The sequence below is a fragment of the Nonomuraea sp. ATR24 genome (assembly GCF_041950485.1).
GTDB lineage: Bacteria > Actinomycetota > Actinomycetes > Streptosporangiales > Streptosporangiaceae > Nonomuraea > Nonomuraea ceibae.
This window is the reverse complement of the sequence record NZ_JBGNUU010000028.1, coordinates 1-55,680: the sequence shown is the minus strand read 5'-3', so window position 1 is coordinate 55,680 and position 55,680 is coordinate 1. Positions and strand designations below refer to the sequence as shown.

Below are 55,680 nucleotides of genomic sequence, written 5' to 3'. Positions count from 1 at the left end.
TTCGTGCCGCAAGGCCGGAACGTCCCGCTCACGCTGGTGACCCTGGCCGTCGTGTGGGTCCTCGTGGACCTGCTCTGGTACACCGCGCTCATCTGGGCCGTCGCGCAGGCCAAGGACATGCTGGGACGCCCGGCGGTGCGGCGATGGCTGGAGCGGATCTCCGGTGTCGTCCTCATCGGACTGGGCATGCGACTGGTCGTGGAGGCCAAATGACGATCTGGTACGAAGAAGCGGGCACCGGCGAGCCGGTCGTGCTCCTCGCGTCGAGCGCCGCCGACGCCGGCATGTGGGACGCCCAGTGGGAGCCGCTGGCCGAGCGGTTCCGCGTGATCAGGCTCGACTACCGCGGCTTCGGCCGCACCCCGTACGCCGCCGACGCGCCCTACAGCGACGCGGGCGACGTGGCCGACGTGCTCGCCACGCTCGGCGTGGAACGCGCCGCGCTCGTCGCCTCCTCCTACGGTTGCCGGGTCGCGCTGCAGCTCGGCGCCATGGCGACCCGGCTCGTGCTCATGAACCCCGGCTCCGACCTGCCCAAGACGCCCGACGTGCTCGCGTTCGGCGAGGAGGAGGACCGGCTGCTGGAGCTCGGCGACGCGCAGGGCGCGGCCGAGCTGAACGCCCGCACCTGGCTCGGCCCCGAGGCCGACGAGGCCACCAGGCAGCGCGTGACCGAGATGCAGCGCCACGCCTTCACGATGCAGCTCGCGGCCGACCCCGAGCCGTCGCAGTTCGAGCCGGACTTCTCGCTCGCCGACGTCAAGGCGCCCGCGCTGATCGTCACCGGCCCGTACGACCTGGAGCACTTCCGCCAGAGCGCCCGCCACCTGGCCACCGAACTGCCGGACGCCCGGCTGCTCGAACTCGACTGGGCCGGCCACCTGCCCGCCCTCGAACGGCCGCAGGAGGTCACCCGGCTCCTGCTGGACTACCTTTAGTGCATGACGAACGATCTGGCGACACTGCTGCGGCAGGCCCAGGACGACGACCCGATCCGGGCACTGGAGGCCACGACCGCGCTGCGCCATGAGATCGAGCGCATCGAAGCGGTCCAGGTCCGGCGCGCCCGCGTGGCGGGCCTGGCGTGGGCCCAGATCGCCCACGCGATCGGCGTCAGCAAGCAGGCCGTGCACAAGAAGTACGGCAAACGCTAGCCGGCCTCGCCGACGTCTCCCGGCGTAGCCGCACCCGACCACGCGGCTGCGCCGAGCCCGTTCGTTACGCTGGGACATCGGGTGATGACACCGAACATCCTGGAGGCACCGGTATGCCCGCGCAGCTCGGCTACTTCACGTTGTCCGTGACGGACCTGGATCGGGCCGCCGCCTTCTACGGGGCGCTGTTCGGGTGGGAGAGCAGGCGGGAGCACGAGGCGTACCTGCATGTCACGAACACGACGGTGCCGATGGGGTTCGTGCCGGGCGGGCCGTCGTCGCAGCCCAACCTCTACTTCCACGTGGCCGACCTCGACGCCGCGATCGAGCGGGTGCGCGAGCTCGGCGGCAGCACCGGCGACGTGATGGACAGCAAGTCGGGCCGGGGCTGCACGTGCACCGATGACCAGGGCACGGTCGTCAGCCTGTGGCAGGCCGCCCCGGGCTTCGGGTGAGCGCGCGGGTTAGCACACGGGTGGTCAGTCGGGCGCCTTGACCGTGGCGATGCCGAGCGTGCTGGTCATCGGCAGCAGCCCGGATCCGAAGACCGGGCCGAGCACCGGCCCGATCAGCTTCGCCAGCCGCATGGCGCCTTCCTCGCCCAGCTCGCGCCACGGCCCGGCGGCCAGCTCGTCGGTCATCCGCTCCACCTGGTCGCGCAGTTCGCGGCCGCGCGCGGTGGCCAGGCCGGCGTCGTCGACGAGCCCGCGCGCGGCCAGCCGGTCGCGGGCCGCGGCCCACTCCTCGGCGCTCCAGCCGCGCCCGGCGAAGTTCTCCACCGGCGCCGCGCCGATCGCCGCGAACGACACCAGCGACTCGCACGGGTCGAGCCCGGCGGCCAGCAGCGCGGCCAGGTGGCCGTCGCCGCGGTGCTCGCGCAGCACGGTGGCGGCGTGCCACAGCGCCAGGTGCGGCTCGTCCGGCCACGGCAGGTCCATGTTGGCGGCGGCGAGCGGCCGCCCCGCCGCCGTCACGCTCCGGGCGGCGCGACCGGCCAGCTCGGCGGCCTCCGCCAGCTCCGCGCCGTCCAGCGCGTCGCCGAGCAGGGTCCGGTACGTCCGGTCCACCGCCGTCAGCCTGGCCCGCAGCACGTCGGCGGGTGAGGCGGTCTCCCAGGCGGCGGGGACGTGCTCGGCGACCATGGCGGTGCTGAAGCTGTAGCACGCGGAGGCGGCCGAACGGGCGCCCACGGCCCCGAGCGGGGCGAGCCGGTAGGCGAAGTACGCGGGCCAGCGCGACTCGACGTCGTAGCCGAGCGCCGCCGCCTCCTCGAACGCCTCCGGTGAGAAGTACACGATCGCGTGGACGGGCTCAAGCTGGTGCCACATGCTGCGGGCAAGCTTCGACATGCCGAAATCCTCACTGTCTAGTTAAGGTATGACGGTGACGATAGAGGCATGGCGCATCACTGGTCAATCCCAAATAGACAGTTATGTCGGGCGATGGGTGGAGCTGGCGGCCGTCCTGGTGAACACCTTCGTGATCACCCAGGCCCGGGGCCGCCCCGCCGAGCGGCCCGACGACGACGCCGCGCGCCTGGCCGCAGTCGCCGAGGCCGCAGGACCCGGCCACGGGCAGGTCCCCGCCGACGCCGCCGCGCTGGCCGCCGTCGCCGCCGAACTGCACCCGGCGTTCACCGCCGACCCCGGCGCGGTCGCCGGGCTGAACGCGATGCTCGTGCGGCACGGCGCCGTTCCCTGCCTGTACGGGGACCCGCCCATGCTGGGCTTCCACGCCCGCGACGCCGCGCCGGTCGACGCCTGGGCCGCCAGCACGGGCACCGCCCTCGCCATGGTCATCGGCGTCGGCCAGGGCCTGCGGCTGCGCTCGTGCGAGGCGGCCGGCTGCGACCTGGTCTTCTACGACGTCACCCGCAACGCCTCACGCCGGTTCTGCGGCCTGTCATGCCAGAACCGCGCCAAGGCCACCGCCTACCGGGCCCGCCGCCGCGCCTGAGGCCGCCTCGGCGGGAGCGCCCGCCGCCGTACGCCGTCACCCACGCCCCGACATGGCCGGGATCCTGCCGCCGAACGCGGACGGAAGCCGGCCGCGATCCCTCCTAACGTCGGCGGCGCAACGGAAGGAGAACTCTCATGACCATTCTCGTCTCGGGCGCCACAGGCAACGTCGGCCGCCCGCTGGTCGAGCAGCTGCTGGCCGCCGGGCACCCGGTGCGGGCCCTCACCCGGGACCCGGCGAAGGCCGGGCTGCCGGCGGGCGTGGAGGTGGTGGCCGGGAACCTGGCCGACACCGGCGGTCTCGCCGACGCGTTCGCCGGCGTCACCGCCGTTCACCTGATCAGCTTCGACGCCTCCGACTACCGGCCGCTGGCGAACGGCCCCGAGCTGGTGGACCTGGCGCTCCGCTCGGGCGTGCGCAGGGTGACGGTGCTGAAGGGCGGCGTGGGCAAGAGCCCGCTGGAGGAGGCGATCGAGGCCGGCGGGCTGGAGTGGACGTACCTGGCGCCGGTGGAGTTCATGTCGAACGCGCTGGAGTGGGCCGGGCCGATCGCCGCCGAGGGGGTGGTGCGTGACGGGTTCGCCGAGTCCAGGAGCGCGATGGTGCACGAGGCGGACATCGCGGCCGTGGCCGCCGCCGCGCTGACCGGCGACGGCCACGCGGGCCAGGAGTACTGGCTGACCGGTCCGCAGGCGCTGACGCCGCCGGACAAGGTGCGCGTGATCGGCGAGGTGCTGGGCCGCGAGCTGCGCTTCGTCGAGCTGAGCCGTGACGAGATGGTGGAGCGGTGGCGCGCCGAGGGCTACTCGGACGACGACGTGGACTTCTTCCTCATGGTGCGCACCGACCCGCCCGTGGCCGGCTCCACGGTGCTGCCCACGGTCGAGGAGGTCACGGGCCGCCCGGCCAGGACGTTCGCGCAGTGGGTGGGCGAGCACGCCGCCGCCTTCGCCCCGCAGCGGTAGGCAAACAAGGAGGAGGGGCGCGCACCCGGCCGCGCCCCTCTATACGCCGATATTTCGCCCTTTACAAGTTCTTGTCATGCAATGAAACGAGTGTTACCTCTTGCGGAGGCGCGTGGCACACGCGCCCTCTGGCGTGCAGGAGGACAACGGTGTCAGCAAAACCCTGGTTACGCAGCACTCTTCTGGTCGTCGCCCTGACGGCCTCGGCCCTGCCCCTGGCAGGCGCCGCCCACGGTGAGCCCGGCGGAACCGGTCAGCCCGGCGCGCAGGCCGCCGAGGTCCACGACTTCCAGGGCGAGAGCCACGGCAAGCCCGACCTGGACAACCGGCGGGGCACGGTCCCGCCGCCCGCCGGGGTCGCCCGCAGCGCGGCGGCGGACGGCGTCCGCTGGAACGCGCTCGGCACCCCGGCCGTCGTGACCGGCGCCGAACCGCTGGCCGAAGGGCTCGGCGCGGACCCCGAACAGGCCGCGCGCGCGTACCTGAAGGCCAACGAGGCGCTCTTCGGCCTGTCCGGCGCGTCCGTGGACGCGCTCGAACGCGTCGCGGTCAACCCCATCGGCGAGGGCCACGCCGTGCTGCTGCGGCAGCGGTTCGGCGACCTGCCGGCCGGTGTGGACGGCATGGTGGCCGTGGGCGTCTCCGGCGGGAAGATCCGTCATGTCACCTCGTCGCTGTCGCGCGACACGGCCGCGCCGCCCGCCGCGGCGATCAGCGAGCAGCAGGCGCTGGAGATCGCCGCCCGGGACGGCGGCATCGACCTGGCCAAGGCCACCACCAAGAAGGTCACCAAGGTGGCCGTGCCCGCGGCCGACGGCGTGCACAGCGCCTACCAGGTCGTCCTGATCGGCGGCGACCCGGAGGAGGCCGCCGCGTACACCACGCACGTGGACGCCGTCAGCGGCGCCGTCCTCGTCCGGGAGAACCTGGTCGACCACCACGCCGACCCGGACAACCCGAGCTGGGCGGCGTTCCCGGCGAATCCGCCCGCCGACTACTCCTCCGCCGACACCCGCGACATCTGGTGCCACGCGGCGGGCCCCGGCTGCGACTACGTCGTCGGCGGCGACCCGGCCACCGGCAAGGCGTGGGACGTCGACCACGCCACCGGCACGCCGACCGGCACCAGCAAGGGCAACGCGGCGCACACGTTCGAGAACCGGGCCAGCGGCGACCCGTTCACCGTCGGCACCCGCTCCAACGTGGCCACGCCCGGCCGCGACTACGTCTACCCGTGGCGCAACACCTGGTACGAGGCCAAGTGCGACCCGGCGGTGTTCGACCAGCCGGGAGAGAACGACCTCGAGGCGTCCATCGCCAACCTGCACGCCATGCACAACCGCATGCACGACTGGTCCTACCGGCTCGGCTTCACCGAGACCGCGTGGAACATGCAGGACGACAACGGCGAGCGCGGCGGGCTCGGCGGCGACCCCGAGCTGGGCAACGCCCAGGCCGGGGCCCGGGTGCTGAGCGTGCGCGACAACGCCAACCAGATCACCGGCCCCGACGGGGTCGCGCCGATCACGAACATGTACCTGTGGCAGCCGATCGCCGGCGCCTTCTACGCGCCCTGCGTGGACGGCGACTACGACATGTCGGTCATCGGGCACGAGTACAGCCACGCGATCTCCGGCCGCATGATCGGCGGCCCGAACGCCGGCTGGAGCGGCGCCCAGGCCGGGGCCATGAACGAGAGCACCTCCGACCTGTTCGCCATGGAGTACCTGTTCGAGTACGGGTTCCGTCCGCGCGGCGACACCCCGTACGTCACCGGCGGGTACGTCACCGGCGACGCCACGCGCGGCATCCGCAACTACGACATGTCGAAGTCGCCGCTCAACTACAGCGACGTCGCCTACGACATCGTCGGCCAGCAGGTGCACGCCGACGGCGAGATCTGGACCGCCACCCAGTACGACGTGCGCGCCGCGTTCGTCAAGCGCTACGGCAAGGGCAGCGCCGGGCAGCAGAAGGCGTGCGCCGACGGCCGGACCCCGGTCGAGCGCTGCCCGGGCAACCGGCGCTGGGCGCAGCTGTCGTTCGACGCGCTGCTGCTCATGGCGTCCGGCGCGGTCAGCTACGTCGACCACCGTGACGCGCTGCTGGCCGCCGACACCATCCGGTTCGGCGGCAAGAACCACGACATCATGTGGCGCGCGTTCGCCGAGCACGGCCTGGGCGAGGGCGCGTCCAGCAACGGGCCGAACGACCCCGACCCGGTGCCCAGCTTCGCCGACCCCGAGGGCAAGAACGGCAAGCTGCGGCTCAAGCCGCTCGGCGAGGCGAAGGACGCGGCGTTGCGGCTCTACGTCGGCGACTACGAGGCCCGCGCGGTCCCCGTCGCCGACACCGATCCGGCCACCGAGCTGGGCGACACCGTCACGATGACGCCCGGCGTGTACGACTTCGTGGTCGCCGGTGACGGGTTCGGGCACCGGCGGCTGAAGTTCGTCGTGGTCGGCGGCGTGACGTTGCCGCTCCCGCTGCCGCTGACCCGCAACCACGCCTCCGCGTCCGCCGGCGCCGCCGCCACCGGCGACGGCGTCAACCACGCCAAGCTGATCGACGAGACCGAGGCGACGAACTGGGCCTCGCTGACCGGCGCACCGGCGGGCAAGGCGGTCACGGTGGACCTGGCGGGCGACGAGCCCGTCAAGATCCGCCGGGTCCAGGTGAGCGCGATGCTCAGGCCCAACGTCGGCGACCCCGCCGACCCGGGCGGCCAGAACCGGTTCTCCGCGCTGCGCTCCTTCGAGGTGCTCGCCTGCCAGCAGGACTGCGCGGACCCGGCGAACTTCACGAAGATCTACACCAGCCCCGCGGACGCGTTCCGGACCGCGCTGCCGCGGCCCCGGGGCGCCGATCTGCTCATCGAGTCGTTCCGGGTGCCCGCCACGACGGCGACGCACCTGATGCTCCGCACGCTCACCACCCAGTGCACCGGCAACCCGCTCTACGCCGGCGAGCAGGACGCCGATCCCAACTCCGCGACGGACTGCGCCACGGCCAGCCCGCAGCGGGACCAGGTGCGGGCCGCCGAGTTCCAGGCGTACTCGTACTAGAGAACCCAGGGGGTGAGGCCCGCGCGGGCCTCACCCCGTCCGGCTCAGCCCAGTGCGTCAGCCCAGTGCGGACCGGACCGCCTCCTCCGTGCGGGCGATCACCGTGGGGCCGTCCTCGGCCGTGATGATGGGCCGCTGGAGGAGGATCGGGTTCGCCGCCAGCGCCGCGACCCAGCGGTCGCGGCTGCCGGCGTCGCGCGGCCAGTCGTCCAGGCCCAGCTCCGCCGCGCGGGGCTCGCCGGTGCGGGTGATGTCCCACGGTTCGAGGCCCAGCCGGGCCAGCACCTGCCGGATCTCGCCCTCCGTGGGCGGGTCGTCCAGGTAGCGGCGCACGGTGTACGCGGCCCGCTCCGCGTCCAGCACCGACAGCGCGGAACGGCACTTCGAGCAGGCGGGGTTGATCCAGATCTCCATGCCGGAATCATCCCCCGGCCGCGGCCACCGCGGTGAGCAGGACGAGCACCAGCGTGGCGACGGCGAACACGCCGTGCGCGACGACGACGGCCACCGGGATGGCCGCCTCGGGCGCCGCCGTGCCGCGCGCCGGGATCCACCGGGCCAGCAGGACGAAGCCGAGCAGCGCCACCGGGACCAGGATGACGAGCGCCGCCCAGGCCAGCGCCGTCGCGCCGGTCACCAGGTAGGCGATCCAGACGACGAGGCCGGCGGCGGCCAGCAGGAAGTGGCCGGAGACGACGGGGACGGGGAAGCGGCCGGAGGCGCCGCCGCGACGGCGCGAGAGCCAGCGCCCCAGCATGAAGAACCCGCCGAGCGCGGTGACGACCCAGGTGACGAGCGCTGTGGTGCTCATGGTGTCCTACTCCTTCTCACGATTGCTCCTCGTCACGATTGACGGAAGCCTTCGGCCTGCGTGACCTCGTCGGCCACCCGGACGCCGTACCGGTAGGCGAGCCTGCCGCCCAGGGTCCCCGCCGCCGCCAGCCCGGCCAGCCCGGCCGCCGACAGCGCGAGCTGGCCCGCGCCCACCGCGTCACCGGGCAGACGCCACGCCCACGCCGCCCCGAACACGGCGGTGACGGTCAGGGTCAGCCCCATGTGCGCCAGCGCCGTGCGGTAGGCCGCGGTGCCGGGCTCGATGGCCAGGAAGTCGAGGAACCCGAACGCGGCCGCCGCCAAGGCGCCGATCACGCCGATCGCGATCAGCCAGAGCGCTCCCTTCGCCAGGAACCCCGCGTCACCGGTCACGAGCGAGGCCAGGTCGAAGACCAGGCTCGTCACCCATGCGCCGATCGGCACGGTCACCAGCATCGGATGCAGCGGATGCCCGTACGGCCCCGCGAGCGGCGTCGAGGGACGCTTGGCCCGGAACAGCGGACTGGACATGGCCCACCTCCTATTTCACCAACGAGTTTTAGTGAAACTCCGCGCAGCCGTCAATAGGCTGGGATTGACGTACAGGAATGGGTGTTATTCTCGGATTGTGAGCCAACCCTCGCTTGACGCCGTCGCGGCGCTCGGCGACGACCTGCGCCGCCGCATGTACGACTTCATCCGCCGCGCCGGGACGCCCGTGACCCGCGACGAGGCCGCCGCCAGCGTCGGCATCTCCCGCAAGCTCGCCGCCTTCCACCTCGACAAGCTCGTCGACGTCGGCCTGCTCACCGCCCGCTACGCGCAGCCGTCCGGCGCCCGCCGCGTCGGCCGCGCCCCCAAGGTCTACGAGCCCGCCGGGCTCGACGTGCGCGTCAGCATCCCACAGCGCGAGCACGGCCTGCTCGCCGCCATCCTCCTGGAGGCCGTACGGGCCCAGGCCCCCGGCGAGCCGGGCCGCGACGCTGCGCTCCGCGTCGCCGGGCTGCGCGGCCGGGCACTCGGCGAGGCCGAACGCGACCGGCTCAAACCCGGCCGTCTCGGCGCCGAACGGGCGCTCACCTGCGCCGCGCAGACCCTCGAAAGCCACGGCTTCGAGCCCGACCGTGTCACGCCGACGCTCATGCGGCTGCGCAACTGCCCGTTCCACCCGCTGGCCGCCGAGGACCCCGACCTGGTGTGCGCGATCAACCACGCGTTCCTGGCCGCGTTCCTCGACGGGCTCGGCGCCTCCGCCGTCGACGCCGCCCTGCGCCCCCGCGAGGGCGCCTGCTGCGTGGAGCTCGGCGCGGCCCCGCCCGCGGGCTGACGCCCGGGTTGGGTAGGTTGGCCCGTCATGGAGGTACGCCCGAGCCACGCCCCGCCCGCCCTCGTCTCCGCCCTCACGGCGGCCGTCCTCATGGCCGCCGCCGCAGGCTGCGGAGCCGAACCACGCACGGCGCCCCGGGCCGACCCGTCATCGGCCTCCCCGCAGCCGCAGCAGTCGGCCTCGGCATCAGCGTCGGCTTCGGCATCGGCGAGCCCGTCGGGGGATCCGGCCGCGCTCGACCTCCCCGACCCGGACGAGCCCATCCCGGGCGACGCCGCCGAGCTCGCCAAGGCCCTGAAACGGACCAGCGCCGCGCTCGCCGACGCCGTCGACGCCTGGGACGGCGACGGCGACCCGCCCCGCGACGTCGAACTGCTCGCCCTCCACCAGCAGCGCATCTACCGCCACACCGCCCGCCACCCCAAGCTCGCCGCCCGCGCCTTCGCCCGCCTGCCCGCCCGGCTCGCCGCCGAGGCCAGGGACAACACCGCCGCCATCCGCGAACTGCTCTCCCTCGCCCACCCCGTCAAGGGCACCGGCGTCATCAAGGTCCGCCCCGCCCGGCCCGCGAGCGAGCTGCGCGGCTACTTCAAGAAGGCCGAGCGGCGCTTCGGCGTGGAGTGGGAGGTGCTGGCGGCGGTCATGTTCGCCGAGACGAAGTTCGGCAGGGTCCGCTCCGCCAGCCACGTCGGCGCCCAGGGCCCGATGCAGTTCATGCCCGCGACCTGGAAGGCGTACGGGATGGGCGGCGACATCCAGGACACCCGCGACGCCGTCATGGCGGCGGCCAACTACCTGCGCGCCACCGGCGCGCCCCGCGACTACCAGCGGGCGCTGCACGCCTACAACCCGTCGCAGGCGTACGTGGACGCGATCCTGCTGCACGCCAAGCAGATCAAACGCGACCCGCGCAACTACCTGGTCTACTACAACTGGCAGGTGTACGTGATCACCACCAAGGGCGAACGGCGCATCACCGGCCCCTGACCAGCAGTGCCCCCGGTCAGTGCCCCCTGTCAGTGCCCGTGGCCGTGGCCCACGAAGGCGCCCGACGGGCGGCCCGGGGGCACGAGCAGGAGCGACACCGCCGCCGCCACCAGCGCGGCCACCGCGACGGCCGTCAGCGCGGTGGCGAACCCCGACACGTCACCGCCCGGAGCCAGCGCCGCGGCAGCCGCCGACGACACCAGCGCGACGCCGATCGACCCGCCCAGCTCGTGGAACGTGTTCACCACCCCGGACGCCACACCGGACTCGGCAGGGGAGACGTTCGCCATCGTCGTGCTCGTCGCCGTCACGAACGCCGGGCCGATTCCGAACGCCGCCACCACGAACCCCGGCAGCAACGTCGTGAACACGTTCCCGTCGGCGGACACCTGCGCCATCAGCCCGGCCCCGGCGGCGGTCAGCGCGAACGCCGCCACGGCGACCGGCCGGCCGCCGATCCGCCCCACCAGCCGGCCCGCCACGTGCGCGCCCGCCGTGATGGCCACCGCCACCGGCAGGAACACCAGCCCCGTCTCCAGCGGGCTGAACCCGCGGACATGCTGCAGGTAGAGCGAGCTGAGGAAGAACAGGCCCAGCATCGACGCCGTGGCCATCAGCATCACGAACATCCCCGACAGCACCGGCCGCCGGGCCAGCGTCTCGGCCCGCATCAGCGGCGCCCGCACCTTGCGCTCCACGACCACGAACGCCGCATACCCGGCCACGGCGGCGGCCAGCACCCCGAGCGTCCCCGCCGAGCCCCAGCCCACCTCCCCGGCCCTGGTCAGCCCGTAGATCAGCAGCCCGGTGGCCCCGGTGACCACCAGCCCCCCGACCACGTCCACCCGTCCCCGACCCCCGCCGTGCGCCCCATGCGCGGTGTGCCCGCCGTGCGTGCCGTGCCCGTGCCCGTGGGCAGCCCCGGCGTGGGTGCCGGCCGTGCTGTGCGCGGCGTGCGCGGCGTGGTGTGCCGGGGCGGGGGCGCGTACGGGGAGGCGGGAGGGGAGGATCGCGAGGACGGCCAGGCCGATGGGGACGTTCACGTAGAACGCCCAGGTCCAGCCGGGCCCGGCGGTGAGGAGGCCGCCGAGCAGGACGCCGGCGGCGGCGCCGGAGCCGCCGATGGCGGCCCACACGGCGAGGGCGCGGTTGCGCCGGTCGCCGTGGTAGGCGGTGGTGATGATCGACAGGGCGGCGGGGGAGAGCAGGGCGGCCCCGACCCCCTGGAGGGCGCGCCCGGCGATGAGGGCGGGCCCGTTCGGCGCGAGGCCGGCGGCCAGGGAGGCGACGGTGAAGAGCGCCAGCCCGGCGACGAGCAGGCGGCGGGCGCCGAAGGCGTCGGCGAGCCGCCCGCCGAGCACCATGAGCCCGCCGAAGCAGAGCGTGTAGGTGGTGACGACCCAGGTGAGCGCCTCCCGGTCGAGCGCCAGGTCGGCGCCGATGCTCGGCAGGGCGACCTGCACCACGGTGATGTCGACGATCAGCATGAACTGCGCCAGGCAGAGCAGCGCGAGCACGCTCCACCTGACGGGGTTTTGGACATTCATCGCCCGGACTCCTAACCTGAACACGTGTGTACGAGTTGCAGGACACCATACCCCCGTACCCCTTGTCCAGCCGGAGTCGCGTCAGGCGGCGCGGAAGGCCCCCAGCAGGGTCGCGCTCAGCACTCCGGCGGCGTCGGCCCGGTCGAGGCGGCCGGACTCGATCTCCTGGGCGGCCGTGTGCAGCAGGCTGAAGAACGTGCTGACCAGCCACGACACCGGCAGATCGGTGCGGAAGGCGCCCTCGTCGCGGCCCCGGGCGATGAGCCGTTCGACCCGGGCGAGCGGCTGGTCGTGCCACTCGCGGATGCGTTCGGTCGACAGGGCGCGGTCGGCGGCGACGAGCAGCCGCCGGTGCCGGTCGAGCACCTCCCAGGAGGACGCGACGAGCCGCGTGAGCGCCTCGCCCGCCGGGAGGTCGTCGAGCGGCTCGGCCGCCAGCGTGGCCTCCGCCTGGCTCATGGCGTGCGCGAACACGGCGTCGACGAGCGATTCGCGGGAGGGGAAGTGGCCGTAGAGCGTCACCCGTCCCACGCCCGCGGCCTTGGCGATGTCGGCCACGCTGGCCGCCGGGTCGGCGCTCAGCGCGCGGAGCGCGGCGTGCAGGATGGCCGCGATGTTGCGCTCGGCGTCGGCCCGCCGCTGCGGCGCGGGCGCTGTGGTGGTTCGTCGCTGGGTGGTCGCCATGTCATCGAGCTTAGGAGCGTCCCGGCCCCGTAACGGCTGCGGGGAATACGGGCAGGGGGTATGTTGTCATCTACGGGGACGACGGAAAGGAACGGGGCGATGGCCGGATACACAGGCAACAAGGGAGACCACCTGCGGCGGCTGCGCCGGGCCGAGGGCCAGGTGCGCGGGCTGCAGCGGATGGTCGAGGACGACAAGTACTGCATCGACATCCTGACCCAGGTGTCGGCGGCCACCAGCGCGCTGCAGTCCTTCGCGCTCTCGCTGCTGGAGGAGCACCTGGCCCACTGTGTGGCCGAGGCGACGCTCAAGGGCGGCCCCGAGGCCGAGGCCAAGGTGAAGGAGGCCTCGGACGCGATCGCCCGCCTCGTCAGGTCCTGACGCGGCGGCCCGGGGCGGGGAGGAGCTCAGCGGCGGTCGTGCGGCACCACCATCGGGCTGGCCGTGCGCGGGTCGGGCACGATGTCGCACGGCAGCCCGTACACGTCGGCGACCAGCTCGGACGTCAGCACCTCCGTCGGCGGCCCCTGCGTGACCACCCGCCCCTCGCGCATCACGACCAGGTGGGAGGCGAATCGGGCGGCCTGGTTGAGGTCGTGCAGCACGGCCACGATCGTCCGGCCCTCGCCGTGCAGCTCCCGGCACAGCTCCAGCAGCTCATACTGGTGGGCGATGTCGAGGAACGTGGTCGGCTCGTCGAGCAGCAGCAGGTCGGTCTGCTGGGCGAGCACCATGGCCACCCAGGCGCGCTGCCGCTGGCCGCCCGACAGCTCGGTGGCCCGCACGTGGGCGAGGTCGTGCAGCGCGGTGCGCTCCAGCGCGAACTCGATCGCGGCGTCGTCGCCGGGCGACCACTGGCGCAGCAGCGTGTGGTGCGGGTAACGGCCGCGCCGGACCAGGTCGCGCACGGTGATGCCGTCGGGCGCGACCGGGTTCTGCGGCAGCAGTGCGACGTGCCGGGCGGCCTGCCTGCCCCGGTACGACCACAGGTCCCTGCCGTGGAGCAGCACCTGCCCCCGGTCGGGCTTGCGCACCCGGGCCAGCGACTTGAGCAGCGTCGACTTGCCGCAGCCGTTCGGCCCGATGATCACGCTGAGCTCGCCGTCCGGGATGTCCAGGCTGACGTCGCGCACGACGGGGTCGCCGCCGTAGGAGATCGTGACGTCCCGGACGCCCAGCCCCGTAGTGCTCACAGTGTTCCCTTCCGCCATTCACGGGTCAGCAGGTAGCCGAGGTAGAGGCCGCCGACGGCCATCGTGTAGACGCCGACCGGCAGGTTGCCCGGGAGGGGCAGCTGCTGGGCGGCCAGGTCGGCGAGCACCAGCAGCAGCGTGCCGACGAGCGCCGACAGCAGCAGGTGGGGGCCGGGGCCGCCGGTCAGGCGGCGGGCGATCTGCGGCGCGGTGAGCGCGATGAACGCGATCGGCCCGGCGACGGCGACGGCGGCGGCCGACAGCACGACCGACAGCGTCACGGCGGCGGTCCTGGTGGGGCCGGGCTCCGCGCCGAGCCCGGCGGCCAGCTCGTCGCCCAGCTCCGTCATGTCCAGGCGGCGGGCCAGCAGCGCCACGAGCGGCGCGCACACCAGCACCACCAGCCAGATCGTGACCGCGTGGTCCCAGGACCGGGCCGACAGGCTGCCGTTGAGGTAGGCCATGAGCACGGTCGCCTTGTCCCGTTCGACGGCGTAGACGACGTACTGGGTGAGGGCCACGGAGATCGCCGAGACGCCGATCCCGGCCACGATGAGGCGGCCCGGGTTCTGGAACCCCGTCCCGGTGGAGACGTACACGACGGCCATGGCGAGCACGGCGCCCGCGAGCGCGCCGAGCGGCACCGGCAGCAGGCCGGGCAGGAACAGCGCGGCGGACGCGGCGCCCGCGCCCGCGCCGGCGGAGACGCCGATCACGTCCGGGCTGCCGAGCGGGTTGCGCGTCACGGTCTGGAACAGCGCGCCCGACAGGCCCAGCGCGGCCCCGGTGCCGATGCCCACGACCAGGCGCGGCCCGCGCAGCCGGCCCAGCACGAACGCCGCCTTGCCCTCGGCCCCGCCGAACAGCGCCTGCGGCAGGTCGGCGACGGGGATGCCGAGCCGTCCCAGTGACAGGGTGGCGACGGCGGCCACGGCGACGAGCGCCACGACCGCGGCGGCGGCGACGGCGCCGGCCCGCCCGACGGGGACGGCGATCACCCGTCCGATCCTGACGACCGTCATGCGTTGCCCTTCATCCTGCGTACGGCCAGCAGCAGCGCGGGGGCGCCGACGAACGCGGTGACGACGCCGACCATCAGCTCCTGCGGGCGCAGCACCAGCCGGCCCGCGACGTCGGCGAGCAGCAGCAGGGCCGGGCCGACGATCGCGGAGAACACGATCTGGGCGCGGAAGCCCACGCCGGCCAGCGCCCGCACGATGTGCGGCACGGCCAGGCCGACGAAGCCGATCGGGCCGACGGCCGCGGTCGCCGCCGCGCACAGCAGCGTCGAGGCCAGCAGCCCGCCGGCCCGCATGGCGGCGGGGCTGGTGCCGAGGGCGGCCGCGGTCTCGTCGCCGAGCGCGAGCGCGTTCAGCCCCGGCGCGATCAGCACCGCGACGAGCAGGCCGAGCCCCGCCAGCGGCAGCACCGACAGCAGCACGTCGAAGTCCCGGCCGCCGAGCGCGCCCACCACCCAGTAGCGGTAGCTGTCGAAGACGCGCGGCAGCCCGAGCGTCACGGCCTGCACGTACGCGGTGAGGACGGCGGTGACGACGGCGCCCGCCAGGACCAGCCGCACCAGCCCGGCCCCCGACCCGGCCGACCCGATGACGTGCACGAGCAGCCCGGCGAGCAGCGCGCCGGGCAGCGCCCACCACACCGCGCCCCACTGCCCCGACACGCCGAGGAACGCGGTGGCGGACACGATGCCCGCCGACGCGCCCGCGGTGATGCCGAGCAGGCTGGGGTCGGCCAGCGGGTTGCGGGTGATGCCCTGCATGAGCGTCCCGGCGACGGCCAGGCAGAGCCCGGCGAGCAGGCCGAGCGCGGTGCGCGGGTAGCGGCTCTCGATCACCGTGGTCGTGTTGGCGTCGGCGGTGCCGTCGAGTACGGCCAGCACGTCGCCGATCGAGGTGGGATGGCTGCCGAACGCGACGCTGGCGAGCACGGCGAACGCCAGCACGGCCAGCGAGGCGAGCAGGAAAGACAGCGGCCGGGCGACGCGGGCGCGGGTGCTCCCCGGGCCCGCGCCGCCCGGCGCGGTGCGTGCTGTGAGCGTCATGTAAGGGTGGTCGTCATGTGGGGGCGGGCGTCCTCAACCGGTACGGGTTACTTGTCCAGCTTGGCGACGGCCTCGTCGATCAGCGGCAGGTAGCGGTCGATCACCCACGGCACGGTCAGTGGGTTGATGATCGACGACGCGGTGACGAACGGGGTGTCGTCGCTGGCCACCACGGCGCCGCGCTTGACCGCCGGGATCGCCGCGTACAGCTTCTGCGCCTCGATCTCCTTGCGGGTCTTCTCGTCGGTGTAGAAGGTGAAGACCAGGTCGCTCTTGGCGAGCTTCTGGGCGTTCTCCAGGCCGATCAGCGCCGAGTCGGTGCCCTCGGTCTCCTTGAAGGTGTTGACCACCGGGTCCACGGTGAGGCCGAGCGAGGAGACCATCTCCACCCGCTGCTCCTCGGGCTTGAACACGCCGAGCGTGCCGGGGCCGGAGGTGTAGATGTAGGAGAAGGTGACGTCCTTGTACTGCGGGCGGGTGGCCGCGGCGTCGGCGAGCTGCTTCTTGACCGAGGCGATCAGCTTGGGGGCCTCGGCGGGCTTGCCCAGCGCCTTGGCGACGATCTCGATCTGCTGGTCCCAGTTGGTGCTCCACGCCAGGTCCGGGTAGGCCACGGTCGGCGCGATGTCCTTGAGGATGTCGTACTGCTCCTGCGTGATGCCGGACCACGGGGCCAGGATGACGTCCGGGTCGAGCTCGACGATCGTGTCGAAGTCGATGTTCTCGCCGCCGGCGAACTGCTTGGGCAGGGTGCCGCCGGCCTTGGTCACGGCCTCGTGGATCCACGGCAGGTAGCCGGTCTTGTCGCTGCCCCACGGGTAGCTCTCGATGCCGACGGGGGTGTGGCCGAGCGCGATCGCGGTCTCCGCCGAGCCCTGGCCGAGGGTGACGACCCGCTGCGGCTGCTCGGTGATCGTCGCCTGGCCGAGCGCGCTGTCGATCGTCACCGGGAAGGCGCCGGCGGTGTCCCCGCCGCCGGCGCTCCCGGTCGGGGCGGGCGCGGCGGACGGCGGCTCGGTGGAGCCGCAGCCGGTGACGACCAGCAGGGCCGCGGACAACAGGAGCGCGGACACGCGCACCCGGGGGAGCCTGAACTGCATGAATGTTCCTTGTTCCGTGGACGCGCGCGGCCACGTCCACATCACGGAGGAAAGGTGGGGCCAGCGCGGGTCACCAACTGACCTTCAACACTTAGGCAAGCCTAACCTACTGTCCGCTTCGTCATCAAACGGGGGTCTTGCGGGTGACGATCTCGTCGATCCGGGCCTGCTGGCTCTCGGCGATCTCCTCGGCGAGCTCGGCCGTCTCCCGGTGCGCCCCCTCGGCCTCCACGGTCTCGGCCATCCGCACGCCGGCCTCCAGATGATCCACGATCACCGGCAGCCACTTGCGGTCGAACGCCTCGCCCGAGGTGCGCGCCAGCTCGGCGACCTGCTCGGGCGGCAGCATGCCGGGCATGGCGTGCGCGGAGCCGTGGTCCTCGGGCACGGCCCGCCCCCACGCGCGCAGCCAGGAGGCCATCAGGTCGATCTCCGCCTGCTCCCCCTCGGCCAGCGACTCGCCGAGCTCGCGCACGTACGTGTCGCGGGTGCGCTCGGCGGCCAGCTTCGCCAGCGCGATCGTCTGCCGGTGATGGGGGATCATCTCCTGGGAGAAGCGCACGTCGGCTTCCGTGTACCCCGCCTGCGGGGCGGGCGCGCCCGCGGCCGGCGAGCAGCCGGCCGCGAGCGCCACGACCGCCGCGACCCGGACGAGAACGGCCTTCAGCATCATGACCTCCAGGGCTTTGCAGGAGGTACGCACGCGGACGCCGCCCGGTTCGGCCCCCTCAGCCGTTCAGCGCGGAGTGGCGGCGGCTGTAGGCGAAGTAGATGACCAGCCCGATCGCGAACCAGACGGCGAAGCGCAGCCAGGTCATCGGGTCCAGGAAGGTGATCAGCCACAGAGAGAAGACGACCCCGATGGCCGGCACCACGGGCATCCCCGGCGTGCGGAACTGGCGGGGCAGGTCCGGCTGCCGGTAGCGCAGCACGATCACCGCCACGCACACCACCACGAACGCCAGCAGGATGCCGATGTTGGTCAGCTCGGCAGCCTCCCGGATCGGCAGGAACCCGGCGATCACCGCCGAGGCGGCGCCCACGATCCAGGTGACCCGCGACGGCACCCGCCGTACCGGGTGCACCTTGGCGAACCACAGCGGCAGCAGCCCGTCGCGGCTCATCGAGAACCAGACCCGCGTCACCCCCAGCATGAAGGTGAACATGACGGTCAGGATGCCGACGATCGCCCCCACCGCGATCACCGTCGCCAGCCCGGACAGCCCGACCGCCGCGAACGCCGAGGAGAAGCCGCTCTCGGGGTCGATGTCGCGGTAGTTCTGCATGCCGGTGAGCACCAGGGTCGCCAGCACGTACAGGATCATGGAGATGACGAGCGAGTAGATGATCGCCTTGGGCATGTGGCGCTGCGCGTCACGCGACTCCTCGGCGGCGGTGCTCATCGCGTCGTAGCCGAACACGGCGAAGAACACCGTGGCCGCGCCGGTGATCGCGCCGCCGATGCCGAACGGGAAGAACGGCGAGTAGTTGGCCGTGTTGATGTGGAAGAACCCGACCGCGATGACCAGCAGCACCACGGCGACCTTGATGACGACCACGATGGTCTCGAACCGGGCGGCGGTGCGGATGCCGAGGTTCAGCATGAAGGCGATGAGCAGGCAGAGCAGCACCGCGAACAGGTCGACGACGTGCCCCTCGCCGGTGCCGGGCGCGCCCAGCATCCAGGCGGGCAGCCCGAACCCCAACTGCTGCACCAAAAACCCGAAATATCCGGATATGCCGATGCCGACGACCGCCACGATCGCCGTGTACTCCAGCAGCAGGTCCCACCCGATCAGCCAGCCCACCAGCTCGCCCAGCACCGCGTAGCCGTAGGTGTAGGCCGACCCGGCCTTCGGGATCATCCCCGCGAACTCCGCGTACGAGAACGCCGCCGCCGCGCTGGCCACCCCCGCGATCAGGAACGACACCAGCACGGCGGGCCCCGCCGTCTGATTGGCGACCGCGCCGGCCAGCGCGAAGATGCCCGCGCCGATGATGCCGCCGATGCCGATCGCGGTGAGCTGCCACAGCCCGAGCGAGCGCGACAGCTCGCCCTCGTGCTCCTCCGCGATCTGCTCCACCGGCTTGCGGCGGAAGATGCCGCGAGAAGAAGCCATGCCAGCCCCCCGACCAGCCAGATGTGTCCTGGATCACTCCATTCCCAGGTAGGGGGGCGCTATGCGGCTACACGTACCCCTTGTCGAGCACCGCCCGCGTGTCGCGGGTGATGCGAGCGGCCAGCTCGGGGGAGAGCGGCGTGCGCGGCGGGCGGCACGGCCCGCCCCTGCGCCCGGCCAGGTCCATCGACAGCTTGATGGACTGCACGAACTCCGTCTTGGAGTCCCAGCGCAGCAGCGGGTGCAGGTCGCGGTAGATCGGCAGCGCCCTGGCCAGGTCCGCCGGGTCGCCGGAGGTGGCCAGCCGGTACAGCTCGACCGTGGCCTTCGGGATCATGTTCGGGTAGCCCGCGATCCAGCCGACCGCCCCGGCGATGCCCACCTCCAGCAGCACGTCGTCGGAGCCGATCAGCACGTCCAGGCCCGGGGCCAGCTCGGCGATCTCGTAGGCGCGGCGCACGTCGCCGGTGAACTCCTTGACCCCGACGATCAGCCCCTCCCGGTACAGCTCGGCCAGCAGCTCCGGGGTCAGGTCGACCTTGGTGTCGATCGGGTTGTTGTACGCGACGACCGGCAGCCCGGCCCTGGCCACCTCCCGGTAGTGGCCGACGACGGCCTCCCGGTCGGCGCGGTAGGCGTTGGGCGGCAGCAGCAGCACCGACGAGGCGCCCGCCTCGGCCGCCTGCTCGGCCCACCGCCTGGCCTCGGCCGCGCCGTAGGCCGCCACGCCGGGCATCACGTGGAAGCCCTCGGGGGCGGCCTCGACGGCGGTGCGCACCACGCGGGCCCGCTCCTCGGGGGTCAGCGTCTGGTACTCGCCCAGCGAGCCGTTCGGGCAGACGCCGTCGCAGCCGCCCTCGGCCAGGAAGCGCACGTGCTCGGCGTATCCGTCGTAGTCGACCGACAGGTCGTCGTGGAAGGGCAGCGCGGTCGCGACGTGCACGCCGTGCCAGACGGGGGTGGTCATGCCTTCTCCTTGTGGTCGCTCATCCAGGTCTCCAGGCCGCCCGCGTCCAGGGGCAGCGCCGAGGAGAGGTTCTCCATGCCGTCGGCCGTGACGAGCAGGTCGTCCTCGATCCGCACGCCGACGCCGCGCAGCTCCGGCGGGACGGTCAGGTCGTGCGCGTGGAAGTACAGGCCGGGCTCGACCGTGAGCACCATGCCGGGCGCCATCGCCGCGCCGTGGTAGGCCTCGGGCCGGGACTTGGCGCAGTCGTGCACGTCCAGGCCCAGGTGGTGGCCGATGCCGCAGACGAGCCAGCGGCGGTGGTGCTGCCCCTGCTCCGACAGGGCCTCGTCGACCGACACCGGCAGCAGCCCCCAGTCGTCCAGCCCGCGCGCGATGACCTCCATGGCGGCGTGGTGGAAGTCGGTGAACCGGCGGCCGGGCGCCACCGCGGCCAGGCCCGCCCGGTGCGCCTTCTCCACCAGGTCGTGCACCCGCCGCTGGGTCTCGGTGAAGCGGCCGGAGGCGGGGAAGGTGCGGGTGACGTCGGCGGTGTAGTGGGCGCGCGTCTCCACGCCCATGTCGAGCAGCAGCAGCTCGTCCGGCAGCACCGGCCCGTCGCAGCGCACCCAGTGCAGCGTGGGGGCGTGCGCGCCGCTGCCGACGATCGTGGCGTAGCCGGGGCCGTTGCCGTGCGTGCGGGCGTAGCGGTCGAAGGTGCCCTGCAGCCAGCGCTCCCCGCCGCCCGCGACCGCCGCCGGGATCTCGCCGACGACGGCGGCGAATCCCTCCACGGTACGGTCCACCGCCTCGCGGAGCCGGTCCACCTCCCACTCGTCCTTGATCATGCGGAGCTCGGCGAGCACCCGCCTGACCTCGTCGGACGGCGGCTGCGGCTCGCCGTCGAGCTCGGCCAGGGGCCGCACCTCGACGCCCAGGGCCGCGGCCCACTCCGCAAGGGACGGCGACGGGCCCACCCACAGCTCGCCGTAGGCGGCGTCGGTGAAGAACTCCGGCTCACCGGGACCCGCCGGGGGCGGCAGGTAGAGCGTGCAGCCGCCGCCGGACACCACGGCCACGGCGTTCTCCACCGCGCACCCGGTCAGCCAGAAGAAGTCGCTGTCCACGCGGAAGTCGTAGAACGTGTCGTTGCTGCGCACCGGCGCCCGCCCGGCGGGCACCGTCACGCTCTGGCCGGGCAGCGCGGCGGCCAGCCGGGCCCGGTGCGCGGCGGCGGCCTCGGCCGCGCCTGCGACCACCGGCGGCGTGCGGCGGGGCGAGTCCCAGCCCTTCGCCATGTGCTCGGTGAACGCCGGGATCTCTGAGAGTCTGGGCAGCTTGCCGTCACCCACCGGTGATTCCTCCTCCTTGTTCGGCGACGAGCTCCGTCAGCCTGGCGAACACCCGCTCGTCGCCGATGCCGTCGTGCTCGTACTCGTTGGTGACCCAGGCCCGCGCGTTGCCGACGCGGGAGGCGGTGTCCAGTTGCAGGCCGGAGTCCACGTACATGTCGTCGAAGTAGACGGCGGCGGCCAGCGGCACCTCGTTGGCGGCCAGCCGGTCGAGGTCGTAGAGCGGCGGCCAGTCCGCGCGCCCGGCGAGCAGCTCGACGGCGCCCCGGAACGGGCGCAGGGCGCGGATCTCCTCGAACATCCAGGGGTAGATCATCTCCCCGGTGAACAGCAGCGGCCTGGCCGTCTCCGCGAACTCCGGACGCCGGGCGCGCTCCGCCTCGGCCGCCCACGCGGTCGCGCCGGGGCCGTGCCCGTAGATGCTCTCCTGGAGCGCGGCGAACAGCGGGTTGTCGGCGTAGGACGAGCGGGCCAGCACCTGGTGCAGGAACGTCTCCGGCAGCCCGGCGGCCTCGTCGAGCAGCCAGTGCATGCGCTCGAAGCCGGGCTTCATGCCGAAGTCGAGGCCGAGCGACTGCAGCCGCCGCACGGTGAGCGTGTCGCCGTCGGGCAGCCGCACGTCGCCCTCGGCCAGCCGGTCGGCCAGCCGCGCGGCGGTCTCGGCGTGGTGCGGGTAGCGGCGGTAGAACGCGGCGTTCTTGGCCGCGACCCGGGGATAGGTGCGGCGGTAGACCTCGGCGGCGTCCGGCTCCAGCGCGGGCAGCCCGCCCGCCACGTAGCAGGCGCTCAGCCCCTCGGGGGCGCGCGAGAGGTACGTGAGCGTGAGGAAGCCGCCGTAGCTCTGGCCCAGCGTCGACCAGCGCCGGCCGCCGAAGACGGTCGTGCGCAGGTGCTCGGCGTCGGCCACGATCGAGTCGGCCCGGAAGAGCGCGAGGCGGGCGGCGCCCTCCTCGGCGGTGAGGCCGCTCATCAGCCGGCCGTCGATCCGGGAGCTGCGGCCGGTGCCGCGCTGGTCCAGCAGGATCACCCGGTGGGTCCTCAGCGCGTGGCCGAGCCAGCCGTCGCGGCCGGTCGGGCGCGGGCCCTTGCCGCCCGGCCCGCCCTGGAGGTAGAGCAGGCACGGCAGGTCCTCGCGGTCGCGGACCGGGTCGGCCAGCTCGCGGGCGAACACGGTGATCGTGCCCCGGTCCGGGGCCGACCAGTCGAGCGGCACCGCCACCTCGTGGTCGCGCACCCGCATCCCGGGGATCGTGTAAGTGGCGGTGATCAACCTTCTCCTTCGCGGGGATCGCCGGGCTCAGTAATGTGTGGCATTGCACTGGCACCCTAAATGTCCGGGAAGCCCGTTGCCAAGCGCCAGGACGTATGTGGATAAAGCGTGACACTGCGGGAGGTGCGTTAGCCGGGCGTGATCCGGGGCACCAAGCGGCCATGAGGCTCGTGGTGATCGGCAATCCGGCCGCAGGCGGCGTCGACGGGCGCACCCGCGCGGCCGTGCTCGACACGCTGGGCGAATCCGCCGACGTGCTCGCCCCCGACCTGCCGGAGCCCGGCGGCGTCGGCGCGATCCTGGCCGAGCACGCCGACCGCGTCCCCGTCGTCCTCGGCGGCGACGGCACCGTGCACGCCGTCGTCGCCGCGCTCCTCGAACGCGGCGAGCTCGGCTCCCGGCCCGTCGGGCTGGTGCCGCTCGGCACCGGCAACGACCTGGCCCGCGCCCTGGGCATCCCGCTCGACCCCCGCGAGGCCGCGCGGGCCGTCCTCCGGGGCCGCGAACGGGCCCTCGACCTGCTCGTCGACGACCGGGGCGGCGTCGTCGTCAACGCCGTCCACGTGGGCGTCGGCGCCCGCGCCTCCGAGCAGGCCGCCGCGCTCAAGCCCCTCCTGCACCGCGCCGCGTACGCCGCCGGGGCCCTCCTGGCCGGGCTGCGCACCAAAGGGTGGCGGCTGCGCGTCCGGGTCGACGGCGGGCTGGTCAGCGACGGGCGGCGGCGCGTGCTGATGGTGGGCGTCGGCAACGGCGTCTCCATCGGCGGCGGCACCCCACTCGCCCCGCACGCCCGGCCCGACGACGGCCAGGTGGACGTCGTCGTCTCCTACGCCGTCTCGCCGCTGGCGCGGCTGGCGTTCGGGGCGCTGCTGCGGCGCGGCCGGCACCCCGAGCGCGGCGACGTGCTGACCGTGCGGGGGAGCACGGTGACGGTCGAGGGCGAGCCCGCCCCGGCCAACGCCGACGGCGAGCTCTGCCCACCGGCCCCCCACCGCACCTGGACCCTGCGCCCGGCGGCCTGGCGCGTCATCGTCCCGGCCGCCTGACGGCCACGCCTGGGGTCAGGTGCCGGCGCGGGCCAGCTCCCGGTCGGCCTCCTCCTGTACGGCGTCGAGGTCGTCGGCGATCTCGGCGCCCGCCACCGCGTCCGGCAGGTCGTCCTCCATCCGCCGCAACGGCCGGTACCACAGGCCGAGCGCCCCCCACACGACCAGGAGCGCCCCGGTGACGGCCAGCAGCAGCCCGACGCCCCGGCCCGGCCCGACGCCGACGACGTCGCCGACCACGGTCCCGGCCAGCGCCCCGCCGGGCGCCAGCAGCGGCTCGAACAGCTCCGACAGCGGCGGCGCCGTCAGGAACGCCAGCGGCGTCATCGACACCGCCAGCATCTGGTTGGTGGCCAGCACCCGGCCCTGCAGCTCCATCCCCACCTTGAGCTGGATGATCGACAGCCAGTGCGTGTTGAGCACGCTCAGGAACAGCCACGACATCAGCCCGCCGAACGCCGCCAGCGCCACCGACGGCCGCAGCCCGATGAGCACGATGCCCAGCCCGAACCCGCTGACGAAGCCCACCATGCCGATGGCCCGCCGCTCGGTGCCGTTCCAGAACACCATCACCAGCGCGCCGAGCACCGCGCCCAGGCCCTGCGCCGCCGTCACCGTCCCGACCGCCGTCACGTCGCCGAACGACAGCAGCACGGGCACGGTGATCGCCAGCGCGAGCATGCCCAGGTAGTTCTCCACGACGAAGAACGCGATCATGATCATCAGCGGCCTGCGCCGGACCAGGAACCGCCACCCGCCGGCCACGGCCTGCGTGAACGTCTCCTCCAGCCGATGGAACATCCGGTCCGGGAACCGCACGAGCAGCAGCGTCGCCAGGCCGATCACGAACGTGACGATGTTGACCGCCACCACCCCGTGCACGCCGATCAGCGTGATCAGCGCCGCCCCGGCCAGCGGGGCCAGCAGCATGCCGAGCCCGGTGCCGAGGTTGGCGACCGCGTTGGCCTGCATGAGGTACGGCTTCGGCACGAGCTGGGCGACGGCCGCCAGGTAGGCGGGCCGGTGGAAGGCGGTCACCAGCGACAGCACGCCGGAGACGATGCCGACCTGCCACACCTCCAGCCGCCCCGCCACCAGCAGCGCCACCAGCGCGGTCGTCGCCACCGCCGACACGGCGTCGCACGTCAGCATCACCAGCCGCCGGTCCACCCGGTCGGCGACGGCGCCGCCCAGCGGCGAGGCCAGCAGCGACGGCAGCGTGGCCAGCATCGTGACGAGCGCGTAGTCCGACACGCGCCCGCTCTCCTGGTAGGCCCACACGCCCAGCGCGAACGAGGTGAGCGCGCTGCCCAGCAGCGACGCCGTCTGCCCGACGGCGACCGTGTAGAAGCGGCGCAGGTCCCTGCGCGCCCGCTCGCCCACCACCTCGACCTCGGCGACCGGCTCGGGCACCCGCCCGGCCTCCCAGTCGGCCAGGTGCGCGTCCATCAGCTCGGCCAGCCGCGTCGCCTGGTGCTTGAGGAAGTAGTGGCCCGCGCGCGGGATCGTGGCCAGCGCCACCCGCTCCGCGAACGCGCCCCACTCGCGGTAACGCTCCTGGTAGAGCTCCGTGGAGCGGTCACGCTCGCCGATCACGCACAGCACCGGCGCGTTCAGCTTGCGGGCGCCGCCCGCGGCCAGCTCGCCGCTGAACCACGCCTGCGCCTCCTCCACGTCGTGCCGCAGCCCGCGCAGCATGATCGTGGTGTCGCCGGTGTCCTCGTCCAGCGCGCCGAGCGTACGCAGGAAGTCGCGTTGCGAGCGGTCCGACGACCAGCGGTTGGCCGGGAACCTGCGGTTCCACCACGCGGACAGCCGCCCCGGCAGCCGGGCGTCGGGGAAGCTGCCGCCGACGAACAGCCCGGCCACCGGCACCCCGGCCTCCTCCAGCCGCAGCGCCAGCTCCGTGGCCGTCGCCGACCCGACGCAGTGCCCGTACAGGGCCACCGGGCCGGTGGTCAGCGGCGCCAGCTCCTCGATCACCCGGCCGACCAGCTTCGGCAGCGTGAGCATGGCCTCGTCGGGCCGCGCCGGGTCGTGGCCGGGCAGCTCGACGGCCAGCACCGCCGTCCCCGGGTGGCGGGCCGCCAGCTCCGTCGCCAGCGGCCCGTACGCGGCGGCCGAACCGCCGCCGTACGGCACGCACAGCACGGTACGGGTCGCCACGGCGGGACCGGCCAGTCGGTGCAGCAGCCCCGGCTCGCCCCCGTCGCCCGAGTCCAGGTGCGCGGCCAGCTCGCGGATCGTCGGCCGGGTGAACAGGTCGATCACCCGCAGCGCCGGGTCGATGTCGCGCACCGCGCGCACCGCCATGAACGAGTCGCCGCCCAGCGCGAAGAAGTCGTCCTCCACTCCCGGGTCCGCCACGCCCAGCACCCGCGCCCACACGGCGGCGATCCGCTCCTCCGTCGGCGTCGCCGGCGCGACCCGCTCACCGGCGGCGGCCGCCTCCGGCATCGGCAGCGCGGCCCGGTTCACCTTGCCGAGCGGGGTGAGCGGCAGCGCGTCCAGCGCCATGATCGCGGGCGGCACCATGTACTCCGGCAGCCGCTCGCGCAGCCCCGCCCGCACCGCGGCCAGGTCCACGTCCGCCGGGGCGATCCAGGCGGCCAGCCGGCGGTTGTGCGCCTCGCCGACCGGCAGCACCGCCGCCTCCAGCACACCCGGCTGGTCGTGCAGCGCCGCCTTGACCTCGCCCAGCTCCACCCGGAAGCCGCGGATCTTCACCTGGTCGTCCACCCGGCCCAGGAACTCGATCATGCCGTCGGCGTTCAGCCGCACCCGGTCGCCCGTCCGGTAGCAGCGCGTCGTCCCCGTCACCGGGTCCGGCACGAACCGCTCGGCCGTCAGGTCCGGCCGGCCCAGGTAGCCGCGGGCCAGGCTCGGCCCGCCGATCCACAGGTCACCCGGCACCCCGGCGGGCAGCGGCCGGCCCGCCGCGTCGACCACGTGACAGTCGACGTTCGACAGCGGCCTGCCCAGCGGCACGTTCGCCGACCCGGTCGGCGTCTCGGGCGCGGTGCAGCTCAGCACCGACACCACCGTCTCGGTCGGGCCGCAGTGGATCTGCAGCTCCACGCCCGGCCGGGCCGCCCTGACCCGCTCGGCCAGGTCCCACGAGGTGGCCTCGCCCGCCAGGATGAGCAGGTCCGTCGGCAGCATCGCGGCCAGGTCGCCGTGCGCCGCCAGCAGCTCCAGATGGCTCGGCACCATCTTGATCACCTCGACCGGGTGATCGGCCAGGTAGCCGGCGAACGCCTCCGGGTCCGTCGCCGCGTCCTGGTCCAGCAGGTGCACCGTCGTGCCGCTGAGCAGCGCCCCGAACAGGCACGTCATGACCAGGTCGGAGGCCATCGTGGACACCACGCCCCACGACGTGTACGGGCCGCCCACACGCTCGGCCACCGCCCGCAGGTAGTGCAGCACCGCCCGGTGCTCGACCGCCGCGCCCTTCGGCCGCCCGGTCGAGCCCGAGGTGAACAGCACGTGCGCCAGGTGCTCCGGCGCCACCTCGACGCCCGGCGGCGTCTCCGGCAGGCCGGCGGCGAGCACGTCCTCCAGCACCAGCGCGCCCGGCAGCCGCCCGGCCAGCGCCCGCTCGGCCAGCACCAGCCGCGCCCCGCACGACACCATGTACGCCAGCCGCTCGTCCGGGTAGGCCGGCTCCAGCGGCATGTACGCGGCGCCGGCCTTGAGCACGCCGAGGATCGCCGGGACCAGCGGCCCGTGCCGCTCGGCCAGGATGCCGACCACCTCGTCGGCGCCGACCCCGGCCGCCACCAGGTGGTGCGCGATCCGGTTCGCCTGCCGCTCCACCTCGCCGTACGTCATGGTGCCCGCCGGGTCCGACACCGCGACCGCGTCCGGGGTGCGGGCCGCCCAGTCCTCGAACCACGCGTGCAGCGGCCTGGACAGGTCGAACTCCCGGCGCGGGCCCGCCGTCACCGGCCCGTCCACCGGCTCCAGCGGCACCGCCGCCACCGGGGCGTCCAGGTCCGCGAGCATGCCCTCCAGCAGCGTCACGTACCAGCCCGCCATCCGGGCCGCCGTGCCCGCGTCGAACAGGTCCGCCCGGTAGGCCAGCGTCCCCCGGTAGCCGCCGTCGCCGGTGTTGGCCAGCGCCAGGTTCAGGTCGTACTTGGCCGTCCGCAGCGGCGGCTCCGACACCTCCACGTCCAGCCCCGGGAAGCGCGGCGGCTCCGGGCGGGAGTCCACCACGTTCAGCACCGCCTGGACGACCGGCGTCGTCGCCAGGTTCCGGTCCGGGTGCAGCTCCTCCACCACGCGCTCGAACTGCGTCTCCCGGTGCGCGAACGCGTCCAGCGCCATGCCGCGCACCCGCGCCAGCAGCTCACGCCCCGTCGGCTCGCCCGACCGGTCGCCCCGCATCACCAGCGTGTTCACGAAGCAGCCCAGCATCCGCTCGGTGTCCGGATGCAGCCTGCCCGCCTCCAGCACGCCCACCGGCACGTCGTCCGTCGCCGACACCCGGCCCAGCAGCTCCTGCCAGGCCGCCAGCAGCACCATGAACGGCGTCGCGCCCGCCTCCCCGGCCGCCGCGCGCACCCGCGCCGCCAGCTCGGGGCCGAGCCGCACCGGCACCTCGCCGCCCGCCCAGTCCGCCACCGTCGGGCGCGGCCGGTCCGTGGGCAGGTCCAGCACCGGCTCCAGGCCCGCCAGCCGCTCCATCCACCAGCTCACGTCCGGCTCGGGCTGCCCGGCGAGCCACTGCGCGTAGTCGCCGTACTGCACCCTCGGCGGCTCCGGCCGCTCGGCCACGCCCAGCGCGGCCGCGTACAGCGCCGCCAGCTCGGCCAGCGCCACGTCCCGCGACCAGGCGTCGAACGCGACGTGGTGCACGGTCAGCAGCAGCACGTGCTCCTCGTCGCCCAGCCGGTACAGCACCGCCCGGGCAGGCGGCTCGGCGTCCAGCGCGAACGGCCGGTACGCCTCCCGCTCCAGCCGCTCCGGCAGCGCCTCCGCCGTCACGTCCTCGGCCGTGACCGGCACCCGGGCGGCGTCCACCACCGTGGTGCGGTCCTGCTCGACCAGCGTGCGCAGCACCTCGTGCCGCTCGGCCAGCTCCCGCACCGCGCCCAGCAGCGCCGCCGGGTCCAGCGGGCCGCGCAGCCGCACGACCGTCGGCACGTTGTACGCGCCCCGGTCGCCCGGCTCGGCGAGCTGCGCCAGGAACCACAGCCGCGCCTGCGCGGGTGACGGCGGCGCCTCCCCGGCGCGCACCGGAATCCCTGGCACCGCCCGCGCCACGGCCCTGCGCGCCGCCGCGAGCCGATCCTCGACCCGCCGCCTCCGCCCCTCGGAGGCGCCACCTCCGGAGGGTCCGCCAACCCCGGAGAGGCCCACACCCCCGGAGGGGTCGCGCGCGTCCGTCGAGGGGCCGGTCAACGGGGTGGTCGCCTGTTCGGTCACGGGGCCACCTCCACGTCCGCGTCCAGCAGCTCCTCGACGCCCGCCGCGAAGTCGCCCAGCACCGGCCGCTCGAACAGCAGCCGCACCGGCACCTCCATGGCCAGCGCCTCCCGGAGGCGTCCGGCGACCAGCATGGCGGCCAGCGAGTGACCGCCGAGGGCGAAGAAGTCGTCGTTGACCCCGGCTGCGGCCACCCCGAGCACCGCCTGCCACACCTCGGCGACGAGCAGCTCAGCCTCGGTGGCGGGCGGGACTACGGTGCGGGCGGCGGCGAGGTCGGGCTTGGGCAGCCCGCCCCGGTCGAGCTTGCCGGAGGAGGTGGTGGGCAGCGCGTCGAGCGTCACCCACTGCCGGGGCACCAGGTAGTCGGGCAGCCGTTCGCGCAGGGCGGCCTCGACGGCGCGGGCGTCGCCGCCGACGAGGTAGCCGACGAGGTGGTCCTCGTGCACGGTGACGACGGCGTCGGCGACGAGCTCGCGCAGCGCCGCCTCGATCTCGCCGAGCTCGATGCGGTGGCCGCGCACCTTCACCTGGTGGTCGCGGCGGCCGAGGAAGGACAGGGTGCCGTCGTCGCGCCATCGGGCCAGGTCGCCGGTGCGGTAGCGCCGTTCGCCGGGGGCGAGCGGGTCGTCGGTGAACGCCTCGGACGGCAGCCCCCGGTAGCCGCGGGCGACTCCGGCGCCGCCGATCCACAGCTCGCCGGGCACGCCGGGCGGCACGAGCCGTCCCGCCTGGTCGAGCACGTACGCCCGCTCGCCGGGCAGCGGCCCGCCGATGGGCACGCTGTCGCCGGTGACCCGGTCGATCCTGGTCATGGTGGAGTAGACGGTGGTCTCGGTGGGCCCGTAGGAGTTCCACAGTTCGCCGACGCGGGCGACGAGCTCCCCGGCGAGGACGGGGTCGAGCACCTCGCCGATGCTCACGACGCGTACGCGGTCGCCGCCGGTCCATCCGGCGGCGACGAGCATGCGCAGCGTGGTCGGGGTCGCGGTGAGGAGCGTCACGCCGCTCTCGCCGATGCGGCGCGCGACGACGTGGCCGTCCACGGCCGACTCCCGGTCGAGCAGTTCGAGCCGGAGCCCGTTGCACAGGCTGACCCACAGGTCGAAGCCGAACACGTCGAAGGAGAACGGCGTCAGCCCGAGCATCACGTCGTCGTCGCGGACGCCGGGCACGGCCCGCATCGCGCGGACGAACGCCGACAGGTTGCCGTGCGTGACCTCGACGCCCTTGGGGCGGCCGGTGGAGCCGGAGGTGTAGAGCACGTACGCGGTCGTCTCCGGCGTGGCGGCGACCTCGGTGAACCCGGCGCCGGACAGGTCGGCATCGGGCAGGCCGGCGAGGTCGACGACGACGGCGCCGGTGGACTCGGCGAGGCCGCGCGCCACGGCGACGGTGTCGCCGGCGGCCAGCACCACGCGGGCGCCGGAGTCGGCGAGCTGGCGGCGCAGCCGTTCGGCCGGGTGGTCGGGCTCCAGCGGCACGTACGCCGCCCCGGCCCGCGCGACGCCGGCGAGGGCGGCGGGCAGCCACCGGTCGCGCGGCAGGCACACCCCGGCGACGCGCTCGGCCTCGCCGTCGAAGGCGCGGGTGAGTGCCGCGGCGACGCGGGCGGAGGCGTCCGCCAGCTCGGCGTACGTGAGCGAGCCGGTCCCGTCGGCGACCGCCACCCGGGCGGGGTGCAGGCGGGCCTGTTCCAGCAGCTCATGGACGACGGTCGGGTGCTGGGCGGCGGGCAGGGACGCGCCGGTGCCCCAGTGCAGCAGCGTCGCCCGTTCCTCGGCGGTGACGAGCTCGAACGCCGACAGCGGCTGGTCCGGCCCGGCGACCGCGGCCTCCAGCAGCCGCATCAGCCGGTCGGAGAACGCCTCGGCCTCCTCCCGCTCGAACAGGTCGACGTCGTACTCGATCTGGATCTCGACCCCGTCGGCGGTGGTGTTGACGAACAGCGTGTACGGGGCCTGGGCGCCGCCGCCGCTCAGCTCGCCGAGGAGCTCGACCTGGAGGCCGCCGCCCGTGAGCCGCACCGGGACGGCGGGCGGCTGGTAGGACATGACGACGGGCGTGAGCATGGTGCCGCGCGGCCGTTCGATGCCGGAGACGGCCAGGCGTTCCTCGGGCGCGAGCCCCACGTGGTCGAGCGAGCGGGTGGTGGCGGCGGCCGCCTGCACGACGGCGCGCCGCACGGTCAGCTCGCCGTCGAGGCGCAGCCGTACGGGCAGCACGTCGACGAGCGGGCCGACGAGCCCTTCCAGCTCGGGGTGGGCGCGGTCGGCGACGGCGGCGCCGAGGAGCACGTCGGGCCGGTCGGTCTGGGCGGCGACGAGCAGCCCGAGCACGGTGAAGTAGACGGCGAACGGCGTGGTGCCGGTGGAGGCGGCGAGCTCGCCCACGCGGGCGGCCGTCGCGGGCGGCACCTCGCGCAGCAGGCGCGTGCCGCGGAACCGGCTCGGCCCCGACTGGGCGCGGGCCGACAGGTCGTACGGGGGCGCGGCGCCGGCCAGTTCCTCGGCCCAGAAGGCGCGCAGCCGCCCGATCCGGTCGGGGTCGGCGGCCAGTTCGCGTTCCAGCAGGGCCACGTCGCCCACCTGGACGGGCTGCTCGGCCACGGTGCCGGTCAGCGCGGCCATCAGGGTGGCGTTGGACCAGCCGTCGTAGGCGGTGTGGTCGGTGACGACGATCAGCTCGGCGCTGCGCTCGTCGAGCCAGAGCAGGGCGGCCCGCAGCAGCGGCACGTCGGCGTACAGGTCGAAGCCGTGCACGGCCAGGCGTTCGGCGAGGCCGGGGGAGTAGGGGTGCTCCTCCAGCGGCACCGGCGCGGGCGGCCGCACCTCGGCCATCGGCTCGCCGTTGTCGCCGATGACGGTGACCGAGCGCAGCACCTCGTGCTCGCGGACGAGGGCGTCCAGCGCGGCCCGCACCGGCTCGGCCGACTCCAGCCCGGTCAGGCGCAGCCGGAAGGCGAGCGTGGTGGCGTTGGCCGTCCGGCTCACCTCGCGCAGCAGCCACATGCCGTGCTGGGCGGCGGTGAGCGGGTAGCGGTCGCGGCCGGCGTGACGGGACAGCCTCGGGCCGGGGGCGCCGTCGCCGATCTGCACGAGCGGGGCCAGCTCGGCGATCGTCGGCCGCCCCAGGAACGTGGTCAGCGCCACCCGGGCGCCCAGCTCGCGCTCGATGACCGCGCAGATCCGGGCCGCCGCCAGCGAGTGGCCGCCGAGGTCGATGAAGTGGTGGTGGATGCCCACCCGGTCGACGCCGAGCACCTCGCCGACGATCGCGGCCAGCCGCCGCTCGACGTCGTCGCGGGGCTCGACGTACGGGCCGAGCTCGGGGGCGAACTCCAGCGCGGGCAGCGCGGCCCGGTCCACCTTGCCGGTGGGGCCGAGCGGGATCCGCTGCATGATCGCGATCCGGGACGGCACCATGTAGTCGGGCAGCCGTTCCCGCATCCACGCGCGCAGCTCCGCCTCGGCGGGCTCCTGGCCGGGGGCGGGCTCGACGTAGGCGACCAGGCGGCGCACGTCTCGCGCGTCGGTCCGGGTGAGCACGACCGCGTGGTTGACGCCGGGGTAGCGGGTCAGCGTGCCCTGCACCTCGCCCAGCTCGACGCGGAAGCCGGCCACCTTGACCTGGTCGTCGTTGCGGCCCGCGTAGTGGCAGACGCCGTTCTCGCGGCGGACCAGGTCGCCGGTGCGGTAGTGCCGTACGCCGTCGTCGTCGGTGACGAACCGCTCGGCGGTGAGCTCGGGCCGGTTCAGGTAGCCGCGGCCGACCAGCGGCCCGGCCACCCACAGCTCGCCGACCTCGCCGTCCGGCAGCGGGCGGCCCTCGGCGTCGCGCACGCTCAGCAGCGAGCCGGCGTAGGCGGTGCCGATGGGCGGCTCGTCCTCGCCGTCGCGGTACACCTCGGAGGACGTGCAGGTCACCGTGCACTCGGTGGGTCCGTATACGTTTACGATCCGGCGAACGCCAGGGTTGGCGTAGATGCGATCGGCCAGCGCCCTGGTGAACGGCTCGCCGCCGGCGATCACCATCCGCACCCCGGCGGGCAGCGGCTCGTTCAGCAGCGCGACCAGCGCCGACGGCGCGCCGTACACGGTCGTCACGTCGTCGCGGGCGGGCAGCGCCGACAGCGCCAGCAGGTTGTCGGCCACGATCACGGTGCCGCCGCAGACCAGCGGCAGGAACATCTGCGTCACCGACGGGTCGAAGCACACCGAGGTGGCGAACAGCATCCCGCCGAGCTCGCCCGCGTAGACGTCCGCCTCGTGGCGCAGCAGCGCCATGGCGTTGCCGTGCTCGATGACCACGCCCTTGGGCCGCCCGGTCGAGCCCGAGGTGTAGATCACGTACGCGGCGTCGGACGGGCCGCCGGCCACCGGCTCGTACGGGAGGTCCCCGGTCAGGGACTCCACGAGCAGCGCCTCGGCCCCCGACGCGCGCAGCACGGCCTCCTGCCGCCGCGCCACCGGCTCGGAGGTGATGAGCTGGGCCATGCCCGCGTCGGCGGCGATGAACTCCAGCCGGTCGGCCGGGTAGGCCGGGTCGAGCGGCACGTAGGCCGCGCCCGCCTTCCACACGCCCAGCAGGGCGGCGATCAGGGACTCGTCCCTGTCGAGGCAGACGCCCACGGAGTCGCCCGGGCCCGCTCCCCGGCCGCGTAACTCCCCGGCTATCCGCTCGGCGCGGGCGTCGAGCTCTTCGTACGTCATGCGAGTCGTGCCCGCCACCACGGCGATGCGATCGGGGGTGCGCCGCACCTGTTCCGCAAAGGCCTCGTGAACGCGGTCGTTGTCGAGGTTGCTGCCAACCACCAAGGTTCTCCCAGTCAGGTCGGATCGTTCGCCGGAAAGAGTCGCATGGCCGACGGCGACGGCGGGAAAATGACAGGCTTCGTTACCATAACGATGATCGTGACGATTTGTGCGCGAAAAGCCCCGGATGGTAACGCCCCTGGCGGCAGCCCGCCCGATGCTTCAGAGTGGGGGACGTGTCCTCGATGGAGCTGCCGCTCTACATGCGGCGCACAGAGCTGGATCCCGCCCCCGAGCTGGGCGCCTTCCGCGACGAGCAGGGGGTGGCCCGCGTCCGGACCCCGTTCGGCGCCGAAGCCTGGCTCGTCACCCGCCACGCCGACGTGCGCGCCGTCCTCGGCGACGCCGAACGGTTCGCCATCGCCCGCCGCGGGATCACCGAGCTGCCCGGCGCGCCCAAACTGACCGCCGAGCAACTGGCCGAGACCCGCGCCGGCAACCTGCTGGCCACCGACCCGCCCGAGCACACGCGGCTGCGCCGCATGCTGACCGGCGAGTTCACGCTGCGCCGGATGCGCCGCCTGGAACCGCGCATCACCCGCATCGTCGAGGACCACCTCGACGCGATGGAGCGCGCCGGCTCGCCCGCCGACCTGGTGCCCGCGTTCGCGCTGCCGATCCCGTCCCTGGTGATCTGCGAGCTGCTCGGCGTCCCGTACGACGACCGCGAGGGCTTCCAGCACCGCACCGGCCGCATGCTCGACATGTCCATCCCCGTCCCCGAGCGCGTCGCCCTGCAGCTCGAGTCGCGCGCCTACATGGCCGAGCTCGTCGCCCGCAACCGGGCCGAGCCGGGCGAGGAACTGCTCGGCATGCTGGTGCGCGAGCACGGCGACGACCTCACCGACCCCGAGCTGATCGGCATCGGCAGCCTGCTCCTGCTGGCCGGGCACGAGACCACCTCCAACATGCTCTCCCTCGGCACGCTCGCCCTGCTGCGCCACCCCGAGCAGCTGGAGCTGCTGCGCAAGGAGCCGGAGCGGATCGACGCCGCCGTGGAGGAGCTGCTGCGCTGGCTCAGCATCGTGCACTCAGGCACGTTCAAGATCACCACCACCGAGGTGGAGCTGGGCGGCCACACGATCGGCCCCGGCGAGATCGTGGCCTGCGCGCTCCCGGCCGCCAACCGCGACCCGGCGCTGCTGCCCGACGCCCACCTGCTCGACATCACCCGGGGCGAGCCCGGCCACGTCGCGTTCGGCCACGGCGTGCACCACTGCCTCGGCGCGCCGCTGGCCCGGATGGAGATGCGCATCGCCTTCCCGGCCCTGCTGCGGCGCTTCCCCGACCTGCGGGTGACCGACCGCGAGCCGCAGTTCCGCTCCTTCCACATCGTGTACGGGCTGACGTCGCTGGAGGTGGCCTGGTAGCCGGGACGCGTCACAGGGACGGCGTCACCAGGACGGCGGGGTTCCCGGACGGCGGGTCAGGACGGACGGCGCGAGCGCGCGGTCGCCAGCCCGGCGAGCCCGGTGGCGGCCAGCCCGATCAGCAGGGCCACGAACGCGCCGCCGAGCCCGTTGCCGGTGCCGATGCCGCCGTCGGAGGTGACCACGACGACCACGGCGACCGCCGTCCCGGCCAGGCCCAGCACCACACCGGCCCGCGCGCCCCGGCCGGTGCGGCGGGCCAGGGCGCGCCCGCCGAGCGCGGCGCCCGCCAGCCCCGCGAGCGCGGCCACGAGGGAGCCGATCCGGCCCGCGCTCAGCGTGTACGCGGTGACGGGGTCGGGCTGGGCGGCCGCGACCAGGTGGGCGGCGTCGAGGAGTGGCATGACTGCTCCTTCGGTGAATGGACGTCACCCGATCATGTCGCCGGGCCCGTCCGCCGGTCGTCCGCCCGGCGTCGGCACTTCACGCTGCCGCCGGCGACGCAGCCGCCTGCCGCGCCTCCGGCAGGAGCCGCGGATCTACCGCGCTCGTGGTAGCCGCCCGCTCGTCCGCGCGCAGGAGTCGCCCGCGCCCCCGTCCGGCTAGGGTGCGCCCATGAGCGCAGCATGGGCCAGGGTCACGGCCTGGGTCAGGGCCAGAACCAGGGCCACGGGCACGGCCGGGATCACGGTCGGGGACTGGGTGATCGCCGTCTGTGTTGCGGCGGCGCTGCTGGTCACGGGCCTGTCCGGACAGCCTGCCGGCACCGGCCCCGCCGTGGCCGGCTACGCGCTGCTGGCGACCGGCGGGCTCGCGCTGGCCGTGCGCCGCCGCGTCCCGGTCGCCGTGCTGGCCGTCACCGGGGCGTGCGCGGCCGGCTACCAGGCGGCCGGGTTCGACGTGCCCGCCGTCGCGTACCTGTTCGCCGTCTACGCCGCCGTGCGGGCGGGGCGCCGCGCCGTCACCGTCGGCGTGAGCGTGCTCGTGCTGGCGGCGATGCCCCTGGCGGCCCTGGCGTCCGGCCTGCACGACACGGGCGAGGCGTTCGCGCAGGCCAGGGGCGCGCTGGAGCTGGCCTGGCTGGTCGCCGCCGGGGCGGCCGGTGAGGCGCTGCGGCAGGCCGAGCGGCGGGCGGAGGAGGCCGAGCGCACCCGCGAGGAGACCGCGCGCCGCCGCGCCGACGAGGAGCGGCTGCACATCGCCCGCGAGCTGCACGACTCACTCACCCACCAGATCTCGATCATCAAGGTGCAGGCCGAGGTCGCCGTGCACGTCGCCCGCAAACGCGGCGAGCGGGTGCCCGAGGCGCTGCTGGCGATCCAGGAGGCCGGACGGGAGGCGAGCCGCGAGCTGCGCGCCACCCTGGAGGCGCTGCGCGACGACGACACGGCCCCGCCACGCGGCCTCGACCACGTCCCCGACCTGGTCGAACGCGCCCGCACCATCGGTCTCGACGCCACGCTGACCATCGAGGGGCGGCGGCAGGACGTGCCCGCCGCGGTGAGCCGCACCGTCTACCGGATCGTGCAGGAGTCGCTCACCAACGTCGCCAGGCACGCCGCCGCCGGCAGCGCGTCCGTCCGCATCGACTGCGGCCCCGACGCCGTCGACGTCCGCGTCGAGGACGACGGCCAGGCCAGGCCCGGCGCCGCCCCGGTGCCCGGCGTCGGGCTGCTCGGGATGCGCGAGCGCGTCACCGCCCTGGGCGGCCGGCTGCGCGCCGAGCCGCGCGGCGAGGGCGGCTTCGCCGTGCAGGCCGTGCTCCCCCTGATCCCCGCGGACCGGGCGTCGTGATCCGCGTCCTGCTGGTCGACGACCAGCCGCTCATCCGCAGCGGGTTCCGCGCGCTGCTCGATCTGGAGGACGACATCGAGGTCGTGGCCGAGGCCGGTGACGGCCTGGTGGGCGTGGCGCTGGCCCGCGAGCACCTGCCCGACGTCGCGCTCGTCGACATCCAGATGCCCGTCGCCGACGGCGTCGAGGCGACCCGGCGGATCGCCGCCGACCCGGCGCTGGCCGGGGTGCACGTCGTCATCCTGACCAACTACGGCTTCGACGAGTACGTCTTCGACGCGCTGCGCGCCGGGGCGGCCGGGTTCCTCGTCAAGGACATCGTGCCCGAGGACCTGCTGCACGCCGTCCGCGTCGCGGCCCGCGGCGAGGCGCTGCTCGCGCCGTCGATCACCCGCAAGCTCATCGACCGCTACGTCACCCAGGCGCCGCCCGGCACCGGCGCCGGGCTGGAGGAGCTGACCAACCGCGAGCGCGAGGCCGTGGCCCTGGTCGCCCGCGGCCTGTCCAACGACCAGATCGCCCAGCACATGGTGATCAGCCCGATGACCGCCAAGACGCACGTCAACCGGGCCATGACCAAGCTCCGCGCCCGCGACCGCGCCCAGCTCGTCGTCCTCGCCTACGAGTCCGGCCTGGTGACCCCGGGCACGGGATCCACCGGGCAGTTGTAACGTACTGCGCCATGGGGACACGGGAGGGGGAGAGCCCTGATCTCATGACGGGTCAGGGCCCGGCGGGCGCGCCCTGGCAGGCGCCCACCGACGTCGAGCAACGCCTGTACGAGGCCAAGACGCGCGGCGACTGGGCCGCGTACTTCGACGTGCTGGCCGGCGCGCACCTCTACCACGCGATGCCGCGCGCCCGCGCCGACGCGCGGCCCGGCTGGGTCACCTACGCGCCCGCGCGCGTGGGCGGCACCAAGTACCTGGTGTTCCTCACCGAGGGGGTGCTGCCCGCGCCCGTGGCCGACCCGGTCTTCTTCCGCGACGACCTGGGCGAGCTCGCCCGCAACTGGCCGCGTGACGACGAGTGGCTGGCGATCGACCCCGGCACCCCCTGCGAGGCGTACTTCCCCGCGACCGCCGCCCACCGGCGGACCTGGCTCCAGCACACCGCCCGGGTGGCCTACCCGCCCCGGGGCGAGCTGCGCACGCTGCGCGCCGGCGGCCCGCTGCACGGCCCGGTCGCCCACGGCCTGGCCTGCGGGGCGCTGCTCTGCGTCGCCAACGCCTCGCTGTGGAACGCGATGGGCTGGCACGGCACCGGCTACGTCCGCGAGCGCAAACGCCTGAAGGAGTGGTGGGGCATCACCAGCCGCGAGGAATGGCTGAGCGCCCAGGAGGACCTGCTCGAAGGCCGGATGAGCAGCTCTTTCTGGCAGCTCGTGCTGCGCGTCCGCAGCGCGCTCGCCCTCGACTACGGCGGCGCGGTCGAGGTGGACCACTGGCGCCAGGTGACCGACCGCTACCTGCGCGAGCACGCCGAGCCGGCGGCCCAGGCGGCCCAGGTGTCCGGGGCGCAACGGCTCATCGGGCGCATCACCCGCTACGAGGCGCGCTTCCGCGCGGACGGCCTGCTCCCCGAGGGCGGGTTCGTCCGCACGGTCGAGGCGTGGGACTACGGGCGCGCCTCGAAGATGGCCCGCTGGGGGCTCGGCGCCCGCTTCTGCGACCTGGCCGAGGCCGAGCGGGCGGTCGTGCGCGCCGGACGGCTCAGCCGGATCACGTACCGGTCCTGGGAGGAGTTCTCCGCCGCCTACATCCTGGGCCGCTGCCTCCACTTCGACGGGGAGGAGTTCGGCGCCTGGTACGCCGACATGCTCCACGCCCACCGCGTCCTGACCACCGACCCGGGCAGCCCCTGGCGCAACATCCCGTTCGCCTAGACGCCGAACGTCCGGCTGTCGACCGTCCACCCGGCGGCCCGGTCGCTCAGCGTCAGGCCGAGGCCGGGCCGGTCGGGCACCAGCATGCGGCCGTCGCGGATCTCCAGCCGCTCCTCGAACAGCGGCTCCAGCCACTCGAAGTGCTCCACCCACGGCTCCAGGCCGTACGCGGCGGCCAGGTGCAGATGGATCTCCATGGCGAAGTGCGGGGCGAGCTGCAGCCGGTGGTGCTCGGCCAGCGCCGCCAGCCGCAGGAACGGGGTGATGCCGCCCACCCGGGGCGCGTCCGGCTGCAGGATGTCCGCGCCGCCCGCCCGGATCAGCTCGGCGTGCTCGGCGACGCTGGTCAGCATCTCGCCAGTGGCGATCGGCGTGTCGAGCGCGGCGGCGAGGGCGGCGTGACCGGCGTGGTCGTGGGCGTCGAGCGGCTCCTCGATCCACACCAGGCCGTACTCCTCCAGCGCGCGGCCCATCCGCGCCGCCGCCGGGCGGTCCCACTGCTGGTTGGCGTCCACCATGAGCGGCACGTCGTCGCCCAGGTGGACACGCACCGCCCGGACCCTGGCCAGGTCGGCGCGCGTGTCGGGCTGGCCCACCTTGATCTTGACGCCGCCGATGCCGCGCTCCAGCGCCGCCGAGGCGTTCTCCAGCACCTGCTCGATCGGCGCGTGCAGGAACCCGCCCGAGGTGTTGTAGCAGCGCACCGAGTCGCGGTGCGCGCCCAGCAGCTTGGCCAGCGGCAGGCCCGCCCGCCTGGCCTTCAGGTCCCACAGCGCGATGTCGAACGCGGCGATCGCCTGCACCGCCAGCCCGCCCCGGCCCACCGACGCCCCCGCCCAGGCCAGCTTCTCCCACAGCCGCGCGATGTCGTTGGCGTCCTCGCCCAGCAGCTCGGGGGCCAGCTCGCGGGCGTGCGCGTACTGGCCGGGGCCGCCGGCCCGCTTGGAGTAGCAGAACCCCAGGCCCTCGTGCCCGCCCTCGGTGGTGATCTCCGCGAACAGGAACGCGACCTCGGTCATCGGCCGCTGCCGCCCGGTGAGCACCTTGGCGTCGCTGACCGGGGTGCTCAGCGGCAGAAGGACAGAAGACAGGCGAATGGCGGCGATCTTGTCCAGGGGGTTCGTCATGGGGACATCATGCCCGGGGGGTGATCGGGAAGTTGTGCCGGAACGCGTTGCGCGGGTCGTACACCGCCTTGATCCGCCGCAGCCGCTCCAGCGTCTCCGGCGGGAACGCCCTGGCCAGCACCTCCTCACCGGTGCGCGTCTCGAAGCTCAGGTAGACGGCCTGCGCGCCGACGCCCTCCCAGGCGTCGCCCGCGCCCATGACGGCGCTCACCGAGAAGTTCTGCGTGCGGTGCGCGTACGCGGTCGCGCCGGCCGGGGTGTCGTTGACCGCGCCGCCGACCGAGCGCACCTGCAGCATGTGGGCGTCGCCGGTCGCGAACAGCGCCGCCAGCCGCCCCGCGAGCCCGGCGTCCAGGTGGTCGGCCAGCGCCGAGCGGCTGCGCAGGGCCGCCTGGCCGGTGTGCCGGTTGTGGTGCGGCGCGACCAGTGCCGCGTACGGGACGAGCTGCGCCTGCTGCTGCAGCACCGGCCCCGCCCCCAGGAACGGCTCCAGCGCGCCGACCGCCGCGTCGGCGTCGTCGCCGGCCCACACCGCCAGCGTCTGCGCCATCACCGACCCGGCGCCCCCGCCGGGGAAGACCGTCAGGAACGGCGTCAGCTCGCGCGGGCTGTCCTCCACCAGGCGGCCCCACCGCTCCAGGAAGCCCGCCAGGTCCGCCGCGTCGTGCACGAACACGCCGAGGACCACGTCGCCCAGCTCGGCGGCCTCGATGTCGAAGGAGGTGACGACGCCCATGTTGCCGCCCGCGCCGCGCAACGCCCACAGCAGGTCCGGGTGCTCGTCCGGGCCTGCGCGCACGATCCGGCCGTCGGCCAGCACCACCTCGGCGCCCACCACGTGGTCGATCGTCAGCCCGTACGAGCGCGCCAGGAAGCCCTGGCCGCCCGTGGTGGCGAGCCCGCCGACGCCCACGTCGCCGTAGTCGCCCGAGCTGATCGCCAGCCCGTGCGGCGCCAGCGCCCGCGCCACGTCGCCCCAGCGGGCGCCCGCGCCCACCCGCACCAGCCGCCGCCCCCGGTCGAGCACCTCGACGCCGTCCAGCGCGCCCACGTCGACGACGATCCCGCCGTCGTTGGTGGAGCGCCCGCTGATGCCGTGGCCGCCGCTGCGCACCGCGAGCGGCACGTCCTGGCCGATCGCGTACGTGAGCGCCTCGCTCACCTGGCCGGCCGTCGCGGGCCGCAGCACCAGGCCGGGCGAGCCGGCCCACACGTAGGACGAGCGCACGCCCGCGTAGGCGGGGTCGCCCGGCTCCACCGCCGAGCCGGCCAGCGAGGCGGGCACCGCGTCGTAGTCGATCCCGGGCCTGCGCAGCTCGACGGCCCGCCCGCCCCGGCGGGAGCCGCCGCCGCCCGCGCCGCCGCCGCGCTCGGCCGCCACGGCCTCGCGCAGCGCCGGCGCCACCTCCTCGGCGAACGCCCGGATCGCCCGCGGGTCGTCCGAGCCGAGGATGAACGTGCTGACCCCGTCCTCCAGGGCGAGCGGCAGCAGCCGCTCCACCCACGTGCCGGGCGCCTCGCCGCCCATCACGTTGAGCAGGCGGCGGATGGCACGCGGGTCGCGGCCCGCCTCCTCCGCCGCCTCATCGATGATCTTGTTGGCGCCGGCGATCTCCTCCGGCTGGATGTAGCCCAGGCTCGGCAGCCACCCGTCGGCCTTGGCGCCGACCAGCCGGAGCATGCGCGGCTTGTACGCGCCCAGCCAGATCGGCACGTCGTGCGCCGGGGCCGGGCCGCGCTTGGCGCCGTCGAGCGCGTAGTAAGTGCCCTCCAGCCGCAGCAGCCGCCGCTCGCCCGCGTCCCAGATGCCGCGGATCACGTCGATGGCCTCGCTCAGCGCGTCGACCGCCTGGCCGGGCGTCAGGCGGCGGCCGCCCATCGCGCCGATCGCGTCCCAGAACCCGCCCGCGCCCAGCCCCAGCTCGATCCGCCCGCCGGACAGCAGGTCGAGGCTCGCCACCGAGCGGGCCAGCACCGCCGGGGGCCGCAGCGGCAGGTTGAGCACGTTGCCCGACAGGTGTACCCGCTCGGTCCTGGCGGCCGCCCAGCTCAGCAGCGTCCAGGTGTCCAGGAAGGCCGGCTGGTAGGGGTGGTCCTGGAACGTGACCAGGTCGAGCCCGGCCTCCTCGCTCAGCCGGGCCAGGTCGACGGCCGCCTCGGGCCGGTCGTTGCGCGGGGTGATGAACGACCCGAACCGCAGATCGTGGCCGTAGTCGGGCATGTGGTCCTCCAGACCGATTGGTAGACGTGTCAACCATAATCACTTTGGATGACATGTCAACCTTTCGTGGCGTAGGCTGGCGGCATGACCGAGAGCCGGGACGCCGACCCCGCCGCCGCTGAAAGCCTGGCCGCGTGGCGTGCGCACACGGCGGTCCACGCGCAGCTCGCCGCCCACCTCGCCCGCGAGCTGACCCGCGCCACCGGGCTGTCCGAGGCCGACCACCAGGTGCTCGACGTGCTCCTCGACGCGCCCGGCGGCCGGCTGCGGGCCCTGGAGCTGCGCTTCACCCTGCAGTGGGAGAAGAGCCGGCTGTCCCACCAGGTGGCCAGGATGAGCGCGCGCGGCCTGCTGGAGCGCGTCGCCTGCACCGAGGACGCGCGGGGCTGGGACATCACGCTCACCGCCGCCGGCCGCGAGGCCGCCGCCCGCGCCCGGCGGGTCCGGGAGGAGTCCGTGCGCGCCCTGGTCGTCGACACCCTAGGCCCGGGCCGCCTCGCCCAGCTCGCCGAGACCGCCGCCCTCCTCAAGGCCGGCCTCGACCGCGCCGCCGACCGCGACCCCGACTGCCGCGCCGCCCGCGCCGAACTCTACGGCCCGGCCCGGACCGACGCCTGAGCCCTGCCCGGACCGTCCGCCCGGGACCGTCCGCCCCGGACCGTCCGCCCGGGACCGTTCGGCGCGCGACCCTCCGCCCCGCGACCCCACCACCCCCGCGCCCCCCACCTCGGAACCGTCCGCCCTGGGATCGTCCGGTGCGGGGTCGCCTCGTGCGGGACCGACCGGGCCCTAACCCTCCGGCGGGGGGTCGTCATGCCCGGGACCGTCCGGGGCAGCGTCCGTCGGGGAGGGGTTGACCGGGGAGAGGAGGAGCACGGCGACGTCGTCGGCGCGGTAGCCGACGCCCTCGGCCGGGTCGACGAGCCGGTCCGCCAGCCGCGCCAGCGGCAGGCCGCCGTGCCGGGTCAGCCGCCGCGCCAGCCCGTCGATGGCGTCGCCGAGGTCCACGCCCGGTGCCTCGATGAGGCCGTCGGTGTAGAGGGCCAGCACGCTGCCGGGCGGCAGGTCGAGCTGCGACGTCGGGTACTCGGCCGCCGGGTCGATGCCGAGCAGCAGCCCCGGCGTCGACTCGACGATCTCCGTGGGCCGCCCGGGCCGGCGCAGCAGCGCGGGCAGGTGGCCGGCGCTCGCCACGCACGCGGAGCCGTCGCGCAGGTCGAGGCTGATGTAGAGGCAGCTCGTGAACCGGTTCGGCGACAGGTCGATGAGCAGCCGGTTGGTGTGGCTCAGCACCTCGCCCGCGCTCGCGCCCGAGGTCGCGTGCGCATGGATGGCCGTGCGGACCTGCCCCATGAGCGCGGCGGCGTTCGTGTCGTGTCCCTGGACGTCGCCGATGACGGCGGCGGCCTGGCCGTCGTCGAGGTGGATGAGGTCGTAGAAGTCGCCGCCGATGTCGATGCCCTGGGTCGCGGGCAGGTAGCGGGCCGCCACCTCCAGCCCGGGGATCACCGGGAGGGCGCGTGGCAGCAGGCTGGCCTGGAGGGTCTGGGCCAGGCGGTGCTTGGCGTCGTAGAGCCGGGCCCGTTCCAGCGCCTGCGCCATCAGCCCGGCGAGCGAGGTGAGCGTGGTCCGCTCGTCCTGGGTGAAGCGGTGCGGGCTCCCGTAGGCGAGCACGAGGGTGCCGATCGGCCCGCCGGAGCTGTGCAGCGGCAGCAGCGCCCAGGCGGCCATGCCGTCGTAGCGGCCCGCGTCGGGGTAGACGTCGAGCAGTTCGCGCTCGTTGGCGAAGAACGCGGGTTCGCCGGTGATGAGGGGCAGTTCGGGGGCGTGCGGGGCGCACGGCGCGCGTCTGCGCATCTCGGCGACGCCTTCCGGGCTGTAGCCGCGGGTGGCGGCGACCCGCAGCCGCCCGCCCTCGGCGGTGAGGATGGCCAGCCCCTTGACGTCGAAGACGGGGATGATCTGGTCGGCCACCAGGTCGATCACGTCCTGGACGGTGGCGGCCTGGCTGAGCGACGAGGCGAGTTGCAGCATGTCGTACAGGGCGGCCCCGCTGATCTGCCGGCTGACCACCGGGTCGGGCATCACGTGGGCGGGGTCGCGGGCCATCGTGCTCGGCGTGATGCGGACGCTGAGCCCGGACGGCGTCGGGAAGAGCTGGAACGCCAGCCACTGCCCGTCGGGCCGCTGGGCGGTGAAGAAGGTGATCTGGTGGCCGAGGACGGCCGCCCGGTAGCTGTCCTCGTGCGGCGGGTCGGCCAGCCACGGCAGCACCTCCCACGGCCGCTTGCCGACCATCTCGGCGGCGGTGGTGTCGAGGAGCCCGGAAGCCGGCGCGCTGAGGAACGTCACCCTGCCGTCCACGTCCAGCGCGCAGTAGCCCTCGGGCAGGCCGTTGAGGCATTCCAGCGCGGCCATCGCCGCCTCGGCGCTCACGGCGGGGTCGTCCTGCTGGGAGCGGAACGGGGCCAGGATGCGGGGCCGCGGCCTGGGCCGGACCGGCCGGCCGAGCCGGTCGGCCTGCGCCAGCAGCTCGCCCATGTCCTTGCAGGCGCGTTCCATGACGTCGAGCACGTGCTGGCCCGGCCCGGTGTCGCGGGTGGCGGGCAGGAGCAGCAGCAGCGCGCCGCGCGCCGCCTCGCCGCACAGGATCGGGGCCGTCACGACGGCGAAGTTGTACGGCATCGCCAGCGCGACCCCCGGGAACTGGCGGGCCAGGTCCTCGCGGTCGGCCGTCCACACCGGCCGCCGTTCGCGCAGCGACACGGTCATCGGCATCCGCATCGACATCCGGATGCGGGCCCACGCCTTGGCGACGGCGGCGGGGAAGCCCATCGCCGTGTTCATGCTCAGGACCAGGCCGTCCTGGTCGAGCAGGTAGAGCGCGCCGATGTGCGCGCCGGTCTCGCTGACGGCGCGCACCAGCAGGTCATCGAGTCCCGGCGCGCCCCGCCTGGAACCCGTGATGGAAGCGGACCTGCCTCCCACGCGCTAGCCCGTCCTGCTCCCCGGGCCGAAAGTCGCCATAAATGCAGAATACGCCCATCCGAAATCACCCACGGTAGCGACCCCGGCGCGCACGGTGTTCTACGGCACGTCGAACCTCTGCCTCCGGCGGGCGCCGGCCACCTCGATCCCCGCCGTGCCGAGGACCGCGTCGAGCGGCAGCGACACCGTGTACGGCGCCAGCGCGGGCAGCCCGATGCCCGGCAGCGTGCCCTCGACCTCGATGACCCAGTAGTCCGGCTGGGTGATGTAGACGAGCGGCGCCAGCCGCACCTCCATGTTCGTGTACGGCTTGTTCCCGCTGACGACCAGGACGTACGTGCCGGGAGCGCTGCCCGGGACGACCCTGGCCTCCTCGAAGTCGATCGGCATGCCGTGATCGTAGCCGTCGCCGCGCGACGCGGCAGACAACCTGACAAAAAGCGTCTAAGATGTCAGCACCCGAGACCGTCCAGGAGGACGCATGCTGCCGACCGTCGTCATGAGCTTCTTCGCGGGCCTGTTCGCCGCCAACGCGACCCCGCACTTCGTCAAGGGCATCACCAAGGAGCAATTCCCCTCGGCCTTCGGCTCAGGGCCGCTGCCCAACCTGCTGGCGGGCTGGGCGTCGTACGTCATCGCCGCCCTGCTGGCCTGGGGCGCGGACGTGGGGGAGCGGCCGGTCGCGGCGTTCGCGGCGGCGGCGCTCGGGGCGCTGGCCATCGGCGTGTTCCACGCGACGATCGGCGCCTTCGGCAGGCGGCCCCCGGCCCGGGCCTGACGGGCCGTCATAGAATGTCAGCATGTCAGACGGGGCCGCGGCCAAGCAGGACCACATCGTCGCCGCCGCCCTGGGCGTCTTCGTCCGTCACGGCTACCGGCGCACGTCCATGGACCTGATCGCGCGCGCGGCGCGCATGTCCCGCCCCGCCGTCTACCAGTACTTCGGCGGCAAGGAGGAGCTCTTCCGCGCCGTCGGCGGGAAGCTCGCCGACGGCCTCGTGACCGCCGCGCGGGCCGCGTGGCGCGGCGACGGCTCCGTCGCCGACCGGCTCTACGGGATGCTCGCCGTCAAGCTCGACCTCGTCGCCGGCGGCGTCGAGGCGCGGCTGCGCGCCGAGCTGCTGGCCGAGGCGCGCGAGGTGGCGGGCGACGTGGTGCTCGCCCTGGAGGACGGCTACACCGAGGCGGTCGCGGCGGCGCTGGAAGCGGCCTCCGGCGAGCTCGACCTGCTGGGCCACGCCATCCCGGCGCGCGACGCCGCCGCCGTCCTGGTCGCCTCCCTGACCGGCATCGCCCAGCAGGAGGCGCCCCCGGAGGTCCTGCGCACCCGGCTGCGCCAGCTCGTCGAGCTGACCGTGCGCGGCCTCGCAACGCGAACACCCGCTCCCGCCACGCCGTAGGCGCGGCAGGAGCGGGCGCTCCTGATGTGCTGCCCTGGGCGCGACCTCACGTCCCGCCCAGGGCGCCTGCGTCAGTTCAGGCCGTTCTTCATCGCGGTGATCAGCTCACCGTTGGTGGTGTCGCCGCTGAGCTCCCAGAAGAAGGCGCCGCCGAGGCCCTGGTTCTTCGAGTAGCCCATCTTGCTGCCGATCGTGGCCGGCGTGTCGTAGCTCCACCACTGGTTGCCGCAGTACGCGTACGCGGTGCCCGCGACGGTCCCGGTGGAGGGGCAGCGGGTCTTGAGGATCTTGTAGTCCTCGATGCCCTGCTCGTAGGTGCCCGGCGCGGGGCCGGTCGCCGTGCCGCCCGGCGTGGACTGGGTGACGCCGGTCCAGCCGCGGCCGTAGAAGCCGATGCCGAGCAGCAGCTTGCTCGCCGGGATGTTCTTGCTCCTGAGCTTCTGGATCGCCTGGTCCGAGTGGAACCCGGCGATCGGGATGCCCGAGTAGGAGTTGAGCGGCGAGTGCGGGGCCGTCGGGCCCTGCGCCGCCCAGGCGCCGAAGAAGTCGTACGTCATGACGTTGTACCAGTCGACGTACTGCGCGGCGCCGCCGTAGTCGGCCGCGTCGATCTTGCCGCCGTCGGTGCCGTCGGCGGTGATGGCGGCGGTGACCAGGTTGTTGCTGCCGAAGCGGCTGCGCAGCGCCTGCATCAGGTTCTTGAACGCGGCCGGCCCGCTGGTGTCACAGGTGAGGCCACAGGCGTTCGGGTACTCCCAGTCGATGTCGATGCCGTCGAAGACGTCGGCCCAGCGCGGGTCCTCCACCAGGCGGTAGCAGGACTCGGCGAACGCGGTCGGGTTCTGCGCGGCCTGGGCGAAGCCGCCGGACCAGGTCCAGCCGCCGAAGGAGAACAGCACCTTGAGGTTCGGGTACTTCTTCTTGAGCTTGCGCAGCTGGTTGAAGTTGCCGCGCAGCGCGCCGGCGTCCCACGTGTCGGCGACGCCGTCGACGCTCTCGCCCGCCTGGTAGAAGCGGTCGTAGTCGGCGTAGCTGTCACCGATGGTGCACTGGCCGTTCTGCACGTTGCCGAAGGCGTAGTTGATGTGGGTCAGCTTCGAGGCCGAGCCGCTGGTGTCGATGTTCTTGACGTGGTAGCCGCGCTGGTAGACGCCCCACTGGACGAAGTAGCCGAGCACCTTGTCCCCGCCGGTGCCGCCGCCCTCGCTGGTGCGCGCGCTGACCGAGGAGCTGGCCGCGGAGCGGTTGCCGGCGGCGTCGCGGGCGCGGACGGTGTAGCTGTAGGACGTGTTGGCGCTCAGGCCGGTGTCGGTGAAGGTGGTGCCGGTGACGGTGTCGACCAGGGTGGTGCCGCGGTAGACCTCGTAGCCGGTGACGGCGACGTTGTCGGTGGAGGCGTTCCAGGCGAGCGAGACGCTGCTGGAGGTGACGCCGGTCGAGCGGAGGTTGCCGGGCACGCTGGGCGCCTGGGTGTCGTCGCCCCCGCCCTGGCTGGTGCGCGCGCTGACCGCGGCGGTCGCGGCGGAGCGGTTGCCGGCGGCGTCACGGGCCCGCACCGTGTAGCTGTAGGCGGTGTCGGCCGTCAGCCCGGTGTCGGTGAAGGTGGTGCCGGTGACGGTGCTGACCAGGGTGGTGCCGCGGTAGACCTCGTAGCCAGTGACGGCGACGTTGTCGGTGGAGGCGTTCCAGGCGAGCGAGACGCTGCTGGAGGTGACGCCGGTCGAGCGGAGGTTGCCGGGCACGCTGGGCGCCTCGGTGTCCTCACCCGGGCCGCCGGTCGTGACCTCCCACAGGGCGGGGACGTTCGGCGGCTCCCAGCCGGGCAGGGAGGTGTGGCTCTGACGGCACTTGTAGGAGACGCCGTTGTAGGTGACGACCGTGCCGGCCGTGTACGCCGTGTTCGGCGCCCAGGCGGCGAGCGCGGCGACGGACGCCGACGGCGCCGTCGCGCCGTACGCCCCCGTGGGGGCGGCGACCACCGCGGTGAGCGGCATGAGTAACGCCGCGACGCCGGCCAGGACCTTGCTCTGAACGCTGTGTCTCATGATGCTCCGACATCCGAGTTGGGTGAACTCTGGGGGGTGGGATGGGAGTACGCGCCAACTGTTAGGAAAGTTTCCTTTTAGTTGTACAGGTGACGGTAACCCGTGTTTTACGGAGGCGTCAATAGCGCCGCGTTGACAGAGATGGACAACATGGTTCACTATTTAGACAACCACGTTTCCTATCTGAGGAGCCCGCCATGCCCGTCGTCCGCAGCGCCGAAAGCCGCCGCACCGAGACCCCCAACGCCGTCATGACCACCCTCGCCTCGCCGACCCAGGGCGGCTCGTCCCAGGTGGTGTGGCGGGTCGACATGACCGGAGGGCAGGCGGGACCGGTCCACGCCATCGACGCCGAACAGGTGTGGACCGTGCTCGACGGCGGCGCGACCGTCGAGGTGGACGGCGACACCCTGACCGCCGGCCCCGGCGACACGGTCGTGATCCCCGCCGACGTGCCGCGCCGCATCACCGCCGCCGCGTCCGGCGGGCTGGCCGCCATCGTCGTCGCCCCCGCCGGGATGCGCGCCTACGGCACGACCGCCCCGGTCGACCCGCACTGCGCGCTGCCCGACGCGGGCAAGCTCGTCCCGGCCTGGGTGGTCTGACCGGTCAGCGTCCGGCGGCCTTCACCTCGGCGGCCGACTGCTTGCTGCGCGAGACCCGCACCAGGGCCGCCGACAGCCGGGCCAGCTCCGGGCCGGAGCCCGCCAGGTCGGCGAGCGGGCCCTCGCGGTGCGGCAGGCCGACCGCGCGGGCGCCCTCCAGCACCCGGCCGTCGAGGTGCGGCGCGACCTGCGGCCAGCATCGGCCGGTCGGCCATCTTGATGCCGGCCTCCTCGGCGTAGGTCTGACCGTAGCGGTCGAGCAGCGCCTCCAGCGTCCCCATGACTCACCCCTGGTCCGACTCGTTCTCCGGCGGCCGGGTGTCACCGAGCCCGAACAGGCCGACCAGCGTGCCGTCCGCCCGGGTCACCACCACGTGCTGGACCCCGGCCCGCTCCATCCGCTCGACCAGCGGCTCCAGCGGCTCGCTCGGCCGCACCGTGGTGACGCCCGTGTTCATCGCCTGCTCGGCCGTGCCCCGCGAGCCGCCCGCGGCCAGCTCGTCCGAGCCCACGACGCCCTGCACGACGCCGTCGCCGCCGACCACCACGGCCAGCCCGGCCGGATCGCCGAGCACCCGGTCGCCGAGCTCGTCCAGCGGCTCGTCCAGCCCGGCGACCACCGGGTCGGGGCGCACCTGCCGCACGACCAGCCGGGCCTCGCCCTCGTACGGCAGCGCGGCAGACAGCCAGTCCATCTTGCCCGCCACGTAGTCGCGCACGTCGCCGAAGCCGAGGCGGTCCAGGCGGCGGGCGGCGCGCGGGCTCAGGTCGCACAGCCAGTCGTGGCAGTAGACGACGACCGGCCGCCCCGGGTCCAGCGCGCCGGCCGCCGCCTCGTCGAAGCCCTTGAGCGGCACGTTGACCGCGCCCGGGAGGTGCGCCCAGGCGTACTCGCGGCCGGGCAGCACCTCCACGAGCTGAGCCTGCCGCGCGAGCAGGTCCCGGACGTCCTCACGGTCGGCTGTTGTCACCATGAGGAAGCCGTACCCGCCAGGCGGCGAACATGCTCAGCAGGTCAGATTGCCTCCCGTCGTGGTGCCGAGGATCTGCGTGAAGCGCTGGTAGTTGTTGACGCGGCTCTGGACCTGGGCCGGGTTGCGGCCGCCGCACTCCAGGGCGCCGTTGATGCTGCGGATCGTCTCGCCGAAGCCGTGGCCGTTGACCATCGCGTTGTGCGGGGTCATGGTGCCGGGGCCGTTCTGCGTGTTCCAGTACCACAGCGCGGTCTTCCACGCCACGGCCGCGTCGTTCTGCACCAGCCACGGGTTGCGCAGCAGGTCGATGCCGAGCGCGTCACCGGCGGCCTTGTAGTTGAAGTTCCAGCTCAGCTGGATCGGGCCGCGCCCGTAGTAGGCCGCCTGCCCGGCCGGACAGCCGTAGGGCTGGCTCGAGTCGCAGTAGTGCGGGTAGTTCGCGGTGTTCTGCTCGACGATGTGGACCAGGCCGCCGGTCTCGTGGCTGACGTTGGCGAGGAAGGCCGCCGCCTCCTGCTTGCGCACGGTCTCGCTGCCGGTCTTGGCGAAGCCCGGGTACGCGCTCAGCGCGGCGGTCAGGCCGCTGTAGGTGTAGAACGAGTTCCGGTTCGGGAACATCTGGTTGAACTGCGCCTGGCTGACGACGAACCCGGACGGGTCCGGCGGGTCGGTGGGCGTGGACGTCGGCGTGGGCGTGCTCCCTCCGCAGGTGTACGGCTCCCAGTACCAGGTGGAGACGACCGGGTCGTAGCCCGGGTTGTCGTGCTCGGCGCGGTAGTAGCGGCCGTCGGTGTAGCGCACGATCGAGCCGGCCGCGTAGAAGGTGCCCGCCACCCAGTTCGGGTGGTCGCACGAGCCCGGCGGGGTGGTGCCGCCGCCGTCGCAGGCTCCCTGGTCGGCCCACACCTGGGAGCTGCCGGGGGTCTCGTTCTGCGTCCACCATCGGGCCGACCAGTTGCGGCCGTTGTGGGAGGCGGTCATGCCGCCGGTGTAGACGGCGCCGGAGCTCCACGCGGCGGCGCAGGTCGCGGCGGAGGCGCTGGACAGCGGGAGCAGGAAGGCCAGCCCGCCCACGACGGCGGCGGCGCACGCGGACGCGAGGACGCGTTTCACCTGATCACCTTCTCTTGCCGGGGGGTGAAACTTATAGGAAAGTTTCCTAAGAGTTGGCCTGACACTAGCCTTGACATCCACCTGCGGCAAGGCCCAATTCCCGATCGTCTTGTGAGCCGCCGGACCCGGTGAAAGACTGGAAGTGACGGAGGGGGGACGTCATGATCGAAGTCAAGAGCATCGACAAGCCGGACGAACGGCGCGACTTCCCGATGGGCCACCTGGAGGTGTGCGAGCTGACCGGCCTGAGCTTCGGCGTGGCCACGTTCGAGCCGGGGTGGCGCTGGTCGGAGTCGGTCAAGCCGATCGCGGGCACCGACCTGTGCGAGGTCCACCACAACGGGTTCGTCGTGCGCGGGCGGCTGCACATCCGGATGCAGGACGGCACGGAGTCCGAAGTGGGCCCCGGTGAGGTGTTCGTCTGCCCGCCGGGGCACGACGCCTGGGTGGTCGGCGACGAGCAGGTCCTGGTCTACGACTTCGCGGGCGGCGCGAGCGACTACGCCAAGGCGAAGAACGGCTGACGGGCGGGACCATGCCGTGCCGGGGACGCCCCGGCACGGCATCTCGGCTCAGGACTTGCGGCCCACCCCCGCGTAGTAGACCGCCTCGCGGTCCGCGTACAGCGTGTCGGGGTCCGGCCGCCACTGCGGCAGCGCGACCACGCCCGGCTCCAGCAACTCCAGGCCGTCGAAGAAGCTCGTCGCCTCCTCCAGCGTGCGCAGCGTCATCGTGGCGCCGCCGCTCTCGTTCCAGTGCCGCACGCCCTCCTCCAGTTGCTTGCCGACCAGGCCGTGCGAGATGGCCAGATGGCTGCCCGGCGCCATCGGCTCCATCAGCCGCCCGATGATCGACCGCGCCTCGCCGGTGTCCGGCAGGAAGTCCACCACGCCGAGGAGCATCAGCCCGATCGGCTGGTCGAAGTCCAGCAGGTCGCGCGCCGCCTCCAGGATCTTCTCCGGCTCGCGCAGGTCGGCGTCGATGAACGAGGTGTCGCCCTCCGACTCGCCCTGCAGCAGCGCCCGCGCGTGCACCAGCACCACCGGGTCGTTGTCGACGTAGACGACGCGGCAGCCCGGGTCCACCGACTGCGCCACCTGGTGGGTGTTGTTCGCGGTCGGGATGCCGGTGCCGATGTCCAGGAACTGCCGGACCCCGGCCTGGCCCGCCATGTAGCGCACCGCGCGGCCCAGGAACTCCCGGTTGGTCCGGGCGAGCACCGGCAGCTCGGGCACCGCCTGGAGGATCTGCTCGCTGACGATCCGGTCGATCTCGTAGTTGTCCTTGCCGCCCAGCCACAGGTCGTAGATGCGGGCGGGGCTGGGAACCTCGGTGTTGATGCGGCTGAGCGCTTCTTCGGTCATCGGTCGCCTTCCCGGGCGAATGGGGCAGGATGTCCGACGAGCCTACTCGTTGAAGATCCACATGTACGCCCCTTCGTGCGCGAATCCCTTGCTCACCCGCGTTCCCGGTCCTCCAGCGTCGCGTACAGCGCCTCGATGAGCGAGCGGACGCGGAAGTCGCCGCCTTCGAGGAGCTCGGAGCCGCGGTTGGGCACGTAGCCGAACGCGATCCGGCGGTCCGGGTCGGCGAAGCCGAACGAGCCGGTCGCGCCGCCCTGCCCGAACAGGCCCGTCAGGCGCGGCGGCGCGGGCCAGAACGGGCCGCCGGGCACGGCGAAGCCGATCCCCCAGGCGGTGTGCGCGCACAGGGTGCGGTCCATGCCCTCGGCCTGCGGGGTGCGCACCCGGTCGACCAGCCCGGGACCGAGCAGCCGGACGCCGTCGATCTCGCCGATCAGGCCGGCGAAGAAGCGGGCCAGCGAGTGCGCCGAGGCGACGCCGTCCATCGACGGGCTCTCCACCTGGTACGTGCGCGGGTCGTTGGTGGCGTCCCAGCCGATGGCGACGCTGCCGTAGAAGGAGCGGTAGGACAGGCTGCCGGGGTCGGCGAGCGCCGCGACGAACCCGGCGAGCTCCGGCACCTGCATGCCCAGGCGCACGGTGCCGGCGTCGGGCACGACCATCGTGGCCAGGCGCGGCAGCGCGGCGTCGGGCACCCGGACGTAACAGTCGAGGCCCAGCGGGCCGGTGATCTCCCTGGCCAGGAACTCGCTCAGCGTCACGCCGGAGACCCGGCGGACGATCTCCCCGGCGAGATGGCCGATGCTCACCCCGTGATAGCCGTGCGCGGTGCCGGGCGGCCACTCGGGGGCCGCGGCGGCGAGCGTGTCGGTGATCGGGGTCCAGTCGCGCAGGTCCTCCCAGGTGATGGGCCGCGCGTGCATGCTGGGCAGGCCGGCGCGGTGCCCGAGCAGGGTGCGCACGGTGATGCCGGCCTTGCCGTTCGCCGCGAACTCCGGCCAGTAGCGGGCCACGGGCGCCTCCAGGTCCACCAGGCCCCGCTCGGCCAGCAGCAGCACCGCGGCCGAGGCGAACACCTTGCAGGTGGAGGCGAGCGGGGCGATGGTGTCGCGCCGCCAGGGCCGGTGCGTGCCCGGGCCGGCCTCGCCGCCCCACAGGTCCACGACCGGCCGCCCGTCCCGGTAGACGGTCAGCCCGGCGCCAACCTCGCCGCGCTCGGCGAAGTTGCGCTCGAACGCCTCCCGCAGCGGCTCGTAGCCCGGCGCCGTCATGCCGTCGGTCCGTGTCATCGTCCACGCCCTTCTCTCTACCTACCGGTCGGTCGGGACGTGACCATACCCTACCGACCGGAAGGTCGGCTAGGCTGGGCGGCACACCTTCGGCTCGATGAGGCGGCGTCAGTGCGTAACGAACCCGGCGACACCAGGCAGCGCATCCTGGAGGCGGCCCGCGACCTGTTCGCCGCCCAGACCTACCGCGCCGCCAGCATGCGCGACGTCGCCGAACGGGTCGGCATCTCCAAGCCCTCGCTCTACCACCACTTCCGCAGCAAGAGCGAGATCCTCGACAGCCTCGTCACGCCGCCGATCGACGAGCTCGAAGCCGCCATCCGGGCCGCCGAGTCCGCCCCCGCCGGGACCGACGTCCGCCGTGACCTGCTCGCCGGGTGCCTCGACGTCATGCTCGCCCACCGCCGGACGATGGCGCTGCTCCTGCGCGACGCCTCCGTCTACGCCGACGAGAGCGCGCGGGTCATCTCGCGCGTGACCGCCTTCACCGGCCGGGCGGTCGACCTGCTCGCCGGGCCCGGCGCAGGGTGGCGCGAGCGCGTACGGGCCGCCCAGGCGTTCGCCGCCGTCGCCGACCCCGTCAGCCAGCTCCCCGACGTGCCCGTGGCGGAGCTCCGCGCCGAGCTGCTGCGCGGCGCGGGCGCGATCCTCGGCCTGGAGCCGTCCGCCTGACGGCGGTCACCGGTGCTCCGGGTCAGCGCGCCGCCCAGTGGACGGTCCAGGCGCCCCCCGTCGCGAACTCGGCGAGCGTGCGCACCGGATCGCCGGTCAGATCCACCGCCCGCACCGCCGAGGAGGCCGCGGAGTAGACGGCCAGGTGGTCCGTCCCGTACCAGAACCAGATCACCCCGCCCGCCGGCAGCGGCAGCGTCGTCAGGCGGCGGCCGGTGGTGGCGTCGAGCACGCACGCCCTGTCCTCCGCCCCCGGGCAGAGCGTGGCGAGCCTGCCGTCGGCGGAGAACACCGGGACCGTGCCCGCCGGCTGCCGCACCCCGCCCAGCGTGCGCAGCACGGCGCCGGCGGGGGAGTGGACGGTGATCTCGCCGGTCCCCGACGCGCGGGCCAGGGTGTCGCCGGAGGCCCACACGTAGTCCTCCTTGCCCGGCGCCGGGGCGCTGACCACGGACGCGGTGCGGCGGGCCGGGTCGACGACGGCGAACCCCGTGGTGCGGTCGTCCAGCCGGGGGTCCCACACGGTGACCAGCAGCCGGGAGCCGTCCGGCGACCACGACGGGCGGCGCAGCGCCAGCGGAGGCTCGACCACGTCCACCCAGAACGCGCCCGTCAGGTCGCGCGCGGTGAACCGCACCGCCCCCGCGTTCTCGACGGCCAGGTCCGGCGACTCGTGCACGTACGCCACCCGATCCCCGCCGGGGGACACCATCGGCGCCATCCGCTCCGTGACCGGCAGGAACGTGTCCTCGCCCGGCAGCCGCACACCGGCGGCGAACGCCAGGCCCTCGCTCAGGTCCGTGGACCCGCGCAGGAACGACGTCAGCCGTAACGGGTCCGCCGGGTGCTCGTGCAGCGTCGCGCCCAGCTCCGGCACCACGACCGTACGGGTGCCGGCGGCCGGCGGACCCTGCCGGGCGGCGACGTACAGCAGCGTGAGCGCGACAGCCACCAGCGCCGCGACCGAGGTCACCGCCCCCCCCCCCCCCCCCCCCGCCC

At 74.1% G+C, this 55,680-nt stretch carries 50 protein-coding genes (1 of these 50 only partly in view); 21 read left to right on the top strand and 29 right to left on the bottom strand.

Translation table 11 applies throughout. The features are described 5' to 3' along the window. The 4 genes from ACBI99_RS40870 to ACBI99_RS40855 all read left to right on the top strand — a co-directional run. Positions 1-213, top strand: partial view of a LysE family translocator gene (locus tag ACBI99_RS40870; RefSeq protein ID WP_357588257.1) — the final stretch only. The gene continues 414 nt to the left of window position 1, outside the view; the window shows 213 of its 627 coding nt (coding positions 415-627); its start codon lies beyond the left edge, outside the window; it ends in the stop codon at positions 211-213. Next, a complete protein-coding gene (locus ACBI99_RS40865) occupies positions 210-938 on the top strand; it encodes an alpha/beta fold hydrolase (RefSeq protein ID WP_375074914.1) in 729 nt (242 codons plus the stop codon). The genes ACBI99_RS40870 and ACBI99_RS40865 overlap by 4 nt, the downstream gene beginning before the upstream one ends. 3 nt (positions 939-941) lie before the next feature. Further along, positions 942-1,154, top strand: a complete 213-nt coding sequence (locus ACBI99_RS40860; RefSeq protein ID WP_219517150.1) for a hypothetical protein — start codon at positions 942-944, stop codon at positions 1,152-1,154. 113 nt (positions 1,155-1,267) lie between these two features. Continuing rightward, positions 1,268-1,609, top strand: coding sequence for a VOC family protein (locus ACBI99_RS40855; protein ID WP_375074913.1), 342 nt, complete (start codon positions 1,268-1,270; stop codon positions 1,607-1,609). 24 nt (positions 1,610-1,633) lie between these two features. Here ACBI99_RS40855 and ACBI99_RS40850 read toward each other — a convergent pair whose 3' ends face one another. Beyond that, complete coding sequence (locus ACBI99_RS40850; RefSeq protein WP_375074912.1) at positions 1,634-2,503, bottom strand: hypothetical protein; 870 nt, start codon at positions 2,501-2,503, stop codon at positions 1,634-1,636. Between the two features lie 97 nt (positions 2,504-2,600). Between ACBI99_RS40850 and ACBI99_RS40845 the strand changes: the two genes are divergently transcribed. The 3 genes from ACBI99_RS40845 to ACBI99_RS40835 all read left to right on the top strand — a co-directional run bounded on the left by ACBI99_RS40845 (position 2,601) and on the right by ACBI99_RS40835 (position 7,143). Then, positions 2,601-3,110 carry a CGNR zinc finger domain-containing protein gene (locus ACBI99_RS40845; RefSeq protein ID WP_375074911.1) on the top strand — a complete coding sequence of 170 codons (510 nt, stop codon included), beginning with the start codon at positions 2,601-2,603 and terminating at the stop codon, positions 3,108-3,110. A gap of 137 nt (positions 3,111-3,247) precedes the next feature. Further along, complete coding sequence (locus tag ACBI99_RS40840) at positions 3,248-4,078, top strand: NAD(P)H-binding protein (RefSeq protein ID WP_219511534.1); 831 nt, start codon at positions 3,248-3,250, stop codon at positions 4,076-4,078. A 149-nt stretch (positions 4,079-4,227) separates the two neighbouring features. Next, positions 4,228-7,143 (top strand): M36 family metallopeptidase, encoded by a 2,916-nt coding sequence (locus ACBI99_RS40835; RefSeq protein WP_375074910.1) that lies wholly within the window; start codon positions 4,228-4,230, stop codon positions 7,141-7,143. 57 nt (positions 7,144-7,200) lie between these two features. Here ACBI99_RS40835 and ACBI99_RS40830 read toward each other — a convergent pair whose 3' ends face one another. The 3 genes from ACBI99_RS40830 to ACBI99_RS40820 are packed head-to-tail and all read right to left on the bottom strand — an operon-like array spanning position 7,201 to position 8,487. Further along, entirely contained in the window at positions 7,201-7,557 is a 357-nt protein-coding gene (locus ACBI99_RS40830; RefSeq protein ID WP_219511535.1) for an ArsC/Spx/MgsR family protein, read from the bottom strand. Between the two features lie 7 nt (positions 7,558-7,564). Further along, a complete protein-coding gene (locus tag ACBI99_RS40825) occupies positions 7,565-7,954 on the bottom strand; it encodes a hypothetical protein (protein WP_357588243.1) in 390 nt (129 codons plus the stop codon). Between the two features lie 32 nt (positions 7,955-7,986). Next, on the bottom strand, positions 7,987-8,487 hold the full coding sequence (locus ACBI99_RS40820; RefSeq protein ID WP_375074909.1) for a DUF2231 domain-containing protein: 501 nt from the start codon (positions 8,485-8,487) through the stop codon (positions 7,987-7,989). A gap of 97 nt (positions 8,488-8,584) precedes the next feature. On the opposite strand from ACBI99_RS40820, the gene ACBI99_RS40815 reads away from it, so the two are divergent. Together ACBI99_RS40815 and ACBI99_RS40810 are read left to right on the top strand one after the other, a co-directional pair. After that, positions 8,585-9,283 carry a metalloregulator ArsR/SmtB family transcription factor gene (locus tag ACBI99_RS40815; RefSeq protein ID WP_219511539.1) on the top strand — a complete coding sequence of 233 codons (699 nt, stop codon included), beginning with the start codon at positions 8,585-8,587 and terminating at the stop codon, positions 9,281-9,283. Positions 9,284-9,310: 27 nt separating this feature from the next. After that, positions 9,311-10,270 carry a transglycosylase SLT domain-containing protein gene (locus ACBI99_RS40810; protein ID WP_375074908.1) on the top strand — a complete coding sequence of 320 codons (960 nt, stop codon included), beginning with the start codon at positions 9,311-9,313 and terminating at the stop codon, positions 10,268-10,270. A gap of 29 nt (positions 10,271-10,299) precedes the next feature. Here the strand turns inward: ACBI99_RS40810 and ACBI99_RS40805 are convergent, their stop codons facing one another. Together ACBI99_RS40805 and ACBI99_RS40800 are read right to left on the bottom strand one after the other, a co-directional pair. Beyond that, complete coding sequence (locus tag ACBI99_RS40805) at positions 10,300-11,817, bottom strand: MFS transporter (RefSeq protein ID WP_375074907.1); 1,518 nt, start codon at positions 11,815-11,817, stop codon at positions 10,300-10,302. A gap of 81 nt (positions 11,818-11,898) precedes the next feature. Beyond that, a complete protein-coding gene (locus tag ACBI99_RS40800) occupies positions 11,899-12,501 on the bottom strand; it encodes a TetR/AcrR family transcriptional regulator (protein ID WP_375074906.1) in 603 nt (200 codons plus the stop codon). A gap of 99 nt (positions 12,502-12,600) precedes the next feature. Here ACBI99_RS40800 and ACBI99_RS40795 point away from each other — a divergent pair, with 99 nt between their 5' ends. Further along, positions 12,601-12,882, top strand: a complete 282-nt coding sequence (locus ACBI99_RS40795) for a metal-sensitive transcriptional regulator (RefSeq protein WP_219511544.1) — start codon at positions 12,601-12,603, stop codon at positions 12,880-12,882. Between the two features lie 26 nt (positions 12,883-12,908). Here ACBI99_RS40795 and ACBI99_RS40790 read toward each other — a convergent pair whose 3' ends face one another. The 9 genes from ACBI99_RS40790 to ACBI99_RS40750 all read right to left on the bottom strand — a co-directional run bounded on the left by ACBI99_RS40790 (position 12,909) and on the right by ACBI99_RS40750 (position 22,544). Next, positions 12,909-13,712 carry an ABC transporter ATP-binding protein gene (locus ACBI99_RS40790; protein WP_375074905.1) on the bottom strand — a complete coding sequence of 268 codons (804 nt, stop codon included), beginning with the start codon at positions 13,710-13,712 and terminating at the stop codon, positions 12,909-12,911. Beyond that, positions 13,691-14,716, bottom strand: a complete 1,026-nt coding sequence (locus ACBI99_RS40785; protein WP_219511549.1) for an iron chelate uptake ABC transporter family permease subunit — start codon at positions 14,714-14,716, stop codon at positions 13,691-13,693. Before ACBI99_RS40785 ends, ACBI99_RS40790 begins: the two co-directional genes overlap by 22 nt. Then, complete coding sequence (locus tag ACBI99_RS40780; protein ID WP_375074904.1) at positions 14,713-15,756, bottom strand: FecCD family ABC transporter permease; 1,044 nt, start codon at positions 15,754-15,756, stop codon at positions 14,713-14,715. Before ACBI99_RS40780 ends, ACBI99_RS40785 begins: the two co-directional genes overlap by 4 nt. A 47-nt stretch (positions 15,757-15,803) precedes the next feature. Next, complete coding sequence (locus ACBI99_RS40775) at positions 15,804-16,856, bottom strand: iron-siderophore ABC transporter substrate-binding protein (RefSeq protein WP_375074903.1); 1,053 nt, start codon at positions 16,854-16,856, stop codon at positions 15,804-15,806. Positions 16,857-16,980: 124 nt separating this feature from the next. Continuing rightward, positions 16,981-17,526, bottom strand: coding sequence for a DUF305 domain-containing protein (locus ACBI99_RS40770; RefSeq protein ID WP_357588231.1), 546 nt, complete (start codon positions 17,524-17,526; stop codon positions 16,981-16,983). 58 nt (positions 17,527-17,584) lie between these two features. After that, positions 17,585-18,976, bottom strand: a complete 1,392-nt coding sequence (locus ACBI99_RS40765; protein WP_219511553.1) for an amino acid permease — start codon at positions 18,974-18,976, stop codon at positions 17,585-17,587. 67 nt (positions 18,977-19,043) lie between these two features. Further along, positions 19,044-19,943: a dihydrodipicolinate synthase family protein gene (locus tag ACBI99_RS40760; RefSeq protein ID WP_357588230.1), complete on the bottom strand. Its 900-nt coding sequence runs from the start codon at positions 19,941-19,943 to the stop codon at positions 19,044-19,046. Beyond that, entirely contained in the window at positions 19,940-21,274 is a 1,335-nt protein-coding gene (locus ACBI99_RS40755) for an aminopeptidase P family protein (RefSeq protein ID WP_308126073.1), read from the bottom strand. Before ACBI99_RS40755 ends, ACBI99_RS40760 begins: the two co-directional genes overlap by 4 nt. Next, entirely contained in the window at positions 21,267-22,544 is a 1,278-nt protein-coding gene (locus ACBI99_RS40750; protein ID WP_375074902.1) for an alpha/beta fold hydrolase, read from the bottom strand. The genes ACBI99_RS40755 and ACBI99_RS40750 overlap by 8 nt, the downstream gene beginning before the upstream one ends. A 161-nt stretch (positions 22,545-22,705) precedes the next feature. Between ACBI99_RS40750 and ACBI99_RS40745 the strand changes: the two genes are divergently transcribed. Then, a complete protein-coding gene (locus ACBI99_RS40745) occupies positions 22,706-23,590 on the top strand; it encodes a diacylglycerol kinase family protein (protein ID WP_357588228.1) in 885 nt (294 codons plus the stop codon). 15 nt (positions 23,591-23,605) lie between these two features. Here ACBI99_RS40745 and ACBI99_RS40740 read toward each other — a convergent pair whose 3' ends face one another. Together ACBI99_RS40740 and ACBI99_RS40735 are read right to left on the bottom strand one after the other, a co-directional pair. Beyond that, entirely contained in the window at positions 23,606-29,020 is a 5,415-nt protein-coding gene (locus ACBI99_RS40740) for an amino acid adenylation domain-containing protein (RefSeq protein ID WP_375074901.1), read from the bottom strand. Next, positions 29,017-33,834 carry an amino acid adenylation domain-containing protein gene (locus tag ACBI99_RS40735; RefSeq protein ID WP_375074900.1) on the bottom strand — a complete coding sequence of 1,606 codons (4,818 nt, stop codon included), beginning with the start codon at positions 33,832-33,834 and terminating at the stop codon, positions 29,017-29,019. The genes ACBI99_RS40740 and ACBI99_RS40735 overlap by 4 nt, the downstream gene beginning before the upstream one ends. A 185-nt stretch (positions 33,835-34,019) precedes the next feature. Between ACBI99_RS40735 and ACBI99_RS40730 the strand changes: the two genes are divergently transcribed. Further along, entirely contained in the window at positions 34,020-35,204 is a 1,185-nt protein-coding gene (locus ACBI99_RS40730) for a cytochrome P450 (protein ID WP_357588272.1), read from the top strand. Between the two features lie 56 nt (positions 35,205-35,260). Here ACBI99_RS40730 and ACBI99_RS40725 read toward each other — a convergent pair whose 3' ends face one another. Next, positions 35,261-35,608: a DUF6223 family protein gene (locus ACBI99_RS40725; protein WP_219511558.1), complete on the bottom strand. Its 348-nt coding sequence runs from the start codon at positions 35,606-35,608 to the stop codon at positions 35,261-35,263. Positions 35,609-35,819: 211 nt separating this feature from the next. On the opposite strand from ACBI99_RS40725, the gene ACBI99_RS40720 reads away from it, so the two are divergent. From ACBI99_RS40720 to ACBI99_RS40710, 3 genes are read left to right on the top strand one after another with little or no spacing between them, the layout of a single operon-like run. Further along, the gene (locus ACBI99_RS40720) at positions 35,820-36,998 is read left to right on the top strand and encodes a sensor histidine kinase (protein WP_219511559.1); all 1,179 of its coding nucleotides are present in this window, start codon (positions 35,820-35,822) and stop codon (positions 36,996-36,998) included. Next, positions 36,995-37,669, top strand: coding sequence for a response regulator (locus ACBI99_RS40715; RefSeq protein ID WP_375074899.1), 675 nt, complete (start codon positions 36,995-36,997; stop codon positions 37,667-37,669). The genes ACBI99_RS40720 and ACBI99_RS40715 overlap by 4 nt, the downstream gene beginning before the upstream one ends. A gap of 44 nt (positions 37,670-37,713) precedes the next feature. Then, entirely contained in the window at positions 37,714-38,883 is a 1,170-nt protein-coding gene (locus tag ACBI99_RS40710; protein ID WP_375074898.1) for a DUF1266 domain-containing protein, read from the top strand. Here the strand turns inward: ACBI99_RS40710 and ACBI99_RS40705 are convergent. Further along, on the bottom strand, positions 38,880-40,010 hold the full coding sequence (locus ACBI99_RS40705; protein ID WP_375074897.1) for a mandelate racemase/muconate lactonizing enzyme family protein: 1,131 nt from the start codon (positions 40,008-40,010) through the stop codon (positions 38,880-38,882). The genes ACBI99_RS40710 and ACBI99_RS40705 overlap by 4 nt on opposite strands. Positions 40,011-40,017: 7 nt before the next feature. Further along, on the bottom strand, positions 40,018-42,231 hold the full coding sequence (locus ACBI99_RS40700; protein WP_375074896.1) for an LLM class flavin-dependent oxidoreductase: 2,214 nt from the start codon (positions 42,229-42,231) through the stop codon (positions 40,018-40,020). Positions 42,232-42,315: 84 nt separating this feature from the next. Between ACBI99_RS40700 and ACBI99_RS40695 the strand changes: the two genes are divergently transcribed. Continuing rightward, entirely contained in the window at positions 42,316-42,849 is a 534-nt protein-coding gene (locus ACBI99_RS40695; protein WP_375074895.1) for a MarR family transcriptional regulator, read from the top strand. A gap of 171 nt (positions 42,850-43,020) precedes the next feature. Here ACBI99_RS40695 and ACBI99_RS40690 read toward each other — a convergent pair whose 3' ends face one another. Then, positions 43,021-45,153 carry a SpoIIE family protein phosphatase gene (locus tag ACBI99_RS40690; RefSeq protein WP_375074894.1) on the bottom strand — a complete coding sequence of 711 codons (2,133 nt, stop codon included), beginning with the start codon at positions 45,151-45,153 and terminating at the stop codon, positions 43,021-43,023. A 165-nt stretch (positions 45,154-45,318) separates the two neighbouring features. Continuing rightward, entirely contained in the window at positions 45,319-45,609 is a 291-nt protein-coding gene (locus ACBI99_RS40685) for a hypothetical protein (protein WP_375074893.1), read from the bottom strand. Positions 45,610-45,700: 91 nt separating this feature from the next. Between ACBI99_RS40685 and ACBI99_RS40680 the strand changes: the two genes are divergently transcribed. Together ACBI99_RS40680 and ACBI99_RS40675 are read left to right on the top strand one after the other, a co-directional pair. Then, a complete protein-coding gene (locus tag ACBI99_RS40680; protein WP_375074892.1) occupies positions 45,701-45,997 on the top strand; it encodes a hypothetical protein in 297 nt (98 codons plus the stop codon). Between the two features lie 22 nt (positions 45,998-46,019). Beyond that, a complete protein-coding gene (locus ACBI99_RS40675; RefSeq protein WP_375074891.1) occupies positions 46,020-46,619 on the top strand; it encodes a TetR/AcrR family transcriptional regulator in 600 nt (199 codons plus the stop codon). 71 nt (positions 46,620-46,690) lie between these two features. On the opposite strand, the gene ACBI99_RS40670 is transcribed toward ACBI99_RS40675, so the two are convergent. Then, positions 46,691-48,664 carry a glycosyl hydrolase family 18 protein gene (locus tag ACBI99_RS40670; RefSeq protein ID WP_219518660.1) on the bottom strand — a complete coding sequence of 658 codons (1,974 nt, stop codon included), beginning with the start codon at positions 48,662-48,664 and terminating at the stop codon, positions 46,691-46,693. Between the two features lie 197 nt (positions 48,665-48,861). On the opposite strand from ACBI99_RS40670, the gene ACBI99_RS40665 reads away from it, so the two are divergent. Then, positions 48,862-49,269, top strand: coding sequence for a cupin domain-containing protein (locus ACBI99_RS40665; RefSeq protein ID WP_357588207.1), 408 nt, complete (start codon positions 48,862-48,864; stop codon positions 49,267-49,269). Between the two features lie 4 nt (positions 49,270-49,273). Here ACBI99_RS40665 and ACBI99_RS40660 read toward each other — a convergent pair whose 3' ends face one another. The 3 genes from ACBI99_RS40660 to ACBI99_RS40650 form a co-directional block, all read right to left on the bottom strand. Then, complete coding sequence (locus tag ACBI99_RS40660; RefSeq protein ID WP_219518667.1) at positions 49,274-49,432, bottom strand: hypothetical protein; 159 nt, start codon at positions 49,430-49,432, stop codon at positions 49,274-49,276. A gap of 121 nt (positions 49,433-49,553) precedes the next feature. Further along, positions 49,554-50,243 carry a rhodanese-like domain-containing protein gene (locus tag ACBI99_RS40655; protein ID WP_375074890.1) on the bottom strand — a complete coding sequence of 230 codons (690 nt, stop codon included), beginning with the start codon at positions 50,241-50,243 and terminating at the stop codon, positions 49,554-49,556. 33 nt (positions 50,244-50,276) lie between these two features. Beyond that, positions 50,277-51,356 (bottom strand): glycoside hydrolase family 19 protein, encoded by a 1,080-nt coding sequence (locus ACBI99_RS40650; protein ID WP_219518671.1) that lies wholly within the window; start codon positions 51,354-51,356, stop codon positions 50,277-50,279. 161 nt (positions 51,357-51,517) lie between these two features. Between ACBI99_RS40650 and ACBI99_RS40645 the strand changes: the two genes are divergently transcribed. After that, positions 51,518-51,880 carry a cupin domain-containing protein gene (locus ACBI99_RS40645; protein ID WP_219518676.1) on the top strand — a complete coding sequence of 121 codons (363 nt, stop codon included), beginning with the start codon at positions 51,518-51,520 and terminating at the stop codon, positions 51,878-51,880. Between the two features lie 48 nt (positions 51,881-51,928). On the opposite strand, the gene ACBI99_RS40640 is transcribed toward ACBI99_RS40645, so the two are convergent. Beyond that, complete coding sequence (locus tag ACBI99_RS40640; RefSeq protein WP_219518678.1) at positions 51,929-52,720, bottom strand: SAM-dependent methyltransferase; 792 nt, start codon at positions 52,718-52,720, stop codon at positions 51,929-51,931. 92 nt (positions 52,721-52,812) lie between these two features. Next, positions 52,813-54,009, bottom strand: a complete 1,197-nt coding sequence (locus ACBI99_RS40635) for a serine hydrolase domain-containing protein (protein WP_375074889.1) — start codon at positions 54,007-54,009, stop codon at positions 52,813-52,815. Positions 54,010-54,120: 111 nt separating this feature from the next. On the opposite strand from ACBI99_RS40635, the gene ACBI99_RS40630 reads away from it, so the two are divergent. After that, complete coding sequence (locus tag ACBI99_RS40630) at positions 54,121-54,681, top strand: TetR/AcrR family transcriptional regulator (protein ID WP_375074888.1); 561 nt, start codon at positions 54,121-54,123, stop codon at positions 54,679-54,681. Positions 54,682-54,703: 22 nt separating this feature from the next. Here ACBI99_RS40630 and ACBI99_RS40625 read toward each other — a convergent pair whose 3' ends face one another. Beyond that, positions 54,704-55,654, bottom strand: a complete 951-nt coding sequence (locus ACBI99_RS40625) for a hypothetical protein (RefSeq protein WP_375074887.1) — start codon at positions 55,652-55,654, stop codon at positions 54,704-54,706. Between the last annotated feature and the right edge of the window lie 26 nt (positions 55,655-55,680).

Coding starts and splice junctions, on each gene's coding strand:
- ACBI99_RS40865 (WP_375074914.1), top strand. CDS start 210: ATGACGATCTGGTACGAAGAAGCGGGCACCGGCGAGCCGGTCGTGCTC.
- ACBI99_RS40860 (WP_219517150.1), top strand. CDS start 942: ATGACGAACGATCTGGCGACACTGCTGCGGCAGGCCCAGGACGACGAC.
- ACBI99_RS40855 (WP_375074913.1), top strand. CDS start 1,268: ATGCCCGCGCAGCTCGGCTACTTCACGTTGTCCGTGACGGACCTGGAT.
- ACBI99_RS40850 (WP_375074912.1), bottom strand. CDS start 2,503: ATGTCGAAGCTTGCCCGCAGCATGTGGCACCAGCTTGAGCCCGTCCAC.
- ACBI99_RS40840 (WP_219511534.1), top strand. CDS start 3,248: ATGACCATTCTCGTCTCGGGCGCCACAGGCAACGTCGGCCGCCCGCTG.
- ACBI99_RS40830 (WP_219511535.1), bottom strand. CDS start 7,557: ATGGAGATCTGGATCAACCCCGCCTGCTCGAAGTGCCGTTCCGCGCTG.
- ACBI99_RS40825 (WP_357588243.1), bottom strand. CDS start 7,954: ATGAGCACCACAGCGCTCGTCACCTGGGTCGTCACCGCGCTCGGCGGG.
- ACBI99_RS40820 (WP_375074909.1), bottom strand. CDS start 8,487: ATGTCCAGTCCGCTGTTCCGGGCCAAGCGTCCCTCGACGCCGCTCGCG.
- ACBI99_RS40810 (WP_375074908.1), top strand. CDS start 9,311: ATGGAGGTACGCCCGAGCCACGCCCCGCCCGCCCTCGTCTCCGCCCTC.
- ACBI99_RS40805 (WP_375074907.1), bottom strand. CDS start 11,817: ATGAATGTCCAAAACCCCGTCAGGTGGAGCGTGCTCGCGCTGCTCTGC.
- ACBI99_RS40800 (WP_375074906.1), bottom strand. CDS start 12,501: ATGGCGACCACCCAGCGACGAACCACCACAGCGCCCGCGCCGCAGCGG.
- ACBI99_RS40795 (WP_219511544.1), top strand. CDS start 12,601: ATGGCCGGATACACAGGCAACAAGGGAGACCACCTGCGGCGGCTGCGC.
- ACBI99_RS40790 (WP_375074905.1), bottom strand. CDS start 13,712: ATGGCGGAAGGGAACACTGTGAGCACTACGGGGCTGGGCGTCCGGGAC.
- ACBI99_RS40785 (WP_219511549.1), bottom strand. CDS start 14,716: ATGACGGTCGTCAGGATCGGACGGGTGATCGCCGTCCCCGTCGGGCGG.
- ACBI99_RS40780 (WP_375074904.1), bottom strand. CDS start 15,756: ATGACGCTCACAGCACGCACCGCGCCGGGCGGCGCGGGCCCGGGGAGC.
- ACBI99_RS40775 (WP_375074903.1), bottom strand. CDS start 16,856: ATGCAGTTCAGGCTCCCCCGGGTGCGCGTGTCCGCGCTCCTGTTGTCC.
- ACBI99_RS40770 (WP_357588231.1), bottom strand. CDS start 17,526: ATGCTGAAGGCCGTTCTCGTCCGGGTCGCGGCGGTCGTGGCGCTCGCG.
- ACBI99_RS40765 (WP_219511553.1), bottom strand. CDS start 18,976: ATGGCTTCTTCTCGCGGCATCTTCCGCCGCAAGCCGGTGGAGCAGATC.
- ACBI99_RS40760 (WP_357588230.1), bottom strand. CDS start 19,943: ATGACCACCCCCGTCTGGCACGGCGTGCACGTCGCGACCGCGCTGCCC.
- ACBI99_RS40745 (WP_357588228.1), top strand. CDS start 22,706: ATGAGGCTCGTGGTGATCGGCAATCCGGCCGCAGGCGGCGTCGACGGG.
- ACBI99_RS40730 (WP_357588272.1), top strand. CDS start 34,020: ATGGAGCTGCCGCTCTACATGCGGCGCACAGAGCTGGATCCCGCCCCC.
- ACBI99_RS40725 (WP_219511558.1), bottom strand. CDS start 35,608: ATGCCACTCCTCGACGCCGCCCACCTGGTCGCGGCCGCCCAGCCCGAC.
- ACBI99_RS40720 (WP_219511559.1), top strand. CDS start 35,820: ATGAGCGCAGCATGGGCCAGGGTCACGGCCTGGGTCAGGGCCAGAACC.
- ACBI99_RS40710 (WP_375074898.1), top strand. CDS start 37,714: ATGACGGGTCAGGGCCCGGCGGGCGCGCCCTGGCAGGCGCCCACCGAC.
- ACBI99_RS40705 (WP_375074897.1), bottom strand. CDS start 40,010: ATGACGAACCCCCTGGACAAGATCGCCGCCATTCGCCTGTCTTCTGTC.
- ACBI99_RS40700 (WP_375074896.1), bottom strand. CDS start 42,231: ATGCCCGACTACGGCCACGATCTGCGGTTCGGGTCGTTCATCACCCCG.
- ACBI99_RS40695 (WP_375074895.1), top strand. CDS start 42,316: ATGACCGAGAGCCGGGACGCCGACCCCGCCGCCGCTGAAAGCCTGGCC.
- ACBI99_RS40685 (WP_375074893.1), bottom strand. CDS start 45,609: ATGCCGATCGACTTCGAGGAGGCCAGGGTCGTCCCGGGCAGCGCTCCC.
- ACBI99_RS40680 (WP_375074892.1), top strand. CDS start 45,701: ATGCTGCCGACCGTCGTCATGAGCTTCTTCGCGGGCCTGTTCGCCGCC.
- ACBI99_RS40675 (WP_375074891.1), top strand. CDS start 46,020: ATGTCAGACGGGGCCGCGGCCAAGCAGGACCACATCGTCGCCGCCGCC.
- ACBI99_RS40670 (WP_219518660.1), bottom strand. CDS start 48,664: ATGAGACACAGCGTTCAGAGCAAGGTCCTGGCCGGCGTCGCGGCGTTA.
- ACBI99_RS40665 (WP_357588207.1), top strand. CDS start 48,862: ATGCCCGTCGTCCGCAGCGCCGAAAGCCGCCGCACCGAGACCCCCAAC.
- ACBI99_RS40655 (WP_375074890.1), bottom strand. CDS start 50,243: ATGGTGACAACAGCCGACCGTGAGGACGTCCGGGACCTGCTCGCGCGG.
- ACBI99_RS40645 (WP_219518676.1), top strand. CDS start 51,518: ATGATCGAAGTCAAGAGCATCGACAAGCCGGACGAACGGCGCGACTTC.
- ACBI99_RS40640 (WP_219518678.1), bottom strand. CDS start 52,720: ATGACCGAAGAAGCGCTCAGCCGCATCAACACCGAGGTTCCCAGCCCC.
- ACBI99_RS40635 (WP_375074889.1), bottom strand. CDS start 54,009: ATGACACGGACCGACGGCATGACGGCGCCGGGCTACGAGCCGCTGCGG.